This is a genomic window from Bacillus cereus group sp. MYBK227-1 (assembly GCF_051916325.1).
In the GTDB taxonomy this organism is placed as follows: domain Bacteria; phylum Bacillota; class Bacilli; order Bacillales; family Bacillaceae_G; genus Bacillus_A; species Bacillus_A cereus.
In genome coordinates this window covers 1,034,996-1,092,666 of the sequence record NZ_JBQAGK010000001.1, presented here as the reverse complement: position 1 = coordinate 1,092,666, position 57,671 = coordinate 1,034,996, and the positions used below count along the sequence as shown (strand labels likewise).

Below are 57,671 nucleotides of genomic sequence, written 5' to 3'. Positions count from 1 at the left end.
AAACAAACGACATAACTGGCGAAATTAATGCTTGCACTTTTCCTTCTTTCAAACCAAATTGTAATAACTTTTGTATACCTGTATTACCCGTTTCATATTCTTTCTTTTCTGTATTTGAAGATTTCACTAAACGAATTTCTGATAACACTTGCGTTAACACACTTGTAAAAGATGCAGTTTCATCTTGAAGCGCTTTTGAAATCTTATACATTTTTCGTCCAAGTGGAACTAAAATTAACACAGACAACGGAATAACCGTTAAAAGTAACGCAGTCATTTTCCAATCTAAAACAAATAATACAATTAACGATCCAACAATTGAAATACCACCTGTTAATAAGTTTGACAAATGCTCAGAAATTAACGTTTTCACAACACCTGTATCATTCGTCATACGGCTAATCGTATCACCTGTTCTATTTTGATCGTAATAAGATACCGGCAAGATAAGTACCTTTTTCCACAAACGTTCTCTTAGTCCCGCTACAATCTTCTGCCCAATATAATTTAGTAAATATATAGACAACCCTGCCGCAATAGTTTGCATTACAAAGAAAGCAATTAACCCAACAATTTGTCCTACACTAATTGAAGAAAGCGAAAAATTATCTACTAATCCTTTTGTCAGCATAGGAATAAATAAACTCGCTCCCGTAGAAAGCAAACTCATTAACAACGCAAAAACTAAAATTCCTTTCGGAGGATTTGTATCTTGAATAAGGCGTAAAAACTGCCTCCAACTCCCTTTTTTCTTTATTTCATTTCTAACTTCCATTCCTGTTCATCTCCTCATGTTAAACAAAACTGTTCTTTCTAAAATTAGAATACGATACAAATGTAAACTGAATGTAAACACACTTTTTCTATTTTTACAAAATATACATAAAAATTCATCTTTACAACAGATATAAACATCTGATATTATTACCTGGTACTTAATATTATTCTATGTAAATTATAGATAAATAATTTAAAACACGATATAAATCTCCAGTTAGTGAAAGGAGTATCCTTTTTGCAAACAAATATACATTCTGAAAAGGAAACAATTATTTTTATTCATGGATTAGTTGGCAATCGTCGTGCCTTCAAAAAAGAGCAAAAACGATTTTCTGCCTCCTACAACATTATAACTTATGACTTATTAGGTCACGGTGATGATAAAGGAGAAGCAATCGACTTTTCATTACAGCGCCTCGTAGATCAATTATTAAACTTATATGAACAAGAAGGTATTAAAAAAGCACATATTTGTGCGCTAAGTTACGGCTGTTACATCTCTACAATTTTTGCACAAATGCATCCAGAAAAAGTATTAAGTATTTGTCATATTGGAGGACATTACAATAACCCTTCTCGTTTATATAATGTATTTCAAAATTTTTGGGAGAAGCGAGGAGATGAATACTCTAAATGGCTCTCTCAATACGCAAATACTATTTTTCCAAGCGGTATATTAAAAGCAAATCCGTTCGCAGTCATTTCAAGAAATATTTACTACCGTTTCGGATTACAATTACATTCATCCATAATTGCCCAGTCATTACGACATCGGTTAGAATTCGATTTAAAATCTAAATTAAAATCACTTCCTCACCCTATACTATGGGTAATGGGAGAGCATGATCATCTCTATAAATCTTGTCTATTTGATTTGAAATCTATTTTGCCTAACGTTCTATATAAGGAAATACCGTTAGCGGGACATGCAGCGAACTTATTTCGTCCTAACTATTTCCATGACTTATATGATCGATTTTTAAATGGAAAGTTAAAATAAAAACTATTAAACTTCCAATTTATTCAACTATAAAAAGGCTTCCCAAGTTTCCTTGGAAAGCCTTTTCTCTATACGAAAAGTATATAAAACTACTTTTTCTTAGTATGCTTTTGTGTAACCTAATAGGTGCTTGCTCCAGTAAGAGTTACTTACAGAACTAATACGTACACCAGTTGCATCTGTTTCTGCACTAATGAACTGACCGTTTCCTAAGTAAACACCCATGTGAGAAGGACCTGATTTATAAGTATTTTGGAAGTATACTAAATCACCTGGTTGTGGATTGCTAGTTTTTGTTTTAGAGCTCCAGTATCCAGCAACTGTTTGACGAGCGCCTTTATGACCAGTTTGATTTAATACGTAGTGAATGAATCCACTGCAGTCAAAACCAGCAGGTGTTGTACCAGCAGTTCTGTATGGTGAACCATTTAAAGATCTAGCGAATCCAGCGATTGAAGATGTATCTCCACCTGTTGTTGGTTTTTGTACGTCTTTACCTGGTTGTTGAACGTTATTTGTAACATTATTGTTATTTGTAACGTTGTTTACTCCGCCTTTTACAAACTTAACGAAGTCTGCACTTACGTAACCTGTGCGGCCGTTATGGTTAATTTTGTACCAACCATTTTCAGCACCAGTAACGTTTAATACTTTACCATTTGTTACTCCACCGATTACAGCGTTGTATGTAGCTGGGCCTGTACGTACTTTTAAAGCACCAGTGTTAACAACATAAGAACCACCAGTTTGAACTGTTGTAGTATTGTTGTTTGTAGTTGGTTGTTTTGTTTCGTTAGATACAGCAGAACCACCTTTTGTTACGAAGTCTTTGCTTACGTATCCAGTTCCACCATTGAAGTTGATTTTAAACCAATCTTGTACTTCACCTACAACTTGTACTGTTTTACCTTTGTTTACAGAACCTAATACTGTATGAGATGTACTTGGGCCTGTACGTACGTTAAGTGAAGAAACGTTTACTGTGTAAGTACCTGTTCCTTGTTGAACAGTCGTTCCTGTTTTGCCACCAGTCGTTACGAAGTCACCACTTACATAACCTGTTTGACCATTTACGTTTACTTTGAACCAACCATTTTCTTGTCCAACTACTTGTAGCACTTGGCCTGATTTTACTTTAGAAATAACGTTATGTCCTGTACCAGCACCTGAACGAACATTTAATACATCAGCAGTTACTGTGTATTTTAATTCAGAAGTTGTTTCTACAGTTTTTGTTTCAGTTACAGTCGTTTGAGTTTGAGTTTGTCCATTAATTTCTTTTAGCGCTTCATTTGAAACTTGTGCATGAGCAGAATCCATTCCTGGAACTGCAACGCCAGCTACAGAAGCTGCTGCTAAACCTGCAATTACTTTTTTCATAAGTTGTCTTTACTTCCTTTCCCTACTATCCTCTTAAAAAAAACTTAAAACTTTAATACTTTACAATATTATCAAAGTAAAATATTCATCCAGTTCCATTTTTTAGCAAGAGTTTTATTTTTCACACGTAGTTCATTTTAAATGAACAAAGTGAAATCCGTGTGAACTTCATGTGAACTTTATCATTAAACATAGTGTTTTTGCAATGGTTTTTTCAAATTTCTTATATATCGCATAAAAATTCGACATTCTATTTAATATTTTAATATAAAATATCCCTTTTCTATCTATTATAAAAAACTCTATTAACCTAATACAAACTCAAGTATGTATTTCCTTATAAAGCTCCTTACATGACGTATACTTTCATCATGACAAAAATCACTCTATTTATCAATAGTATAATATTTTTAGAAAACTAAATTTCTATACTATCTACAATTTTGAAATAATTTGACGAATTGTAAGATTTATTTCACAAAAGCCATTTCTCCTTTAAAGAAAACACACACTATATCAACTGTTCTCTTTTTCCCATAATGGAATTTATAGGATATTTATAGTATTATATACATATCTTAATAAACAATAATTTTAGCGAATTGATTAAAGTTTCATTCCCTTATAAAATGAAACTTTAATCAGGAAGGGCTTTATACATCCTCCGCTAATTATTAACCCTCACCACTCGGGCTGCCCATTAATGCGGAGTTTTATTGGAATAAAAAGAGGAGGCATATTTGTGAGAAATATAATAGATGATCCAATACAAAAAAACATAGAGCTATACTATGCTTTTATTCAATTCGTTTCAATGATAACATTACAAAAAGTATCAGCTATTGAAACACGTAAAAACGAATTAAAAAATCAGATGAAAAATGCAGGACAAAAAAACCCTTATTACGTATAAAAAAAGGTGAACAGGTTATATTCCTGTTCACCTTTTTAAATTATTTATAAATTTTCACACGGTCCTCTAGCGGTTGGAATTCTTTTTCACCAGCATGTACTACCGGTTTACCAAATGGCATTTGCGCAATAAGTTTCCAATTTGCTGGAACATCCCACTCTTTTCTCACTTCTTCATCAATTAGCGGATTGTAATGCTGTAACGTAGCACCAAACCCTTCAATTTCTAAAGCTGTCCAAATTGCAAATTGTAACATTCCTGATGATTGCTGAGACCAAGTTGGGAAATTATCTTTATATAATGCAAAGTTAGCTTGAAGGCTTTCCACTACTTCACTGTCTTCAAAATATAAAACCGTTCCATAACCACTTTTAAATGCATTCATTTTTTCTTCAGTAGGTGCAAAGTTATTTTCAGGTACAATTTTTCGTAACGTTTCTTTCGTAATATCCCATAATTTATCATGTTGTTCTCCTAATAAAACAACAATGCGAGCACTTTGAGAATTAAAAGCTGAAGGTGTATGTTTTACAGCATGATAAATCACTTCTTGAATTTTCTCATCAGAAACTACTTGCTCTTTACTAATTGCATAAATAGATCTTCTGTCTTCAATTGCTGAGTAAAAATCTTTTGCCATCATAATTCCCTCCAATTTTCAATTGAGGCTATTTCATATGTATATATCATATTACGCCCCCTCAAACTTATTATTAATAAGCTTATAACTTTATAATATCACAGCAACAAACAAACTCAAATAATAACACTTATATTTAGACCCTTTTTCCTTTTTAAAATGAAAATAAAAAGACTGTTTGTTGTTATCTAAAATTAGTAACAACAAACAGTCTTACTTATGTAGCGATCTAGATTCGTATTTTACTTACTTAATTAACTAATCCAAATGCATACGACATTAACTTATTTGTCTCTGTAAAACGTTTTGTTTTACTTGATGTCCCCATGACCACTGTAATAATTCGATTATCGCCTTGCTTTGCAGTCCCAGTAAAACAGTATCCTGCACTATCTGTAAATCCAGTCTTTAGTCCGTCCATTCCTTCTATATATAAACTTTTATTATTTTTATTTAACATGTCGTTTGTGCTTATAACATTAATATTATTAAATGCTAGCTGACTTTGACGTAAGTGAGTCACTTCTAATATTTCCGGATAATCTTTTATAAGATGATACGCCAATTGTGCTACATCACCAGCCGTCATTTTTGTTTCACTTCCATCTGGCTCTTGTAATCCAGAAGCATTTGCAAATTTAGCATGTTCCGACATTTTTAACTGTTTCGCTTTTGCATCCATAAGCTGAACGAAATCTTTCTCCGATTTTGCCATATGTTCTGCTAAAGCCACAGCTGAATTATTAGCTGACTCAATCATTAATGCATGATATAAATCTTTAACGGTTAATGTGTCATTAACTTGTACTGGGATTCTCGCTCCCTCTGTTTGTGCCGCCTTCGCACTCATTTTCACTGGATCTTCCCAGCGAACTTTCCCGTTATGTATACTCTCTAGTAAGAGATACGCTGTCATCATCTTAGACATACTAGCCGGTGCAAAAGCTTCATTTTCATTATATTGATAAATAATATCTCCATCACTCGCATCGATAATCATAGCTGCTTTTGCGTTAATTTCTGGTGGGATGTACTTTGGCGGGACTACTTTTTCAGTAAATCCTGCTTTAGGTAGTTCTGCCACTTGCAAAGGTTGTCCCTCTACATTCGCTATGCTCTTTTGATTTCCTTGGAATAAGAACCAACATATCCCTAAAATAATGACTAATAGGACTGTCATCCTTCCCCATTTTAACCGATTCATTTCAAAACTCCTTTAGCAAACCTTTTATACACTCACATTTAACCTTATCAACAATTCCTTTATACAGTCAAGGTAAAAGGTATATTTATTCATAGTACAGCAATGATTATTTTAATTTATTTATGTTAAACTTACAATATTGAAACGTAAGAAAATTTAATAATAAAATCTCGTAAATAAAGCGAAACTTTAATCAGCCCCACCAATCAGGCTACCCGTCAAATAGCGAGATAAACTATTTAATAGAAGGGATTCATACAAATGCTACTTCCAAAATCATTAAAATACGGAGACACAGTTGGGATTTACTCCCCTTCTTCACCAGTAACCTACACTTCACCAAAGAGATTTGAACGAGCAAAATCTTACTTACAACAGAAAGGGTTTCATATATTAGAAGGTTCATTAACAGGTCGATATGATTTTTATCGTTCTGGTAGTATACAAGAGCGTGCTGAGGAGCTAAATGTCTTAATAAGAAATCCTAATATTTCTTGTATTATTTCAACAATTGGTGGGATGAATTCAAATTCAATATTACCTTATATTGATTATGATGCTTTTCTAAAGAACCCTAAAATAATGATTGGGTATTCAGATGCAACTGCTTTATTACTAGCAATTTACACCAAAACAGGAATTCCTACATTTTATGGACCAGCTCTCGTCCCTTCCTTTGGCGAATTTGAACCTTTTGTTGATTGCACATACAAATATTTCGCTGAAACTTTACTACATGATCATTCTCTTCCTTATCATATAAAACAACCATTATTTTGGTCAGATGAATTTATTAATTGGGAAGAAAAGACAAAGGAGAAAGAACTTCGACCAAACGATTGGATTTCAGTAATTGATGGAAAAGCTACTGGGCGTATTATTGGCGGGAATTTAAACACGATACAAGGAATTTGGGGTAGCCCCTATATGCCACATATTCAAGAAGGCGACATTCTCTTCATTGAGGACAGTTCAAAAGACGCAGCTACTATCGAAAGAAGCTTTTCATTACTTAAAATTAACGGTGTATTCGATAAAATTTCAGGTATCATTCTTGGAAAACATGAGCAATTTGATGATTGTGGTACAAATCGAAAACCTTTTGAAATACTACTAGAAGTACTTCAAAATCAAAGAATTCCTTTTCTAGCTGACTTCGATTGTTGTCATACACATCCAATGATTACCATGCCTATCGGTGTTCAAGTAGAGTTGGATGCAACAAATAAAACGATACATATTGTAGAACCTTGGAAAAAATGAATGCATGGCTTCTATTGTTTTACAATAAAAGCCATGATACTATATAATTTGGAATGTGAAAGATTAAACAAAATACGTTCCAATATCTATTATTAGGAAAAGATAGATATAAATATATATTTATATGTAAAAGAGAGTGAATAAATGAAACCAACTATTAAAAATTACGTATTTTTACATGTAGCTTTTTTGATATATTCTATCATTGTGGTTTACATGAAATGGGCAGCTAAGTTTCCCATTGCTTCCATCTCATTTTTTATTGCTTATTTCGGACTAGTTGTACTTTTATTCGGATATGCAATTTTATGGCAACAAGTAATTAAGCATTTCGAAATATCGAAAGCATATTCACATCGCGGAATTATTATACTGTGGTCAATGCTTTGGTCAGTAGTTCTATTTGGAGATACGATACAGTGGAATCATTTACTTGGTGCGGCTATTATTATCGTCGGAATTGTGGTGGTGACAAAAGATGAATAGTTATATGTTGTTATTGATCTTTGGAATCGTATTGGCCAATTACTCACAAATTTTATTAAAAAAGGCTACTTTACAGCAATATGATTCTAAATTAAAAGAATATGTAAATCCATATGTAATCATCGGTTACTCTTTATTTGTACTTAACGCAGGATTCAATATTATCGCCTTAAAGGGACTGACAATAAATCAAGTCTCTGCATTAGAATCATTAAGTTATATCATCATATTAATTTTCGGTTGGTATTTTTTAGGTGAAAAAGTAACGAAAAGAAAAGTAATTGGGAATACCATCATTTTAATGGGTGTTGTGGTGTATTTTATTCAGTAATCACTTATACAAAAAGCTCCGTTTATCACAAACGGAGCTTTTTACTATTGACCTAAATTTTGCACTTTATCTTTCAAATCTCGAACTTGATCTACCGTCTGCATAAGCTCAGAGTTTTTAAATTGCTCTACATCCACTTTTCCTTCTTCTATCTTTGTCATCGCCGTATCAATTAACGTATTTAACTTTTCGTTATATCCGACGATTTGTTGATGAATATCCTTTGCTACATCAGGTGGCGTTAATTCATTGAATGCGGGTATATCTTGTTTAATTTCACTAAGCTTCGTTTCTAATTCTTTTCGAGCCTCGCTATCATTAACGGCCTTTTCTGCTAATGCTGGTGCATCATTTGCAAATGCACTTATTTCATTTACATAGTCTGTCGCCTTTTGAGCATAATCTATGGAGTTCTTTCCTTCTTCCACTATTGAACATCCCATTAAACCAATTGAAACTATAAATACTAATAAAATTGATTTTATTTTCATTTTAGACCCCCTTCGTCTTTATCATTGTCTGTAATTTTCTCTATACATAACTTCTAGCTAAATTGTTTATAACCTTTTTCAAATAGCTATTTATCCTCTTACATGCCCTATTATCGTTACAACATCTATTTCTATATGTACGCTTATAATATCTTCAATTATATCCATATATCCTTGTCCTATAGCTGTTCCATAGTGTAATGTAAGCCCCTTCTTTTCATACACTGACTTTGGCACTGAAAAAATAAATCTCCTCAAGTTTCTTTCATCAGCTGGTTCCATAATTAAAACAATCCCATCCTCATCAAACATATACGCTCGCCCTCCAACTTTACATTCACTATGGCTCAGTATTGCCTTGGTCAGCAAAATTTAAAACACAATAAGTTAAGATACTCTCTGCTCTATCATAAAGTGAAACTTTAATTAGCCCTCACCAGTCGAATCTTTATCGGCAAATAGCGGGATAAAGTGAAAGTTTAATCAGTGAGGATTTTGTTCATCCCCCACTGGCTATCAGCCCGATCCCCACCTAACTTCTTTACTTCCGCTGAATTTTGAGGTAGGGTCTTACTGCCCTGCAAATAGCGAGATAAAAATAAAAAACATTCATTCTTTTTTGTTAAGAATGAATGTTTTTTAAAAAATCAATTTCTAACTCTAGCATCTTTTTTTGACGAGGTTTTACTTTTCTTACGGGAACTCCAGCGTAAATATACCAATCATCTAAACTCTCTTTTACCATACTCATCGCACCGACTGCCGTACCTTCTCCTACCGTTACATTTGGAAAAATAATAGAATTAGCACCAATAATCACATGTTTTTTTAAAATAACTTTTTCTGCTTTCACATTCCTATATTGATTCGGGACGGTTGGACCCATTAATGTATTTCCACTGAAATCATCAAGTACTGCATATATGATTGTTTTAGCTGAGATGTTTGCAAAATCATGCATTTCAATCCCAACTTCCCCTCCATATAACGCTGTATACGCTGATATGTGCGAATAACTTCCAATTGTGATTTTACCACTTAAAATGCAAAAATCATCAATTCTTACATGATTGCCAACTGATATAGCACTCGGATTATATATACTTGCTTTTTTACTAACCAATACATTTTTCCCAACAGATAAAAATCCAACTTTCTTTAGTTCTTCTTGACTATAAAAACTATTCATCTACCGACACCACCTTCTGCTCTAAACAAATTACAATTTGCTCTACTAGTTCTTTCGTCATTCCTTCCCATAAAGGTAAACTTACGATTCGTTTTGCTATTTTATTCGTCTTTGTTAAATCTGTAGACTTATAGTTTTTAAAAAGAACTTGTTGGTGGCAAGATGGTGAAAAGTATAATCTAGCTTCTATTTTCTGTTTTTTCAGTTCTTCTATTACTTGTATGTTGCGAACTTCTTCTGGACAAATGATAGGCATAAATTGGTGAATAACTGCTTCTGTCTTTTGGACTTTCCACCCTTTTTTCATTAACCCAGTATTTTGTAACAACTGTTTATACCATTCAGAAATACGGCTGCGTTCTTTTAATTTTTGATCCCACTTTTTTATAGTCGCAATCCCAATAGCGGCTGCGTATTCAGACATTTTACAATTAAACCCCATCATCGTGCATTCACGATTTTTATCAAATCCGAAATTCCCCATTCTTTTAATATGTTGTATATCTTCTTCGTTTTTACTATATATGAGCCCTCCTTCACCAATTCCGAAAGGCTTTGTTGCATGAAAGCTATATACGATCATTCCACTAAAATCTTGACCGTAATGCATCCCTCCATTCATTAAACCAAATCCCGGCGCCGCATCTACGACAACCGGAATCCCCTTCTTCTCTAATTCTTCATATTTTTCTAAGTTCATCCATGATCCAAAAGTGGCGTACGGGATAACAATCGCAACCTCTTCTTTTAATTCTTCTATCTTATCCAAAAGTACGGTTTTATCCATATACCAATCATCTATTGAAATATCAATAAAGTAAGGTTCCAGTCCACACCAAATAGCGGCTAAGGCAGTCGCAGGGAATGTAAAACTAGGCATGAGAGCATACTTTCCCTTTCTTCTTTTCTTTAGTTGAATAGCCGCCATTAACCCTAACGTTGCGTTTGCTACTGTTGTAACAGCTCCCCTGTTTTGAAAAAATGACGACATAATTGTTTCCTCAAAACGTTGATTTATAGGTCCATAATTCGTATATATGTGAGATGTATCAATTTCCTTCAATTCGTCCAAATACTCACTTACAGGTACAGTTGAAGCACGTAAAAAAGGAATATTCTCCATATCTATCTATTCCTTCCTATCATTTTCGGACAATATAGAGCATATCTGTTTCAGATAATCCAAATTTCCTAGCACCTTTCATTCCTTGTTTTTCCGCTATGTTATATAATTCTACCTTAAATCCTGCATTCATTAATCGTTGAATAAATCCCGATTGATTGTAAATTCTCACATGATCTTCTTGACCAAAAGCTAATTTCCTCAATTGTGGTGTTACAATTAATTCATTCTCTATAATAAAATCTACATTCATTACGATCGGTACTTGAATAATTCCCCATCCATTTGGCTTTAACACTCTATATAACTCTCGCATTGCTTTGTCATCATCAGGAACGTGTTCTAACACATGGCTACATAATATTACATCAAAAGTATTACTATCATATGTAATCCTTGTAACATCAATTTCCTTCATTAATGGATCCTTTGGTTCTAAGTCACCACATACATACGTAATATTTTTATACTCGTTAAACCAATCTCTTAACTTCGCTTCAGGTGCAATATGAAGCATTGTATAGTTTCTATTTAACAAGTCCGTTTCCGTTTCAATGTACGCACGGTACAATCTTTCACGATCCATCGAATTACAAACTGGACATATCCCTGTATCTTTATTCCACATTTCAAATTTATATTTCGGAAAATCATAATGTGCTGGCCAAGGTGAAAATTTTTCAAATTGTTGATTACAATATTGACAATAACAAGATTCTTTCTCGAACATATGAGCAACTAACTTATTTAAGCCTTTTTTTATCTTTTCATTATAAATTTGATCTAGTTCGCCATTTCTTACTGCATCCTTAACTATAAATCCCGCATTTTCTAAACAATAAGATAAACTCTCTTTATACTCACTTTCGGAGCTTAAAAACCCACTATTATATGCATCTATAATTAATTCAATCCACTCTTCAATTGTCATTAAAATAAAATGCATTTGTTTTTGATTTTGTCCACTATGTTGTCTAAAATAACTAAGAGGTTCATGTATATAAACTACTTTTCCTTTCCTCATCATATCTAGCCAAGTTGCAATGTCATTAATAGCAGAATAAGCCTTTCCTTTAAAATATCCAAACTTCCCGTCAAACAAATCCCGATTAAACAAAACAGTTGTCGGCTCACCAACTACATTTTTTAAGTTTTTTAACATATAATTTCCTAATTCTTTTCCTTCAAAAAGTGTAGTTTCTTTCGCGATTTTCATATTTAATGTTGAAGGTGGTAATATCTCTCCATTCTCATCAATCAGTTCACGATATGACGTCACAAATGAAATATTTTCTAACGTCAAAAAGTATTTCATCATTCTCTCGATCTTTTCATGATGAAATAAATCATCATCTAATAAAAAGTTTATATAGTCCCCATTCGCAAGTTCTACACACTTATTAAAGTTTTCGGCAACTAACGGCGTTTCATTTTTAACATATGTAATACACTTATATTCACGTAAGTACGGTTGAATCATAGCATTGACTTCATTATTTGTACTATCGTCAGAAATAATAATTTCAATATTTTCATATGTTTGATTCAAAGCGCTGTTGAGTGCTAATTCCAAGTAATAAGGTCTATTGTATGCAGGAATAAGTATACTTACTTTCGGTAATGAAGAATTATTATTTATATGTTGTTTTTTCTTTTCTATGTTTATTTTCTTCGCTCTAATTTTTTGGTAATAGTCTAATGTATATAATATTGATGATGGAACTATCCTTCTTGCATAATCTAGAAAATTAGTTATCGCTTTGTCTAACTCTTTTTCGGTGGATAAGAAACCATATTGTTCTCCTGCTATAATACTGTGTGAAAAATCTTCTAACCCATCCATCATTTTATTAGATTCATTTAACTGTTGATCTGGATGTAATCGAAAGTAACTCAGTGTCTCTGCTATATATACTGCTTTTCCTTTACTTAATAAAGATAACCATGAAGCTATATCTACGTTACATAAATACCGCCTCTTATCAAAAATCCCATATGGTTCTTGTAAATCATTTTTACGAAATAAAACTGTTGTCGGTTCTCCAATATAATTTTTTTGATCCACAATTACCTTATTTCCTAATTCTGTTCCCTCTATAATGGTATCCTCTTCAAATAAACGGACAGTCGAATAAATATGTCGCAGTTCTTTCCCTTTATCATCAATGACTTGACGATGAGATGTTACAAGCTTAATTTCATTATCTAAATCATTGAAAAAATACTTCATCATTTTTTCAATTTTATTCACATGAAATACATCATCATCCATTAAAAAATTTATATACTCACCGTTCGCTTCATTAAATAACATTAACGCATTTTCAAATTGTCCGAGAGTTGACCTATTTTTTATATAAATAATATTTGAATGATCACATAAGTATTTTTGTAACAATTTTTCTGTTTCATCATTCGTGCTGTCATCTCCAACTATAATTTCTATATTAGGGTACGTTTGTTCTAACACACTACATAACGCCTTTTCAAAGTAACTAGGACGATTATACGTAGGAATTAATACACTTACCAACGGAAGTTGCTCTACCATTTCTTCAGTTCTTTCAATACGAGTTCTCATTTTAACTCTCTCACCTCTTCGCATATTATTTATATACGCGACACAAAAATCACATTACTTTAACTGTATGGAGCCTATATACTTTTATGCAAACATGAAACAAAATATCATACTTTTCGTTCCTGAATAAACATATTTAATAATGCGGACATTTTATTTGCACCTTTTTTATTCATATGATCACTATCATAAAAATCATCGTCACAAAATAATGGCGAATCAAATAGATCTATAATTTGAAAAGAATATTGAGTTTGAAAATCATTTATAACTTTATAAAAATCTTCTTTTAATTTCTTACTACTACAATTGAAATAATGTGAAGTAACAGGGAACACAACAATTAATGGCTTTATATCGTTTTTTAACAGTAATTCTAAATATTTCTTAAAAATCATTTTATTTTCAACTAAAGTATGAGGATACGCCAATTTAGCATGTGAAGCTGCTCTTATTTTCCCGTGTTCTTCAAAAGGAATATGAAGAGAAGTAGTATTCCATTCAGCATTTATCCAAGGCAGCGTCAATGATTCATCTTTTAGTTCGTCTAATAAAATATATTCAAAATGCAAATTAAAAATAGAAAGGAGTGGTTTCGGAGTATTTAGATGTGAGAATCCATCAGTGGGTAGAGGAGAATGAACTACAGTATGATGACCATCTTGAAACAATGGATAATATACTTTGTGAATTCTATATGATTCAGATGATAACGACATATCAAAGTAAAACGAGAAATAGGCTATTCCTATTAAACAATATTGAAATGAATGATTATTTGATAAAAGTTGTGACGCTATTAAATAATCATAGTATAGATCTTGCGATGGAAGTGTTAATTTTATTGACTTTTTTGAGAGAAGCTCCGTACTTATGCCACAATGTGGATAAGACAAACCGGTAGCAAACAATTCATACGTCGGATCACTCTTTGCTTTTTTCATAGAAATGTATAAAGACATAAGATCCGGATTTATTTGATAGATAGAAATTAATTTATCCTTCCATTCATACATGTATTTTGTTAAATTAATAATTTTTGAACTTTGCACGCCCCTATTTATCAAGTCATTTGTAAGTTTTTCTGCGTCCCCTCTCCAAATGACTATATATTGAAAAGAACTTTCTATACGAACAACATCTGAAACGTCTACAACATGAACTATTGTTTTACATTTATTTTTGTCTAACGTATTTCGAATCCTCTCCCCTGATAACTCATCACTTAAAACAATGATTTTATATTGCTCCTTCATGTACATCCCCTCCATTATATGTATAATATGAAATTCATTTTTAATTCGTAACAATCATATACACCTGCAATCTAACAAAAAAATAGCTCCACCATTAGGCGTAGCTATTTTTACAATTATTGCTTATTCAAATCATATTCCTTTATCTAACTCATAAAGTTTACGATACTTTTCATTTTCTTTCAGAAGTTGTTTATGACTACCTTGCATGACAATTTGGCCACGATCAAGGAATATAACTTCGTCTACATGTTCTATTCCTACAAGATGGTGCGTAATCCAAATAACCGTCTTTTCTTCCGTTGCAGAAAACATTGTTTCGATTAAAGACAATTCTGTTTTTGGATCTAAACCGATAGTCGGTTCATCAAGTACAATAATTGGTGTTTCTTGCATAAGAGTTCTAGCAAAAGCAACCCTTTGTCTTTCCCCACCAGAAAACCGCTTTCCCATTTCATGCATTTTTGTTTGTAATCCGTCTGGAAGAGAAGTAACATGTGAAGCTAATTGTGCTTTCTCTAAAGCTTTCCATATCTCTTCATCCGTCGCCTCCGGTTTGCCAATTCGTACATTATTTCCAATTGTCGTATCAAACAAATGCGGCTTTTGATTTAATACAGAAATATATTTAGATAAAAGATTCGTATGAGCTCGTTCACCATTCAATACAACTTGGCCATTTACTGGGCTTAACGCCCCTGTTAACAATTTTAGTAAAGTAGATTTCCCTGTCCCACTTCTCCCTAAAATAGCAATTTTCTTCCCTGCTTTTATTTGTAATGATACATCTTTTAATACAATCTCATTACTATCTGGATAACTATACGATACGTGATTCAGTTCAATATCTACATGTTTTGGTTCAATATAATCTTTCTCTCCATGCAAATCCGTTTCATCATGTAAAACACTATCACTTTCTACGCCATTAAGACGATGGGTAGATTCTACGTACGACGGTATTCGATCGATGGCATCTGCAATAGGAATAAGCGCGTTTGTTACAGATAAAGTCATTAATACGAAAGCTGCGATAACTGTAGGAGCAATTTGTTCACTTGCCGCTTCATTCCCAGTCCATATGATCATCGAAATAACTACAATACCTACTACTAATTGAATGATACTGTCCCGAATATGATACCAGCGTTTCACTCTCTTTTCGATTTTTAACAACTGATCATTTTGTTTTACATACTCATTAATAAATTCATCTTTACGACCACTTGCTTGCCAATCAGATAATCCAAAAACAGCATCTGTCAGTTGTTGATACAAACGGTTTCTTCCTTGCTTTAAAGTAACATGATGTTTCTTCATCAAAAGTAATGATACAAACGGAAGAAGAAAAACGATAATAGCTAACATACAACCTACAATAAGTGCAAAAACAAAATCAAATGCACCGATAACAAGTACGAAGATACTATAAACAACTAGCGCTAATATGCTAGGAAATATTGTACGTAAATATAGGTTTTGCAAATGCTCTATATCTTCGGATAACACTCCTAACATATCACCCGTTTGAAATCGAGAACGGAAAAATAACGCCTGTGGTTCTACTATTCTATATAGCCTCGTTCTCATTTTTTCTAATATACGTAGTACGACATCATGTCCGACTAGGCGCTCTATATAATGAAATACAGCTTGCCCTATACTAAACGCTCTTGTTGCAACAATAGGAACATATACAGCCATTACATTTTCTGGTCTAAGGGCAGATTTTGAGATCAAATAACCTGAAATAAAAAGTAACATCGCTCCTGAACTAACTCCAAGAAGACCAAGGAAAATAGTTAAAGTCATTCTACCTTTATTTTGTTTTATATAAGGTTTAACCCAGTTACTCATTTCTCTCCCCTCTCTTCCCTATGAAAATGTAATGTCTCATTCTCTAAAAGTTCTTCATACGTCCCACTTTCTTTCATTTCCCCTTTATTTAGAATAAGAATATGGTCCATTTGTTTCATCCAATGTAGACGGTGAGTTGCTAAAAATACTAACTTTCCATTAAATAGACGTAACATCGCTTGCTTTATTTCAAATTCGGTTTCAATATCAAGATGTGCCGTAGGCTCATCTAATAAAATGATTGGTTTTTTACTTAAAAGCGCACGCGCCATAGCAACACGCTGTTCTTGTCCGCCACTTAGCATACGTCCACCTTCTCCAATTCTTTCGTGTATCCCATTTGGAAGTGATGTAACGAGTGAACGAAGGCCGACTTCATTAATAACTCTTTCAACTTCTTCATCTGTTGCATTTGTTTCATAAAAACGAATGTTATCCTTTAATGAAAGCGGAAAAATATAAGGTTGCTGCGGAATATAAGCAATATTTTTTTGCCAATCTTCACGAGTAGATCCATCAACTTCTACACCATTTACTAACATCTTTCCACTCGAAGGAGATAAAAAACCTGCTAATACGTCGATTAACGTCGATTTCCCTGCACCACTTTCACCAATAACACCAATAGCACCGTTACCTTCCCAAGTAAAATTAATTCCTTCTAATATAGCCTTTTCAGATTCAGTATTATTAACTTTGATATCTTGTAATTTCAAGCTACTAGAGGCATTCCATACTATATCTTCATTTAAATCTTTCTTTTGTATTCCTTTTTGTTGTTGCAAAATCTCTTCTATTTGCTCCATCGCAATTTGTCCATCTAATGTCGCATGATAATTTGCTCCCACTTGTTTAATCGGCAGAAAATATTCCGGAGCTAAAATCAAAATTGTAAGGGCTGGTAATAGTATAATCGTTCCATTTATTAAACGTATCCCTAATCCAACTGCCACAAACGCAATTGATAAACTCGTAAAGAAATCTAATGCAAAAGAAGAAAGAAAAGCAACTCGCAAAGTACGCATCGTTGCTTTTCTATATCTTTTACTTACTTTTTCAATCTTTCCTTCGTGCTGTTCACTTTTCCCTAAATACTTTAATGTTTCTAAACCTTTTAACGTATCTACAAAATGATTCGAAAGTACACGATATATCTCATACTGACTATCTGCCATTTTTTGCGCTGCTAATCCGAGAAGAATCATAAATATGATCACGATAGGAATCGTTACAACTAAAATGATTCCAGACTCAATATCTAGCGTAAAAACATATAGTACAATTAGACCTGGAACGATACTACTTCTAATCATTTTAGGAATCGTTAATTCAATATATGTTTTAAATTTCTCAATCCCCTCAATTGATAAGGTAACCAGATGACCAGTTCCAACAGTTTGAACATACCTTGGACCTAATGTGAAATATGCCTCTATCAATTGTTTTCTTAGTAACGACCCTGTTTTTTCAGCAAAACGTTCCACTAATATTTGTGATGTTCGAACTACTATGTTACGCGCTGCAAACGCGATACCAAAATAAACAACTTCACTTAATATTGTTTGTACTGTCTCTCCATGAAATAAAAACGTAATAGCTCGTGCTAAAAAGATTGTTTGCGCAATAATACTAAAAGCTTCTAAAATACTAATAATCGTTAACGCTACATATAAAATACGGCTACCGGGATAAGACGGAAGTCCTCTTTTTCTTTTCATTAGTACTCCAAATCGTTGTCTGACTTAACAGGTTGTCTAAATACATAATAACTCCATATTTGACTTCCGATAACGAAAGGCAAAATAGCAATCGCAAAGTAAGTCATAAGTTTTAATGCATAAGCTCCTGATGCTGCGTTGTAAATTGTCAAATCATTCATTGCTCCTAAAGAGCTAATCATAACACGTGGGAACATACCGATAAATACACTCGCACTTAGTAAAATTATCGTTAAACTCGTCATAAAGAAAGCCCAACCATCTCTTCTTCTTTTATTTAATAAAGTGGACACTAATAGTGCTACAAAAGCTCCGATTGGTACCATAATCCATTCTGTTCCATGAGCAGTGAAAATGTCGGTTTTCCATAACCCCACACCAGCAAAAACAAGAAGTGTAAGTAATGAAAATGGTGCAATTTTTATTGCAGCAATTCGTGCACGTTCTCTCAATTTACCAGTTGTACGTATCGTAAGAAATTGTAATCCGTGAACAATACATAGTAGGAGAAACATTACTCCTCCAAGTAACGCAAATGGATGAAGTAATTGCAAGAATCCACCTACAACATTTTTACTCTCATCAATAGGTACACCTACCATAAAGTTTGCAATCGCAACTCCCCAAAGGATAGGAGGTAACATACTTCCAATAAACATCCCCCAATCCCATGCACTCTTCCATTTATGATTATCTATTTTCGCACGAAATTTAAAGGAAACACCTCTTAAAATTAAAGCAAGAAGCATAAATACAAATGGAATATAAAAACCACTAAATAAAGTTGCATACCAGTGCGGAAATGCCGCAAACATGGCTCCACCAGCACAAACAAGCCATACTTCATTCGCGTGCCAGAACGGTCCTATTGTATTTAAGTAAACTCGTTTTTCAAAATCATTCTTTCCTAAAAACCTCGAAACCATTCCTACACCAAAATCGAAACCTTCCAGTACGAAGAATCCAACAAACAAGATTGCAATAATTAAAAACCACAACTCATTAAGAGATAACATACTCTTCCTCCTTATCAAATGGATCATGGCTTTGATAATCCTTTTTCGTTTTCTTATTCGTGTGGCCCTTAATGGTACGAACGAATAAGTACACACAAATTCCACCCATAATTAAATACATTGATGTGAATGAAATAAGTGAGAATAATACTTCACCGAATGTTACATTTGGTGATACAGCATCTTCTGTTTTCATTACACCAAATACTACCCAAGGTTGACGACCCATTTCAGTCATAATCCACCCTACTGTATTACCGATGAATGGAAGAGAAATTGCATACACCATTAATTTTAAATACCACGTTTTTTCAGCTAAACGATCTTTTCTTGATAAGAACCATCCGTAAGCTCCTAGAAGAAGCATGAATGTTCCACTCATTACCATCGCTCTAAAACTCCAAAACATTGTATGCACTGGAGGAATATAATCTCCAGGTCCATATTTTTCCTCATATTGTTTTTGAATTTGATTCATCCCTTCAACTTGACCGCTAAACTTATCATACGATAATAGACTTAGCATATAAGGGATTTGAATTTCAAACGAATTTTCTTTCTTCTCTGTATCAATTTTCGAAAATACTGTAAATGGTGCTGGATCCTCACTTGTATTCCATAGCGCTTCAGCTGCCGCCATCTTCATTGGATGTGTCTTAATTAATTGTTGCGCTTGTGCATGACCAAAGAATAATACAAGCGCCGTTGTAATTGTTCCAACAATGATAGAAATTCGGAAAGATTTTTTAAATACTACAGTTTCTTGTCCTTTTGTAATTTTCCATGCACTTACACCAGCAATAAAGAATGCACCTGTTGCAATTGCCGCTGTAATTGTATGCGGGAATTGTACCCATAGTTGTGGGTTTTGAATAATGGCTAAGAAATCATTCATTTGCGCACGACCATCAGCTGCCATTTCATACCCGACAGGTGACTGCATAAATGCACTTGCAGTTAAAATCCAGAATGCTGATAACATCGTTCCAATTGAAAGGAGCCAAATACACATTAAGTGAATTCGCTTCGGTAATTTGTCCTCACCGAATACCCATAAACCTAGGAATGTAGACTCAATGAAAAATGCCAGTAATCCTTCAATTGCAAGCGAGGGACCAAATACATCACCTACAAAACGTGAATACGTTGACCAGTTCATACCAAACTGAAATTCTTGTAAAATACCTGTTACTACACCTACTGCAAAGTTAATAAGGAATAATTGCGTCCAAAACTTTGCCATCTTCTTATATACCTCTTGCCCTTTTACCACATACAACGTTTGCATGATTGCAATAATAAAAGCTAAACCAATTGACAGCGGAACAAAAAAGTAATGGAAAATCGTTGTTGATGCGAACTGTATTCGTGCCAATTCGAGCGTTTCCATACTAAAATCACTTCCTTCATAGTTTTTATAATAAAAGTTAATTGAGCAATCTTATCAAACTCAATTATTAAGAAATACGAAAAGACAAAAACATTTTGTATGTATTGTCGAAAAATATGAAGTTTCAGTTTTTCAAACTATTGTAATGCTATTTTTTACCTTTTCACTATTTCTGTAGTGTTTTATTCGTTAATCGAATTGTATAATATACCTGCATAGTAAATTCAGGTTATTTTTGACGTATTATTGACATCATTTTGTCTGAAATATGTCTTTTGTCATTTTTTTGAATCAGATTTTTCTCATTAGCAAAATGTGTTTTTTCAATATACTTCTTACTTTTATATCTATAAAACAATCGTTTTTTCTTCATACGCTTGACTTTTACTCGAAAAAATGTCCTCAAAAGCACCCACGATAAATGCTTATTTTTTGTCAAGAGAAAAATGTATTTTCAAAATTCAAACTCGAAATAATGTTATTCAAAAATAGAAAACAACTTCCCTCTTCCTCGACTAAAAGTTCATTTTTTTGTCATTTTTCCAGAACAAATAAAAAAACTGAGAGTCGATTAAACTCTCAGTTTTTTTATTTATTTTGCTGTATGTTTTCTAACGGCTGGTAAAATTTCAGTAGCAATTAATTCAATATTTTTCTCAATTTTATCAAATGGTACACCGCCAAAATCAATTTGTGCCATAAAGCGTTGTTGGCCAAACAATTCATATTGGTAAAGCATTTTCTCAATGATTTGTTGTGGGCTACCAACCATTAAAGCATCACGGTAATCTATTGCATTTGTAAATTGCTGTTTCGGATACCCATCACCGCGCAGTGTAAGCATACCAGCATTAATGTGAGGGTAATATTCACTAAGTGCATCTTGTGAATTTTTTGCCGTATAAAATAAACTCGTTGTCGCAACTGGTAAACTAGCTGGATCAAATCCGCTTTGCTGAGCAGCCTCGCGGTAAGCATCTACTGACACTTTAAAGTTAATTGCTGGACCACCAAGTGTTGTTATCATCATTGGCACACCTGCACGTCCTGCTTTAATTGCACTAGCTGGTGGACCTCCAACTGCACGCCAAATTGGTAAGTTATTATTTTTCGCTCTTGGAATAACCGATGCATGTGCGAGCGGTGCTCTGAACTGTCCATTCCATGTTACATGTTCCTCGTTATTAATTTTTAATAAAAGATCCATCTTCTCTTCAAATAATTCTTCATAATCATTCACGTCATAACCAAGTAAACTATATCCTCCAATACGAGATCCACGACCAGCCACAATTTCTGCACGTCCATTAGAAATCAAGTCAATGGTAGCGAAATCCTCATATACTCGAACTGGATCAGATGTACTTAATATCGTTGCGGAACTTGCAATTTTTATATTTTTCGTAGCTTGCGCGACCGCACCTAAAATAACTGTATGAGCTTGCGTTGTAAAATGTGTTTGGTGACTTTCGCCGACAGCAAACACATCAAGTCCTGCCTCATCTGCTAACTTAGCTGTTTCAATTAGTTCGTGAATTCTTTTTTCTGGCGTAATTTTGTCCCCATTATGTGGATTTAAAACATGATCACCAATTGAATATAATCCAAACTCAATTCCTTTTCTTGTATCTATACGGTATTTTTCCATAGTTACTCTCCCCTTTAATAAAGTAGTATTAGTTTTTTTCTAAAAACGTTGGTAAGTCAAGTTTATCTCCGTATTACCTACACCATCACTTGATTAGTCAATTGATGGTGTAAAAAAATTACTCTTGCGGTAATTCTTTTTTTTCACTATGCTTATGAACTTTCGTCATCAGCTCATATAATATTTTCTGCTCTTCTTCATTTAATACATCATCAAAAAACGAAGATTGAAATGCAAGTTGCTCTGGCAATGCTCTCTCTAAAGCCGCTTCTCCTTGCTCTGTAAGACTAATTGTTTTCGTTTTCCAATCTTGTTTTCGTACAATATATCCTTCTTTTTCAAGACGAGTTAACATTCGAGAAATGCCACCTTGTGTAACAGTTACCTTTTCAGCTAACTCCATTTGTGTTAGTGGTTGATACGTACGTATTTGCAAAAGCACATCAAATTGAGCTGTCGTTAAATCAAAACGTTTTAAAAACTCATTTGACATTTGATTACTTTGGTTCGTAAATCGTATTAAACGTAACCATATTAATGATCCTATCGTATTATCACGCATGTTTTGTCACTTCCTAGCGTTAATCTTACTATCACTTTACTACGCAAGTGATAAAAAAGCAAGAGAAAATGTAATAAATATAGCGATAAAGTATTGCATAAATAATGATAAGTAAGAATTCATATAAACATGAATTCTTACTTATCATTATTCTTAGCTTTTCATTTCATTCATTACTATATTTAAAGCTGACATAGCTTTTGGCCAACCAACGTAAAAAGCCATATGTGTTATTAATGCAACCAATTCATTCTCCTTAATCCCATTTTGTTTAGCTAGCTTCAGATGAAATTGTAATTGTTCTGTATTACCGAGACTGATTAGTGCTGACACAGTACACAAACTTCTTTCCCTTAATGTTAAAGTGGCATCCCGCCACACTTCCTCAAATAATATCTTTTCACTATAATGAGCAAATGCAGGTGCCATTTCTCTCATTTTCTTTTTAATATGTACTTCAATAAGTTCATTTTTCATTTTTTTCTCCCTTTATTTTCATCATTTGTGCTATTCCTTGACCAAATGACCAGTTTTCAGCAGCTGTCTCATTTAGTGTAATAAAAATATTCGAAGTTTTAACGTCGGAATATTCCGTAATTTTTAAAGATATCGATTGATACAAATCTTTTTTCTGTTGCACCGTTCTTCCCGGTCCACATGTAATAGAAACATATATCATATTCTCTGTTCTCTTTTCTCCTCTTTCCAACAAATAATATGGATTATATAAAAATTTATTTTGTTGGTAAGGTAAGAACATTTGAAAATAATCATTTTCAGGGATGTTAAAATGTTCAATTAACGAAAGATGGATACATTCCCCCATTTTTTCCAACTCTTCTTCATTTAATATGTTTTCAGGATAATAAATCTTCACAAAAGGCATAGACTTTCATTCCTTTTCTTATTTTTAATATACAACAAAATTTCATCGTGAAATGTGTAAAATCTCATATACTGTAGCACCTTTATTTACTATAATATCAGGCTTCTCTTCATAAAACTCAAACCTACTATATCCCCATTTATCCGGATTATAAACGATTACATTCCCTAAACACTTTTCATTGTTTTGTACATTTTCATTCATCATGTTTAATTGAGTCCCAATCAGCGTTTTACTTTGAGCAATACTTCCTGCATATTCAACAACATATCTACTTTTCTTAAATCCATCACTTAGATTAACAACTAATGGAACACCTATATGTATTTGTTGCCAACCAAACGATTGTAAAATATTATCGTAATACCCTTCAAAGATAAATTTATTCATCCCTTCATGCCCATTCCAAATATATAAAGGTGCATAGCAGTTATAAAAATTCCCGTCTTTCTCCGTTTCCGTAATTAAATAAGCTTTAAAATTTAGTGCTTGGAAACCATCAGTTTTATAACCATTATCCTTTACCCTTTTCTTAATAATTTCCATGTCATAATCCTTTGGCAAAATGACCTTATATTGCATTCCAATCATGTTTATCACTCGCTTTCAATCTTATATACATTATGATAAATCGATAAGTAGCTAACGTAAAATAGGTATAAATTATGTTTGGTATCATTTATAATGATAGTGCATAAGGGGCTGAGATATATGGAAATAAATGATCTTATTATATTCAAAACTGTAGCCAGTGAGGGTTCTATTAGTAAAGCTGCTAAAGAGTTAGGTTATGTTCAACCGAACGTAACTGAAAGAATCAAAAAATTAGAACAAGAATTAGAAACACCCTTACTACATAGAGATAACAAAGGCGTTTCCTTATTACCTTCTGGTGACATTTTATTAGATTACACGAATCAAATATTAACTCTATTAGAAGAAGCGAAAGATAAAATTAAAACAAGTGGGTCTTCTTATATAATCGCGACGTCACAATCGATTTTGACTAATTATTTAAGTAAGCGTATTAAAGAAAATTTCATGAATTATCAAATATATGTAGAAAATAGTAGTCATTTGCCAAAATTACTGCAGCAACAAAAAGTTGATATGGTCATCACTTATGAGGATGATTTTGGTGCAGGTTTTAAAAAAGTATTTACTACTTCAATTTCTATAGGCTTACTAAAAGATCAAGAAAAATGTATCCTTGACTATTCAAAGGAACTCTTCTTCGTTAGTAATGACAAAAAGTGCCCTTTTAGAAATAAGACGATACAATTTCTAAAAGAAAATAATTTATCTCAGCGTCAACTTCAACAATTAGATTCTTATTCGCTTATGGAAGAGTTTATTCAGGACGGAAAAGGGATAGCCTTTTTGCCGATTAAAAATGATAAATTGGTACCAATTGAAGATTTTCCAGTTGAGAAATTAGCTGTTCATTTTTTTACAAATCAAAACTCTTTCAAACAAATCCCTGATGAACTATTTGGTTAATAAAAAATCCCTCCTTTATGAATCTAAAAGAGGGATTTTCATATTCTATACAATTGATTTTTCACACATTTTGCTCCACTTCTGCACTTTTCTCCTTCTTATTCCGTTTCATATTCTTCAGTCCCTTAACCGTGCCAACTAATCCTTTCGGGAAAACTAGCAATACGATAATGTACAATAAACCAAGAATAATCGTCCATCGTTCAAAGATCGGATACTCTGTAGCTAGTTCTGATAAATAATATTTTAGAGATTCAATAATTCCAGCTCCTGCAATTGCTCCAGTTAACGTTCCAACCCCACCAATCATCGTCATCAATAATGCATTTAATGTCATTTCAATTGAAAATACAGTCGTATTAACAAAACGCAATGTGATAACAAATAAACCACCGCTAATCGCAGCTACTACTCCTGCAACAATGCTAGCAATAATTTTATAATGAAGCACTTTATATCCTAGTGCTTCAACACGTTGCTCATTTTGGGAAATTGCCTTTAATACTTTTCCAATAGAAGATTTGGTGAAAAGACGTAACAGAACAAAAATGATAAGTAAACATATAAGTGTTACATAATAAAACGTAAAACGATCACGGAATACGTCTGGTACACCAAATGTAAAACCATCTCCTCCGTGAGTAAGCCCACGCCATTTTTCAGCAAGTACAAAAAATAACTGTGAAATAGCAAGTGTTAACATTGCATAAAAATGACTTTTCAATCGTAAAGAAAGCAAACCAATTATATAACTAACGATTGCTGAAACGATAATTGCAGCTACTATTCCAATTAAAAAGTTCGTTATTGATACGCCTTGTCGATCAAATAAAAGCGCTACCCCATATGCTCCTATCCCAAAGAACATACAATGACCGAACGATACAATTCCTGTATACCCAAGTAATACATCAAAACTCATTGCAAAAATAGCAAAGATGAAGATTTGAGTGAACAAAATTAACAGGCTCCGTGAATCATTTACGAACGGAAATACACTTAAACAAATGAGCATACATACTCCGAAGTATACTTTAATTCGGTCCGATGTGTTGTTCACCATTTCACCCCTTTTCACCAACAAGTCCAGTTGGCTTCACTATTAAGAAAAATAGTAACATTAACATATTAATTGCAAGTGATAAATCTGGTATAAAATACGCTGTAAAAGCACCAGCTAATCCGACAATTAAAGAAGCAATAGCTGAACCTTGAACGCTTCCTAATCCACCGATAATTACTACTATAAAAGCTAAAATTGCATACTGCATGCCCATCTCGGCGAAAATAACGCCCGAATACGGTGCTAATAAGAATCCTCCCAAAGCTGCCATCCCTGCCCCTAATAAAAAGACGAAAGAAAATATCGCTTTTACATTAATACCAAGCGCTTGAACCATTTCTTTATCCATTACACCTGCACGGATCATAAGACCTATCTTCGTCTTTTTGAGTAATAGTAGTAGTGCAATGTAAATAATTATCCCAATCAAAATAACAAATAGACGATATTTAATTAATATAATACCTCCGAATGTAAAACTTCCTTGTAACCATAACGGTAATTTTGCACTAATAGGGTTTGGCCCCCAAAATATTTTAATACACTCACTAAGAACGAGCATTCCTCCAAGCGTAACGAGCAGCTGTCGAGCATGATTTCCATATACCGGCCTAATAAGAAACCTTTCTAAAATAAATCCTAGGAACATTCCCATGGCTACTGCTCCAACTAAAGCTAATATATAACTTCCTGTCACATTAAATAACCAAACACCTGTAAATGCTCCCCATGCAAATAAACCACCGTGTGCAAAGTTTAAAACGCTCATTAAACCAAAAATAAGTGAAAGACCTGATGCTAACAAAAAAATGAGCATCCCTGTTGAAATCCCATTTACAAATAAATTGATTAACACATCCATCCTTTTCACCTCGGATTCATGTTAAGAGATTCCTAAATATTTATGACACATTTCCTTATCCTTTTTTAATTCATTCATAAAACCGTTATGAACAATTCGTCCGTTATCCATAATGTAAAAATAATCGCCAATTTGACTGGCCATCATAAAATTTTGCTCAACAAGTAAAACTGTTGTTTTCTCTTTCATCTTCAAAATAGCTACCATTAATTTCTCCACCATTATCGGGGATAGCCCTTTGCTCGGTTCATCAATAAGTAATAATCCATCACTATTAATAAACGCTCTTGAAATAGCCAACATTTGCTTTTGCCCTCCGCTCAAGAGCCCACTTTTCTTATTCCAAAACTGCTTTAAATCCGGAAATAGTTCCAGCATCCACTCTATTTTCCCTTCTACTTCCTCACCTTTTCCCCTAGCAAGAGCGAAAGTTTCTTCTACTGTCAAATCATGAAAAATACCTTGATTTTCTGGTACATACCCTATTCCTTTTCTTGAAATTAAATGTGTAGGTAATCCACTCACTTTTGCACTATCATAATAAATTTCACCATCTGCAATGCGGTGAAACCCCATCACTGAACGTAATGTCGTTGTTTTCCCTGCCCCATTTCTACCAAACAGTACAGTAATCGTCCCTTTCTCAACAGCAAGAGATACTCCTTGCAAAATATGAAACTGATCTAAATACGTTTCTATATTATTCACTTGTAATAGTGCCACTATATAATCCCCCTAAATAAGCACTTTGTACACGCTCATCTTTCATAATTTCTTCTGGCAATCCTTCAGCCAATAACTCTCCATGAAATAAAACGATAAGATGATCTGACAAACCTAGTATCATATCCATTTTGTGTTCGATAAGTACAATTGTGCTCTCTGGATGTTTCTTAATATTTTCAATCACTTGTAATATAGCAGGGACTTCCTCAACCGAAATACCTGCCGTCGGCTCATCAAGTAATAACACATCCGTTTTTAAAGCTAATAACATCGCAAGTTCTAGCTTCCTTTTCTCTCCATGTGCCAAATCTTTCGCTAATACGTTCTCTTTTTCATGAAGTAATACTGTTTTTAAGAAACGTCTCGCCTCTCCAACTTGTTGCTTTAATTTTGCTGAACTCGGGAAAAAACTATAGTAATCTTGTACGAATGATTGAACACTTAAACGGACATTTTCAAGTACCGTTAATTCTGGGAATATGTTTGTAAGCTGAAAAGAGCGACCGATTCCTAAGCGTGTTCGATCTGAAATCGATAGTTTTGTAATATCTTGCCCTTTAAAATACACTTCACCTGTTGTGGGTGAAATCTGTCCACTTAGTAAATTAAATAACGTTGTCTTCCCCGCACCATTTGGCCCAATAATAGAAATGAGCTTTCCTTTTTGGACAGTTAAATTTACATCTTTAATAACTTGATGTTCACCAAAAGATACACTAAGATTTTTCGTCTCTAGCAAATGTGTCACGAAATCCCTCCCTTTAAAGCCGTGAGTATGAAAGAAATATGTATAAAGAGGGTCCCCCCTCTTTATACAAAAACAACAGAAAATTCAGTCTATTTATTTTGAACTGGTGGTTCTGTTTCTTTCATCGTTAATTCTCGCTCTAACACTGGCACCGGATAATCAACACCGTCTTGCTTTTTCAATGTGATAGAATACAGTGTCTGCATCGCTTGGTGGTCCTTCTCTCTAAACTTCATCTTTCCTTTCGGTGTATCAAATTCCATTCCTTCCATTTTCTTAATCAAGGTATCTACATCTGTATCACCTTTTGTTTTCTTTAAGGCTTCTACAATAGAAATTGCTGCTGACATTCCTCCTGCTGTAAACAAATCTGGCACTGCACCATTAAAACGTTTTTTATGCTCTTCAACTAGCCAATCATTCACTTTATTTTTTGGAAGTGTGTGATAATATACAGAAAAACCTTGCATACCTACTAATGCATCCATTGTTTTTAATGCTGGTATATCTGGCGCACCTGTAGAAATTTTAATACCTTGCGCTTCCACATTCATATCTTTCAACTGTTTCCAAGGTGAATTTGCCCCTGCCCAAACGATAAATAAATAATCTGGTTTTGAACTAATGATATTTTGAATATTCGCTGTAAAATCTGTTGAATTTGTATCCGCGTATTGCTCATTCACAATGTTCGCACCTAATTTTTTCGCACCCGCTTTAAATGCAGCAATCCCTTCACGACCAAAAGCGTTATCTGGGGCAAATGTTGCAATCTTTACATCTTTTTTCGCAATTGCTGCTGCTCCTGCAATCGCATCTTGTGAGGAACTTCTTCCAGTTCTAAAAATATATTTATTCCAGTTCTTCCCGGTAATACTATCCGCAACTGCCGGTTCTACAACCATAATCTTTTCATATTCTTCAGCCAGTGGTAAAACCGCTAACGTATCACTTGAACTAGACGATCCAACTAAAAAATCAACTTTCTCTTCTTCTAATAACTTCGTAGCTTTTTTAACTGCTACATCCGCTTTCGTTTCTGTATCTTCTACAACAAACTTAATCTTTTTCCCATCTACTTTCCCAGTTCCACCAGTTGCATAATCTAACCCTAATTCAAATCCGTTCACTGTTTGTTTTCCATACGATTCTAGCGGTCCTGTTAAAGAAGCAAGGACTCCTACCTTAATCGTTTTTTCATCCTCTGTACTTGTTTTCTTTCCTGAACAAGCTGCCGTTATTAATAACGAACCTAAAACACAACCAGTAAACATTGTTTTTAGCCACTTACGTTTTTTCATCGACATTGTGATCCTCCCCATACTTTACTTTCTGATAGAATCAAACACGCCAAAATCCCCTGTCCGTAATCATGACTAACTAATTCGATAGATAATGGAAAACTCTTGTAGTACCCTCTACATTCGGCACAAATATATAATCACCTTCCTATGTAATGGAAACGGACATACAATCAATATATATTCTGCAATCCAATTGAAAATACTGTTTCATTTCAGTAATGACCATACAAAAAGACTAACTTATTTTTAAGTTAGTCTTTTCCCCTTAATTAGAGTTAAGTTCTACTTTCTCTAACCCTTCAGCCAATTGTTTCTTATCTAGTCCTTCTCCTATTACTACTAAGTTTGTCGGGAAACCGAAGTCTTGTTCTAATAAAGTTGGTACTCCGAACGAATATTGGAATAGGTGAGGGTATTTATCTCCATGGAATTTCACAAAACCTTTCACTCGATAAATACTATCTGGTAAATTCGAAAGCCATTCATATAATTTGTCTTGATCAATCGGTTTCGTAAATTGATATGTCATTGTTTGTATATGTAAATGCTGTTTGACATGTAGTGTCTCGTGTTCCTCATCATTTGGAAATTCTGCTTCTTCTATATCTTTTAAAGATATATTACAATACTTTGTCTCATACATTTTCGCATGATCATTTATTGCCTTTACTTCTTCAAATACTGTATTCTTATCTTCATCTGTTAGTAAATCTGCTTTATTAACAAGAATGTGACTACCAAATTTCAGTTGCTCATGCAATAGCTGTTGTACATTTGCACTTAATATACTTCGATTTAACCACCTTACTGCATCTAAAACGACTACAATTGATTTCACTTCCAGAAAAGGAGCTAAAATTGGCGAGACACACGCGTCTAACACTTCAATTGGATGCGCAACACCTGTCGTTTCTATATAAATTACATCTGGTCTTTCTTGTTGGTATAACGAATGTAATTGTATTTCAAGCTCTTCTTTTAACGTACAACAAATACATCCTTTAAGAAGTTCTCTTAAAACATTCTCTTTTCCAATAATATCTGTATCTACTGAGTATTCACCAATTTCATTCATTAATACTACAACTTTTCTATTCTTCTTTTTCTCTGCTAACAATAAATTTTGTAATAATGTTGATTTTCCACTACCTAAAAAACCACCTAATATATGAATCTCCACTTTATTCATTCAACCGACCATCCATTTCTTTACTTCAAATGTATTCAAAGCGTAATAATTACGATTTATATTTATCATTTTATTAAAAGAATGACCATTTGTAAATATAAGAGATTCACTGTTCATTTACTTCATATGCAACTCTAACTCCAGACTCAATTGCCCCTTGCATCCATCCATGTGTTAATGTCGTATGCTCTCCTGCAAAATGTACTTTTCCAGATGGTGGTGTAATATACGGAAATAACTCGAGCTCTTGGCCTGGTTCGAAAGCTGTAAATGCACCGCAAGAATACGGATTTTTACTCCAGCTAAAAGATGTTCCAGTGACAAACTCACTATAGACGATGTCACCGTATATTTCCGCTAAATTTTTTAATGCGTACCGAATACGATCTCTTTGCGGGAGACTATCCCATGTTAACGCCTCATCTGCCCACGTATAACTTGCTATAACGATAGCTGGTCCTGGAGTATGAATGCCATAACTCGGATAGTATGTAAACCGTATCGGTAAATCAGTAATAGATTTACCGCCACACTGTCCCGCTTTCTCCCAAAATCTACTTTTAAACTCTATTGCAATTTTAGTTGCAGCAATATAATTTAATTCACGAATTGCTCTTTTTTTAAAATAAGAGAATAAATAGTATGGCTGAACTTCTACAAATCTTAACGCTGAAAATGGAATTGTAATAATAGCAAAATCACTTGTTATTGTAAATTGCTCTAACGTTTGTTCATGATTTCCTTGTAACATTACTTTATTATCTTCTTGTATAATTTTATCAACCTTATACGGCATTAAAATATGTTCCCTTAATTGTGGTAAGAATGCATTCGATAACTTATCCATTCCACCAGTTATTTCATAATATTTCGTTGTTGAAGTAAAGAAAATCATTTCACGTAATACTTCAATTAAGGACATTCCCATATAAGCTTCCATATCAAGAAGTACCCCAATCATATCTATCGCACCATCTGAATAATACTCCATTAAAAATGAACCAAGCGAATACGTTTTATACTTTTTTTCAACGATAAGCCAGTTTTTATCAGGATCCTTCTTAATGTAATTTAGTATTGGTTCTAATACTTCAATCATTAGCTCTTCTGCCGTTTTTCCTCTTTCTTTATCCAAAACCGGATATTCAAGTACACTTGGATCATTTTCAAACACATTCAATCTCGTTTGAATGTTATTCGTATAAATGATATCTGCAAAAGTTTTATTTATAAAAAGGTTTAAAGGTAGTTTAAATTTATGAATATACGCTAAGGTTAACTTATGGGTGTCAGGGATTCTCATCGGTCCCGCATTAAAATATAAACCAACACTAAATGGTTCCCGAATCGTATACACTCTGCCACCTATTCTGTTATTTGCTTCTATAATCGTTACTTCGTGCCCAGCCTCTTTTAATAAAGAACCTGCAACTAATCCAGAAATCCCTGCACCTGCAATCGTAATCCGTTTTGGGTTATTCTTTTTAACAAGCCCTGCATGAATAATATGAAGCATTTCTTCCATTGCTAATGGATTCCCCATGCCATTTCCCCTTTTACAAAGGATTTTACTGAATTATATTCGGTTCACTGAATTCCTATGTTTTGTTCGCGGATTTGCACGGATACATTTTCAAATACTTGAATATCTTTTATAAAATGTAATAAACTAGATATGACTCTATAGAAGTAAGACGTATTATCTTACATAATAAAATCAATGAAATTGCGAGGAATTTTGAAATGAAAAAAGGTATTAACCGTGTTGTATTAGTAGGAACAGGAGCAGTTGGATGTAGTTATGCTTACTGCATGATTAACCAGGCTGTAGCTGAAGAATTTGTTTTAGTCGATGTAAATGAGGCAAAAGCTGAAGGGGAAGCAATGGACTTAAGTCATGCTGTTCCATTCGCACCAGCTCCAACTAGAGTATGGAAAGGCAGCTACGAAGATTGTAAAGATGCTGACCTTGTAGTTATTACAGCTGGATTACCACAAAAACCAGGCGAAACACGTTTAGATTTAGTTGAGAAAAACGCTAAAATCTTCAAACAAATCGTTCGCAGTATTATGGATAGCGGATTTGATGGCATCTTCTTAATCGCAACAAACCCTGTAGATATTTTAACTTACGTAACTTGGAAAGAATCTGGTTTACCGAAAGAACGTGTAATCGGTTCTGGTACAACGCTTGATTCTGCTCGTTTCCGCTATATGTTAGGTGAGTACTTCGATATTGGTCCACACAACATTCACGCTTATATTATCGGAGAACACGGCGATACTGAACTTCCAGTTTGGAGCCATGTTTCCGTTGGTATCCAAAAACTACAAACACTGCTTGAAAAAGACAACACGTATAATCAAGAAGATTTAGACAAAATTTTCATAAACGTCCGTGATGCAGCTTACCATATTATTGAGCGTAAAGGCGCAACTTATTATGGTATCGGTATGTCACTTCTACGTGTTACAAAAGCAATTTTAAACGACGAAAATAGTGTATTAACTGTATCAGCTTACTTAGAAGGTCAATACGGTCAAAAAGATGTTTATATCGGGGTACCTGCTGTTTTAAATCGCGGCGGTGTTCGTGAAATTTTAGAGGTTGAATTAAGTGAAGATGAAGAATTAAAATTCGACCACTCTGTTCAAGTATTGAAAGAAACAATGGCTCCGGTTCTTTAATTAAGATAAAAAGCAATCCAATTTATTTTGGATTGCTTTTTATTTTCATTATCTCCTATGACTTTTTAGTGATTTTCTATCATTTCTTATTTTTTAGTCGCATCCTCATTATTTATATCAAGTACATCTAATAAAAAGATAAAGATTGGTATCCCGATAATAAGCCCCCATATTCCAAGGAAATGCTCTGAGAAGATAAGAATCATAAATGTGTAGAATATTGGTAAATTTGTTTTTGCAGACATAAACTTCGGATTTAAAAAATAACTTTCAAGAGCATGGATTACTGTTATGAATACGAGTATGTATACTACGTACATAACTCCGCCTACGTTGTAAGCAATGATACAAAGTGGAAACAAAGAAATAATCACACCTGCAACAGGAATCAACCCTAGTAAGAAAATCATAACAGCTAATACAAGTAGCTGTGGAAATCCTAAAACGATTAATGCAATGACAGTAAGAATACAATTTACAACGGCAATTAAAAACTGAGCCTCAATTACTTTGCCGAACGATCTTGCAAATCTTTCACCAAAATATGCAATTTCTTCATAAAAGATTTTTAACTTACTATCTTTAAACTTTGATGTAAATGTAATAATACGCTCTTTTTCTAATAAGAAAAATAAGCTTAAAATTAGAGATAATAATATTTGTAAACTTACCTTCCCTATATTTGCTATTGATTGATATATGACGTCTACACCTTGTTCTATATATTTTGATACTTCCATCCCATTAATTGTCGAAAGTGCATATTTAACGATTTCATTATCAGGTGGATTTTGAAAAAACAGTTTAAATTGATAAATTAATTGTGAAATTTGTATCGTCAGCACAGGTAAATATTTATATAATGTTGTGCCTATAAAGGAAACTAGTATTATATATAAACATGCAATAACAATTTTCCGGTTTACTTTCAATTTTCTTGAAATAAAACGTTGAAATCGATCCATTAAAAACGTCAGTATAAACGTAATTAATATTAAATTAATCATACTTTTTAATGCGTATAATACAAGCGCTACTATTATTAAAACGAGAAACCGTTGAAACCCTCTACTTCGAAAAAAACTCTTTACTTCATTCATTAAGAATTAACCTCCCCCTTCAATGGATGGAAATTGAATATATTACATTTTATGAACTCCTATAGACAATCTTTCTTACTAATTGAGAAGAATCCTTTTTTTCTTTTCATATTGTTAGATTCGTTTAACTGGAATCCACCAACATAATTTCGGTGGCAGTTATTTTTCATATAATCTTTTATAAACTAGGTGATTTTCTATTTTTGGACTGCTGTTCATACGCATATCCAATATTGAAAAGCTCTTTTTCACCAAACTGTTTCCCTACAAACACTACACCGATTGGTTCTCCATTTTTATCATATCCAGCAGGAACCGCTAATTCCGGATAACCAGCTACAGCTGATAGAAGGACTTCATCGTTATTAATCATAACTAGAGCATCCAAACCTTTTTCTACTAAATACCTATCTAGCTCTTTTCTTGCATTTTCTTGACTCGTTTGCACTACGTTTTCAAACTCTTCTTTCGTTATAGCAGATTTTTCAGACCCTTCAATTAATGTTTGTCCGTATTTTATTCGTCTTTTACTATCCTTTTTATTAAACGCTATAATCTCTTCTAACGATTTTACCGGTACATTCTTTTGCTGTGAAAGATAGTCGTTTACATTATGCTTGAACTCATATTCTAATGTTTGCAAATTATCTACACCCTCAGCACTTAACTGGATATTATCAGTTAATATCGCACCTGCATCTTGAAGGTCTTTTCTAATTTTTTCTACTACTACTTTTCTATTTTCATCTTGTTGGTCTACAGAAAAAAGAAGCCCTATCTTTTTCCCTTTTAATCCATCTATTGATAAATCCTTTGTATAATCAATTCTTTCTTTATCTTTCATTTTTTCTGTCATAACATCTTTTTCGTCATAACCTATCATTGCATTAAATAACGTTGCTACATCTTTTACTGTTCTTGCCATAGGTCCTGCTGTATCAAGAGTTTCAGCTAATGGAATAATTCCTGTTCTACTTACCATACCTAAAGATGGACGTAACCCAACTACTGATTGCTGCGCCGCTGGTGCAACAATCGATCCCGTCGTTTCTGTTCCAATTGCAAGCGGCGCAAAATCTGCTGCAACTACTGTAGCAGATCCTGAACTTGATCCTGAAGTATCGAATGTAATCGGACCGTACGGGTTTAAATTTTGTCCTTTCTTCCCGCTATACCCGCTTGGCATTGTAAAAGATAAATAGTTCGCCCACTCAGACATATTCGCTTTTCCTAAAACAAATGCTCCTTCTTCTTTCAACTGCTTCACAATTGTTGCGTCTTGATCTGCAATCCAATCTTTTAATACATAAGTTCCTGCACTAGTCGGCATCACTTTTTCCGTCTGTACATTATCTTTTACAACGACAGGAATACCATATAAATTCGAATTTTTGTTTCTACCCCGCTCTTGATCTAACTTTCTTGCTTCTTCCATCGCATTAGGATTTATCTCTGTAACAGAATTTAATGTTATTCCATTTTGATCATGTTCTTGTATTCTAAAGAGATAAATACTCGTTAATTCTTCATATGACAACTTTCCATCATCAATCATTTTTTGAAGCTCATCTACAGTCGCATTTACGACTTCTCTTTCTTTTATCTTTACATTTTCTATATTGATTCCTTTAAGCTGATTATGTATCGGTTGTAGCACTCTTTCTTTATCATATACAATACGCTCAGGTTCCTTTGGAAAATAATTTTTATACACGTAATATCCGCCGGCACACGCTAATAAGACAATGCCTCCAGTGATAGACAGCGTTACCTTTACCCATTTCTTCATGTTGCTTCCTCCACTCTATAAGATGCTTAGCTATACAAAAAAGAGAGTTACCTTTTACTTAACTCTCTCCAATCAAAATGCTAAATGAAAAAATGAAAGATTTCAATCTAATTACTTCTTTTTTTGCATTTGCTTTGCTAACATTTCTTTCACTTGATTATACGTTAATCCTGAATTTTTATTTAAACGCTTTACTTCCTCAACATCAGTACCTACCACTGTATATTTTTTCTCATCATTCATTTTTCTAATTCCCTTCTCACCGTATTATTTCTTATATTTCTTCCCTAAATGCGCATAAATTAACACCACTACAAAAAAGGAAGCTGCTTTTAAGCACAGCTTCCTTCTCGTTACATATTGTATTTCTTAATAAAATTTCACTACATCTTCAGTAGGCAAGAACGTTCTTTCTGCTGGTTGTTCGTTTGGTTCACCAAATGGCATTTGACCTACTAAGCTCCACTCTGCCGGAATGTTCCAAGTTTCTTTCACTTCAGCATCTACGATTGGGTTGTAATGTTGTAATGACGCCCCAATTCCTTCAGCAGATAATAGCATCCACACAGTATGTTGTAACATCGCATTTCCTTGATGAGACCAGAATGGGAACTGATCTTTGTATAATGGGGCATTTTCTTGCATTTTTTCTACAGTTGCTTGATCTTCAAAGAATAGAACTGTTCCTACACCTGCATGGAAGCCTTTTAGTCTTTCTACAGTCGCTTCAAAGTTTTCTGCTGGTACGCGTGCTCTTAGTGTTTCTTTAACGATATCCCAAAACTTTTCATGCTCTCCATCCATTAATACAACCATACGACCACTTTGCATATTGAAAGATGTTGGTGCGTGTAAAGCTGTTTTTAACACTTCTTCAATTCTTTCTTTCGTAATTGCATCGTTTTTTGTTACTTTACGAATTGAACGGCGGTTCACGATTGCTTCTTTTAAGTTTGTTGTAGTTGCTGACATTTTAATTCCTCCAAATGTTTGTTTTATAATTTATTTTGTTATTTCATAACAAGCGAATTAGCAATATCCATCGGTATTACATTGCATACCTTCAAATGAATTTGTTTTATCCTTTTCAATTTCTTTATCAATGACCCTTTCTAGTGTTTCTTTACTAGCAAGCCCTTGAATGACTTCATCTCCAATCATGACAGTTGGAACAGCCATAATATTCGCTTCATCATATGCGTGTTGAATTGCTTCTTGATGCTTTTCTTTATATTTACGAGTTACTAAAGCATCTTTAAATTCCGCCTCAGGAAGTCCTACTTCTACCGCTAATTTTGTTAACACATCAATATCTTCAATGTTTTGCTCTTCTTGGAAAAATGCTGTGAATACGCGGTGATGATACTCATTACCTAGTCCACGTTCTTTCGCAAATTGACATCCTTCGAAAGCTAAATGTGTATATGGATGTGGTGAAACACGTGGCAAGCGCATATCAATTCCAAACTTCTTCGCTGTCGGAAGAATGAAAGCATCCCATGAACCTAATTTTTCTGGTTCATTCCATGGATCTATTTTTGAATATGGACTTGGACGTAATTCAAATGGCATCCATTCAATCTCTACATCTTTCTCTTTCGCTACCTCATCTAATGGACCTTTTGCTAAAAAACAAAACGGACATATAAAATCTGAGTATACTTTCATTTTTACAGTCATAACTTTTACACCTTACCTTATCGTTGTAATCAAATCAGTTACATTAATGATAAAAAAATATAAATATTATTTAAGCATTCATTTTTTCTTGCAAAGTTTCAAACAACTGCCCCATCGTAATATTTCTCAAAACTTCTTCCATCGCGGATTGTGCTTGAATTAAAATAATTTCTAACACCGCTTGAATATTCGCCCCAATTGGACAATCTGGATTCGGTTGCTCGTGAATATGAAATAGCTTGTCTTCTTCGACTACGTTCACTGCATGATACACATCTAACAATGTGATTTCATGTAAATCCTTTAGTAATCCCGCGCCACCCGGTCCACGATTTACGTAAACAAAGCCAGCTTGTTTCAAGTACGACATGATTTTACGAATGACTACTGGATTTGTATTGACACTCTCAGCCATATAGTCTGAAGTACAAAGTGAAGATGGATTGTTTTTCAAAATAGATAAAATATGAACAGCTATGGAAAAGCGGCTACTAATTTTCATCGTAATCACCACCTCGATGTAATCATTATAGTTACAACTAAAAAATAAGTCAATCCTTTTCATAGATTTTTTATAAGCAAATTAAAAAGTGCCCCATTATGATATATGAGACACCCCTTTTTATTCTGCAAATAGCGCTTGAAATTCTTCAATAAATAGCTGTACAGCGATTGAAGAATCCTTTAATGAAGGAACAGCTAAAGCAATTTCTCTCCATACTTGCGGCTCCAATTCTCTCGTTTGCACATTCTGTGGTAAATTCGTTAAAGATAATTCAGCTAATATTGCAATGCCTAATCCTTCTTGAATCATATTTAAAGCTGTAGTAACGGTAGAAATTACATACTCAGCCCGAAGTGGTACGTTGGCTTGTTTAAACATATCAATGATGGGTGGTTCGTATCCGCCCTTACATAATATGATCGGTTCATTCTCCAAATCACGAATTGTAATAGAGTCCTTCTTACAAAGAGGATGATCCTCTCTTAAGATAGCAACCATTTTTCCCTTCGTTAACGGGACAATCTCCATCTCTTTATTAGGCAAAATAACAATTCCTATATCAACAACCCTCGATATTAACCAATCTTCAACTTCTTTAATTGTTCCTTCACAAAGAACGACCTCTAAGCTCGGATACTTCTCCTTAAAATGGTTTATCATTTTCGGTAAGAAATGTGCAGAAGCACTCGGAAAACTCCCAATTCGAATCGTCCCCACTTCGTGTCCTTTCTCCATCGCAACTTCTTGTTCAATCTTCTCTACACCGTTCAAAATCTCTCTAATATGTACAAGAATTCTGTTTCCTACATCCGTAACGAGTAATCCTTGTCGTTTATCACGTATAAGAATCGTAACTCCTAACTCTGACTCAATACTTGAAATTGCATGACTTACAGCTGGCTGCGTCATATTTAACACCCTGGCAGCCTTCGTAAAACTACCTAACTCAATAGTTTTTATTAATACTTGCAGTTGTGTAATAGTCATAACTAATCACTTATACTCCTTATAAAAAAGATTCATTTTATTTATTACATTCGATATCATATCATAGTGAAATGAATAACAACAAGGAGGTCTTACCGTGACACAGCTTTCTCGAACTAAGACGGCCATAATCCTTACCTTTCTCGTTTTCATGTGGGGAATCAATTGGCCTTTATCTAAGTTTGCCCTGCATTATACACCACCCGTTTTATTTGCAGGCGTTCGAACTTTAATTGGAGGATTCATTTTACTCCTTTTCGCTCTACCCAAATATAAAGAATTACATTTAAAAGAAACGTGGCATTTATACGTTATTTCTTCTTTACTTAACATCATTATATTTTACGGGTTACAAACTGTTGGTCTTCAATATATGCCTGCTGGGTTATTTTCCGCCATTGTATTTCTACAACCAGTTTTACTCGGTATTTTCTCGTGGATATGGCTTGAAGAATCAATGTACGGCTTGAAAATTTTCGGGCTTGTTCTCGGATTTATTGGTGTAGGTGTTATTAGCTCAAGCAGTTTAACAGGACATATTTCTGTTATTGGAATCCTTCTCGCGTTAGGATGCGCTATTGGCTGGGCACTTGGCACAGTATTCATTAAGAAGACTGGTCACCGTGTGAATGCCATTTGGATGGTAACAATTCAGCTTCTTATCGGTGGTCTTTGTTTAATCGGATTTGGCTCAGAATTTGAAAGTTGGTCTAGTATTGCTTGGAGTATGCCATTTGTTAGTGTACTACTCTTTATTTCATTCTTTGTTATTGCAATGGGGTGGCTTGCATACTTCACACTCGTTGGAGCTGGTGAAGCGAGTAAAGTAGGGGCTTATACATTCCTTATTCCCCTTATCGCTATTATTGTAAGTTCAATCTTCTTACATGAAGCCATTACAATGAGCTTATTTATTGGCCTATTATTTATTGTTGTGAGCATTTGTTTTGTAAATATAAAGCCGAAAACACTTGCTGTAAGGCAGCAGGTTGAAGTGAAATAAATATGAGAAAGAGCCTACTATTTGTAGGCTCTTTTTTATATCTTATTTTTTACGACGCACTACAAAAACACACGCACCTACCGAAGATACAATTGCCAAAATAGATAAAACAATTGCTATCAACTGCATATTACTAGTACCTTCATTCTTTTCTACATTAGATACTTCACCATGTTCTCCTGTTAATGACGTACCTTTTGCAATTGTAGTAAGTGAATGCGGTTTTTCAGCTTTCTCATCGCCTGTCCATTCAACAATTTCTCCGTCTTTATATTGTTGATATGCATCCCAAGCTATTTTTTGTTCTTTATCCGGATTTTTAGCGACGAAAGTAAATCGCTGGAACTGACCGGGTAAAATCCCTTCTCCTATTGCTTCCCATACTACAGTTTTCACTTTTCCGGCATTATCTTTCTGCTCTTCCATTTTCCACCCTGGCACTGGTTCATACTGTTGGAATTCCACACCAGACGGTATTTTCAGTGTAACTTTTGTTGTTGCTATATTCTTTTCAACTGGTACTTTTATCGTGTAAGTCTCCCAAGAACCGATGTCAGAAGTTGCTGGCTTCACAGTAACGTGCGCACTAACAGGTAACGAAAACATTCCCATTGTAATTGCTGTTGCGATCATTGTTGTTCCTAATTTTTTTATACGTTCCATTTTCAATTAGCTCCTTTTTATCTATACCTACTCTTTATCCCGCTATTCGCCGGGTAGCCCAATTGATGAGGGCTGCTTAAAGTTTCACTTTATCTGCCACCTACAATAAATTTATAATCCGTATCGAAGCTATCAAGCGATTGCGTTAATCCATGTACTTGTATATTCCAGTTTCCTGTCATGTTAATATACATCCCTTCTGCTTCATATTCTCCCGGTGAAACTGCCGAAACTTTAAATGATCCTTTTCCCATATTCATATCTAACGATTGAGTCGTTAATATAATTTGTTCCATATCAGTAACGGGTTGTCCGTTCTCATCCTTTAAAGTAATATGGAATATATTTTGTCCTACTCTATTAGGACTTACATTTAGCGTCATTTCATATCCATTATCTAATTGTTTACTCTCTGTAAAAGGTCCAGTAGGAGGCATCGGTGGTGTTTGTACGTTTGTCATAAAAGCTACGATGACGAAAATGATAATTCCAATGATAAACTCTACTTTCACCGTAGCACCTAATCCTTGCTCCGCTCTCATTTTCCCTTTCACATAATGAATAATTCCCAATATCCCCATGAAAACGAATAAAAGTATCTTTGCTAGTAAAGCTAATCCATACTTCGTATCAAATAACGAGTGGATTGTTGGAATAAAAAATGTACTGTTAAAAAGACCTGTTATTAAAATCACAATGACAGCGCATGTTGCCCACGGTGAAAAACGCTTAATCATATCCCAATACATATTCCATTTGTTATCCTCTTTACGTAACAGAAGAATAATAGACGATAAACCACCAATCCATAATGAAGCTGCGAATAAATGTAAAAAATCCATAACAACAGCAATATCTTTAAACTTTAAACCATATGCGTGACTATTAAATGCTTTCATAACAAGTATTCCAATAAACAGCACTATTGGAATACTCCATACTTTAAAAGACGATAGCTTCTCACGCCTCATCGCAAAATACGTAACGATTATAAGCGAACTAATGAGAACCATTTGAGTAATCCAAACATAACTAAAAACAGAAAGCTGTAACGTTTCTTTTAATAGTAAAGGATTGAATGCTTCTAGCCATGAAACATCAGCATTTATTTTCGCTTGCAGTGGTAGATTGAATAACAAGCTAGTAAATATCCCTAATAAGGAAATCCATATTATGTTCTTACTCCTTGATCGAACCGAGGTTGCATTCCCTTTATACATAATAAGATTAAAGAATAGCACTCCTATAAATAGTGAGAAACTTGTATATAAAATTCCACGTTCCATGATCATATCAATTTGCGGAACATATCCCATCTCTTCTACTTGTATATCATCTGCTCCAGCTTCCGCTAATCCAATACGGAATGGAATAACTCCTTGAATGGGATGTCCATCAGCTGAAATAGCTTTCCACTGAATAGAGTAGAGACCATTTTTAAGATTCTCTTTCAATCCAGCTTCTAATAGCTTTTTATTTTTTTTATCAATATGAGCATCTTTTAAATCGACCCTTTTACCTGATGTATCTCTCACGTACAATGTATTAAAACTTGAGATTTGTATGTCCTCATCGAACTCGATTTTCACAACAGACGGTGCTTTCTTCAATGTTTCATTTTCCGTAGGGTTTGATTTCACAACATACGCATGAGCAGATGCACTTTTCGGTATCAATATGATAAGCACACATGCAAGTAATAACAATGTCCCTAACCTTTTCATTACTTTCACACTCATTTCACTTCTTTCTTCCTCATCGCTATATTTTCATTATTTTTACTTCCCGAGTTTGATTCTTGGGCAAAATATTAACCTGATTAAATATAAACTTCTAGAAAGTATAACTCTTTATTTCTCTTCCACCTCTAAACTTCCAATATAATAGTAACTATTATGATAGATACAACTTACATTTTTAAAGCCGATTGTTATTATATCATAAAATATATTTATGTAAGTTATCAAAGAAGAAAAGTTATCGTGAATCATTTGTGAAGAAAATGTGAAATACATAAATAAAAAGGTATTACGTTATTACGTAACACCTTTAAAAAAGTATCCCTCTTCTATTTCTCTTCCGGATAATCACAATACTCGATAATCGTTCCTTCAGTATCCGCTGGGTTAAGATAAATTAACCTTCTACCGTGCTTATTAATGCGTAGTGTATGCTCTAATGTCCGAATACCTTGTTCTTTTAACTCTTCTAGAGCCACATCTAAATCATCGACACGATACGCAACGTGATGTACACCTTTACCTTTTTGTTTTATAAATCGGGCAATTGGTGAAGTGGTGTTATTTGTCGGTGCAAGTAATTCAATTCTATCTCCATCCACTTCAAGAATGGCTACTTCGCTTTCCACACCTGTTGCCTCACTTACGTAACGATCTATTAATTCTCCTGATAGAACCTGTTCATAAAAACGTATCGTACTATCTATATCACGAACTGCGATTCCGATATGATCAATTGTTTTTTTCATTTTATTTCCCCTACTACTTTATTTTTTCTCATTATTAATAGTAACAAAAAAAGCTATAGAAACAAGTTCTATAACTTTTTTTATTTAACCTATTTTCTTATCCGCTCTAGTTGCTGGTTGAACTTGGTTTTTCACTTTTAAAATGCTAAGTCCATATCCGATAAATCCACCGATAATCGCTGGGAAGATCCAGCCTAATCCTACTTCCTGCATCGGAAGGAATTTAGTGAACACTTGGCTTACTACTTCAATGTTAACTCCAGCTGCACTTAATCCATCGAATAAGCTGATGATAAATGTTACGATTAAGCTCACTTGATAAACTTCAGCTCTTCCTTTGAATAATGAATGGAAGAATGTTAAGAAAATCAATACGATTGCTAGTGGATAAATTGCTGTTAATACTGGAACAGAAACTGCGATTAACTGTGTTAATCCTACATTTGCAACAATTGCACTAAATACACATAGCGTGATTGCAATTGCTTTGTAAGGAACATTTGGGAATAACTTATGGAAGAATGAAGAACATGCTGATACAAGTCCCACACTAGTTGTTAAACAAGCTACTGTAATCATTAATCCTAATAATACTCCGCCATATGATCCGAAATAGTAGTTAGAAACTTTCGCTAATACTTCTCCGCCGTTCTCTAAATGTCCAAGCTTTGCAACACTTGAAGCACCCATATAAGAAAGTGCTGTATAGATAATTGCTAAAATAGATGCTGCAATAATTGTCGCTTTTGCACAAACGACCATAATTTGTGTTTTCGTTTTCGCACCTTTTTCTTTAATAGCATTGATAATGATAATCCCGAATACGAATGATGCAAGCGTATCCATCGTTAAGTATCCTTCTTGGAATCCTTTAAAGAATGCATGTGATGTATAAGCTTCCACTGGTGCTTGCATATCTCCAATCGGATGTATAAAAGCAACGATTACTAAAATACCGATGAAAGTCAACTTAATTGGTGTTAAGATTTTTCCAACAATATCGACAATTTTCGCGGGATTTAGCGAAAAAAAACAAGTGATACTAAAGAATATAATTGTGAAAAGAATTAAAGGTGTAGAACCTACTCCTTCTGGCATAAACGGTTTAAGACCAATTTCATAAGAAACATTTCCTGTTCTCGGTATTGCAAATAACGGACCAATCGCTAAGTATAAAACTGTTGTAAACACAATCCCAAACACTGGGTGAGCACGACTAGCTAACGACTGCAAATCATCTTTACCTGAAAAACCAAATGCTAGCACACCTAGTAATGGTAATCCAACACCAGTTACTAAAAATCCAGCGTTAGCAATCCATACATTCTCTCCTGCTGATTGACCAAGCATCGCTGGGAAAATTAAATTTCCCGCTCCAAAAAATAGTGCAAATAACATTAATCCAATAACTACTATGAACGAAAACGGTACTTTATTCGCCATAATATAACCCCCATTCAAGTTTCCTTATCTCATTTTCCAATTTTAACTAATTGAATTTTCTGAATATTTAATTTAAGTATCAACTATTCTTGAACTCATTATAGTTTGCTATATAATATTTTGCAATACTATTTTCGAACTTTTCTTTTATTTTATAAATATACATTTTTTAACATGAAAAATAGACTAAAAAACCAACATGGTCATCCATGTTGGTTTTTCCATTTACTATCATGAATTAAAATTTTGCTGCTACTTTTTTAACGTTTTCTAGACCTTCTTCAACAATTTGTTGTGAACGATCTGGATATTGATTGTGTCCTTCAATTACAACTGTCTCTGGATTTGTAATTCCCCAGAATCCAAGTACCGTTGTTACGTAATTAACTGCCATTTCCATAGGAGCCATTTGCTCTGAAGAGTAATCTGAACCACGAGCACCTAACACAACTACTTTTTTACCACCAACTAAACCTTCTGGGCCATTTGCTGTATATTTAAACGTTTTTCCAGCTTGAGATAAGTATGAAATATATGTGATTAATGGCGCTGGTACTGTAAAGTTCCATAATGGGAATGCAAATACAACCTTATCAGCTTCTAAAAACTGATTTAAATATTGATCTACTGTAGCAACTGCCTTCTCTTCTTCAGCAGTTAACTCCATGCCTTGGCTACGTTTATATCCACCTGAAATCGCGATATTTCCGTAATAAGGAAGATCTAATGCAAATAAATCTAATTCCGTAATTTCTGTATTTGGATTTGCTTCTTTATAAGTACTTACAAATGTTTCATACATTTTTGAACTAACTGCTTGCTCCGCTGGACGATCGTTTGCTTTTACAAATAATACTTTTGACATTTTTTTATTCCCCTCTACATTCGTATTTTCTTCTTTTTTACCAAATAATGAGCTAAATAGTCCCATTTTCTTCACCTAATCTTTCTTTTCATATTCATTATTCATCATCATAAAAATTCTTATTCTAAGAAAAAGTTCCAATAGATACCTTAAGTTACGCTATCACAACTTTTTGTTATTTAATTACCTTATGTAAGTGATTGTAATATAGTCACTTACTTTAGTCAAGTAACTTTTAATAAAAAATAAAATCTCAATTTAAAAATATTAACTAAAATACAATTGAACACCAAATACATCTTTATTACTTGTATAATAAACTTTGAGAGGAAAATTCATATATAGAAAGGATTTATTCATGAGCACTATAGAAAAGATTCAAACTTTTATTATTCTTTTTGCTGTTACATGCGGCATCGTACTCGGACAATTTAATATGATACATACGTATTCAGACAAATTTATTGTCCCCTTCTTATTTTTCATGCTATATGGATTATTCCTCAGCATTCCATTAAAAGAAATAAAAAACGGATTTCGCAATTTAAAATTTGCTGGAACAAGTCTTACTATTAACTTCTTATGGACACCTTTACTCGCTTGGGGGTTAGGAGCACTATTTCTTTCCGATCATCCAGCACTTTGGGTTGGATTTATAATGTTAATGGTTACTCCATGTACAGATTGGTACTTAATCTTTACTGAAATAGCGAAAGGTAATGTAGCACTTTCTACTGCAATTTTACCTGTAAATTTAATTTTGCAAGTACTGCTCCTTCCCATTTATTTATTTTTATTTGCTGGTGTCATGAAAACTGTAGCGATTTCTGTTTTAGTAGAAAGTATTGTTATCGTAATCGTCTTACCATTTATACTTGCACACGCTACAAAGTTCATTATGAATAAAATGAAAAAAGCTGAAACTCTCGAGAATAAACTCATTCCGTTTTTCAGCTCTGCTCAAATTGTATTTTTAAGTTTAGCAATAGTAGCGATGTTTGCATCACAAGGTAAATATTTACTGCAAAATATGAATGTCGTTTTATTATTACTCGTTCCTGTTCTATTGTTCTTCATCATTAATTTCTTACTAGGACAATTTATCGGGCGCATGATGCATTTATCTTACAAAGATACAGTAAGTCTAAGCTTAACAACGTTAGCAAGAAACTCACCTGTTGCACTCGCTATCGCTGTAACAGCTTTTCCAGACGAGCCTCTTATCGCACTTGCACTCGTTATTGGACCGTTGATTGAGTTACCGGTACTAGCTTTTGTTTCACAAGTTTTGTTGCTTATTAAGAAAAAACGGCAATACGCATAATAAAAGCCGTCCCATTTTGGGACGGTTTTTATTATGGAAAGATTACATACAACACTTGCTTCTTATTTATCAATACAAATGAAATTACCGAAACTACAAACGTAATAATACCAATTGTAATAAAGTGAAACTTTAATCATTGGGGGTTTTGTTCATCCCCCAATGATTATTAGCCCTCACCACTCCCGCATTAACAGATCCTTTCTAATTAAAAATGATAGGAAACGTAAATATAACGAAAGCTGCCCAAAGTCCGTATATTGGCAAATACTTCGTAACGGCATCTTGGATAGCTTTTAGTCCTGATTTATTTTGCAAGAAACGCATATAGGCAAACATAATCCAAATGAGATTTGCCCAAATCAGTATGTTTACTCCTAAAACAGCAAGTCTATTAGGTGTAATCCCGTAAGAAGAAAGTCTGAATACTATGGCTGACAATGCGACAGTGTCAATAATAAGCGCCAGAACAATTAAGGAAAAATTTATATAATCTGAAATGTTCTTTTTCTCGTCCGAGTCACTCTCAACGATAGAAAATATAGTAACAGCCAATACGCCAAGCAGTATTCCGTTGAAGGCCATTAGGAAATTGCGATCCAAGAATGGATTTTTCCCGACCCAAATTACCGTTATAAGATAGATAAGCAAGGTAATCAGGACGAGAGGACTAAAAATTTTAGATATGTATGGTGTAATATTTTTAGCAAGCTTAAGATTCATTGATACTAAGTATGCAGTCACAATAGCGAGAGCCGCTGCTCCAAATAAAACAACATTACTAAAATAGAATTCTCCTATATCTAAGTCAACAAAGCTAAATAAACGCATGGTGAATACCGCAAGTATCATTCCGCTCACTGCCATGCTCCCGTAGAGAAGACAATATTCTAAATTAAATTTAATATAGGCTAATCTTGTACTGCCTTTTGAATATTCATTTCCTGTAAATGCAAGCCCTACTAAGACCCATAAAAATATAGGAAGATGTAAATACGCAAGTATGGTACTGTCTTTATAATTTACTGGCAGCGTATTAAGATAATACCCGGAAATTAGGAACAACGCTGCAAGGGAATAAATAATACTTTTTTTCGGAGTATTATTGTAAACAAAATAAGCAGCAATAAAGGGAATTACACCAAAAGCCAAGTTAATTGGAGCAATTGCTTCCTGCTCAACAAAGTGGAAAATGATCCTGGTGCTTATGCCGGCCAGAATAGCTAAAAGGCCCATGAATAAGAAACCTTTTTGAAACAAAGATGTTTTTTCTTTATTTACTTTCTCCTTGAAATGCAACCTTTCATACCAAGCACCTAGAACTTGAGAATCAGGGTTTTGGTCCCATGCTTGTGAGAATGCTTTTTTAAAAGCTTTCGGATCTTTTCTATACATCTTCTCCAACTCATGGGGGTTATCCATATTTTTAACAATCAAATTGTTAATGTTCATAGTTATACCTCCTCTAATTTTAAAAATAAGGTTGTTACCTTTTAACAAAAGCACCTCACTCATTTATTATGATTTTGATTTTAATACAAGTTTTATCGTTTTACAATAAAAAATTATTATTTAAAGGATTTTTTTTATCGTTAAATTTTATATAAAAGAAAAACAAAAGAGCATGACAGTTTTATGTCATGCTCTTTTAACAAATTAATTCTCAAATACAAAATTAATCTTATTATCTTTCCACTCTAATTTCGCATCAAACGTTTTCTCGCCCTTTTTAAAGCCTTTAATTAAATCAGTCTTTTCACCTTTTAAGAGCTTTGTCATATTCTTTTGCGAAATTGTTTTACTTAATATCTTCTTTGAAATGGTGAAATCACATTGCGTTGTATTATAGTTAGAACAACCGTAAAACGTTGACTTATCAATTACATCGCCATCACATTTTTTACAGCTACCAACCTTTTTACCCGTTGTAAATTTCGATCCTTTTCGTTCAATCGATTCAACATGTAGTCCAGTGAAATCCCACTTCTCAGACATTTCCACTGCATCTTCAATAATTTTAGCTGATAGCTTTTTCGTCTGTTCCATAAATGTAGCTGGTGAAGCTGTACCTTCACCAATTTCCGCAAGACGTTGTTCCCATTTCGCAGTCATTTCTGGTGAAGCTAGTATTTTATCACCAATTGCGGTAATTAATACTTTTCCTTTATCGGTCGCATACACTTGGTTTTTCTTTACATCTATATACTTACGGTCTTTCAGCATCGTAATAATACCTGCGCGAGTCGCTTCCGTACCTAAACCTTCTGTTTTCTTTAATACTTTCTCCAGCTCTTCATTCTCTAAATACTTACCAGCTGTTTTCATTAACGTAATAAGTTGTCCTTCTGTATAGCGCTTCGGTGGCTGTGTTTTTCCTTCTTTCACTTTCACCTTTACAACTTTTCCTTCTTCGCCTTCAGCTACAATTGGAAGAATGGTTTCGTCATCTTTATCGTCTTGGAAAATAACTTTACGCCAACCTTCTTGAATTTGCTGTTTTCCTTTTGAAATGAATTCAGCACGTTCATCTACAAGCGTTACAATCGTTGTATAGTCAAAGATTGCAACTTCATAATGAGCTGCAATAAGCCTTCTTACGATCATATCGTATATTTTCTTTTCATCACCTGATAGTCTGCTTGGGTTTGTAACTTGCTCTGTCGGAATAATTGCGTAGTGATCTGTTACTTTCTTTTCATTTACATAACGCTTGTTATTCATAATGGATTCAACCGGAGCCGGTAATAAGCCTTTATATTCATCAAACTGACTTAACTTCTGTAAAATATCAGGGAACGTCGCTGCTTCTCCTTGTGTAACATAGTTAGAATCTGAACGTGGATAAGAAACAATCCCTTTTTGATAGAGTGCTTGCGTTATATCAAGCGTCTTTTTCGGTGAAAACTTAAAGGCTTTATTTGCCGTTGCTTGCAGTGATGATAAGTTAAATAAAAGTGGCGGCTGAAACTCTTTACGCTCCGTTTTCATTTCCTTCACAACAGCCGGTTTCCCTTGGCAAAATGCCGCAATTTTATTCGCCATATCAGGGTCTTTTAAGCGGGATTCATTATCCTTTTCCCATTTTCCGTCATATTTCTTTCCTTCTATATTAAAGGTTGCAAACACTTCCCAGAAAGGCTCTGACTTAAAGTTTTCAATTTCTTTCTCTCGCTTTACAATCAATGCTAACGTTGGTGTCTGGACACGACCAGCAGAAAATACATCATTCATTCCTTTTTTCTTTAGCAAAATACTAAAGACACGTGATGCATTCATACCAACAACCCAGTCAGCACAAGATCTTGTGTATGCTTCGTAATACGTATTAATTGTATCTGATTCATCAAGTAGATTTTTAAACCCTTGGTAAATAGCTTGCTTCGTTAAAGACGAAATCCATAGACGCTTCATCGGCTTTTGCACGTTACAAAGATTAATAATATTTCGTACGATCAGTTCCCCTTCACGCCCAGCATCGCCTGCGTGAATAATTTCTGTTACCTGTGGATTATGTAACAGCTGTTTCACAACGTTAAACTGTTTATACTTTGACTTTGTTACTTCAAATTGAAAACGCTCTGGAATCATCGGTAACGTATTAAGTGACCATTTTTTCCACTCTGCGTGATAATGCTCTGGATTACATAACTGCGTCAAATGACCAATTGCCCATGTACAGTACGCTCCATTTGGAAATAACTCATTCGCTTCTACCTCTAAATATCCATCTTTCCGGCGATATTTAAACTGTGAAACAAGAGCCAACCCTTGATCTGGTTTCTCGGCAATAATTAATTTCATTTTATAACTCCCTATCTGTATTCCAGTGTTACTTTCATTGTCTATATGTTTAGAAGCGATGATAAAACAACAATCTTATTTATCATTCGCGGTTTGTCTCGCAAATGTGAGACCTATAATATTATACGCTTATTCTTTATGGCTTCACAATAGAAACTCATAATATAACAATTTCTTTCACATGCTTATAATTAAAAAAGACGCCCTAAAAAATCAAACGTCTCTTTGCCTACATCTATGAAATTGTGCAGATAATATGCAGATATTAATAAGCATAAGTACCCTCCATATAAACATATGATGAAATGAACGATAGGACAAGGAGGTATCATAATGTTTGCTTATACGTTAACTACCTTAACACTTTGCTGTACTTCGATTCTTATTACATCCTATATTTCCAAACGTAAGGGTACCCTAATGGAGTATATGGTATTTATTATGTCTTTTAGTATGAGTATCGGTTTAAGTATTGGTTTTTACTTAGGCATTCTCTTTAAGGAGGAATTACTATATTCTACTTTGCTTGCTATTTCAATTAGTGGTTTTATCGGCTTTTTAATCGGTCTACGTTTTCACCTATATACCGCTTTAGAAGGAATGTTCTCTGGATTAATGGCAAGTATGATGGGAGCAATGATTACAGAAATGTTAAACGCTCAACAAGCTCATAGTATATTGTTCATTAGCCTTTTACTTACTATAACGATTACTATGTCCTGTGTGATTCAATTATTATCGGAGAACTTTTCTACTTTTATCCAACAGCGTTTTTTGTCATTACTTTCAATTAGTGTAGTAATTATCGTTGCCGTATTCGCGACATTCCCAGATCATACTCCCTCACCTACATCCGGGCATGATCAACACATACATTAGTACTTGCAACAAAAATGAATAAGCAGCTATCCATAGGATAACTGCTTAATATTACTCTGGCTTATTAGGAATGTTTCGGTTTGGAACATAATCCGATTTGTAATCTGTATATTTTACTTCTGTTACCATCCCAGCTGAAGCATGGTGTAAATCATGACAGTGGAACATCCAATCGCCCGGATTATCTGCTACAAAGGCTACTTCATATTCTTCTCCCGGTTTTAAGTTCAATGTATCTTTCACAATTGGAGAACCTTCTATCGGTTTTCCACCTTTACTCAATAACTGGAAGAAGTGACCATGTAAATGCATTGGATGATCGTCCATTTTAGAACCATTTACTAATTTTACTTTTACTAAATCACCCTTTTTTACTTGAATTGGGTCAATATCTGGAAATACCTTTCCGTTAATTGTATATACCATTTCATTTCCATTCATTTGCGTATTTAAGTCCATATTATATGTGGCAGTATACTCTTGATTTAACGTGAAACTACCTAATTTTTTAGCACCATATTTCGTCATATCTAATTTCGATAATTTTTCTTTTTCGTCTGTTTTATCTTTCATCTCTTTGCTGCCATCATACTCAATAACAGCTTTCATTCCTTTTGCACCTTTATTTTTCGAATGGTCTTCAACATACCATTTCCCCGAATTGTTAGCAGTAAATTCAATATCATAACGTTCACCCGGTGCGATTGAAATTACTTTATCCTTTATAACTTTTGGATCGTTTATTGGTTGACCATCTGTCGCAATTACTTTTATATCATGGCCATGAACATGTATATCATGTGATAGATAACCAGCATTGACGAGTCTAAGACGAACGTTATCTCCCTTATTCACTTTTAATGGCGCTACTAAATCACCGCTTTTTCCATTGATTGTGAATAAATCGTACATACTCATATCATGACCTTCCATCTTCATATTTCCATGGTCCATTCCTTCCATATTACTAGAGTCTTTTTTATCACTGCCCATGTTCATATCAGAATGAGCCATGCCGTTCTTATCATCATTCTTTTCCCCATTTTCATTACCTTTAGATTTATTACCTATTTGCCCTTTTGTCATTTCTTTTAACTGCTTATTCATTTCTTCTTTATCTGTAACCCATTCATCCAACATTAATGTGTAATCTTTATCATATTTTTCCTTTGTATCTTCTACAATGAGCGCTCCATACAAACCTCTATCTAATTGATTTACAGAATCTTGATGCGAGTGATACCAGTACGTTCCTGGTACGTTCGCTTCAAATTCGTAAGTGAAACTTTTTCCTGGTTCAACTGCATCTTGTGTCACGCCTGGAATTCCATCCATGTTATTTGGGACAGGATATCCATGCCAATGAATAGATACTGGTGCAGATAATTCATTTTTTAATGTCACTTTCACCTTTTCACCTTTTTTCACCCGAATTTCTGAACCAGGAGATGAGCCATTAAATGTCCAGACTGGAACAATAACACCGTTACTTAATTTTTGCTTTTCTTCTTTCGCTATTAAAGTAACTTCTGGTCCTTTTTCAACTTTCAATGGTGTTGTAGCTGTTTCAGTCTGTAGTGTTTTTTTATCATTCATATTTTTATGATCATTTGTTATATTTGTCGTCACAGAACAGGCAGCAATTAAAAATATTACAGAGACTGTAACGGCTGTTAATACAAATCGCTTCATGGAAAATCCCTCCTTTTTCTTTTTCAAAATCATTATAGAAGTTGATTTTCAAGAAAATAAGGAGATGTAATTAGATCTTACGTAAGCTAATTGGAAGATTACTAAAAGCGGAGACATTACAAGAGGCGAATATTTTAGAAATACAAAATATTTTCCTTGTAGCGACTATACTAGCCGTTCTCGTATTTGTTTTGACGTTATTTCTTAAGAAACAATAACACTGCTATTATTAAATAAGAAAAATGTAGCTAAAATGCTCTTCACAAAAGAACTTACATTTTTGTATAATAAGAACTAATGTTCCTTACAAGAAGACAATAGACTCAAATTACACAAATATATCAAATAGAAGAGGATTGATATACGATGAAAATTGATAGACCAAAAATTTCACCAGAGTTATCTTCAAAGAATTTTCAAGATATTTTTTATGAAGAAGTTCCAACATTGGAAGTGTGTGAAATTATAGACTCCACTTTCGAAAATGAATCTGTAGATAGAGTGCGATTATATGATGCGGTGATAAAAAACTGTAAGTTTACTAATACAGACTTTAGCAATATTGATATTACAGATGTTTGTTTTGAAAACTGTGATTTATCAAATGTTAATTTAAGCAATTCTTCTGTTCACAGAGTCGAATTTAAAAACAGTAAATTAATCGGAGTAAATTTCACAGAATCTAGCTTAGGAAATGTTAAATTTGAGAATTCAATTTTGAATTTAGCGGCATTTGGAAATTCCAAACTAGAAAAAATCATCTTCAATGAAACTTCATTAAATAATGCAGATTTTTTTGACTGTAAACTTAAAAAAGTTGAATTCCAATTATGTAGTCTTGATGAAGCTAATTTTGATCAGACATCACTGAAGGGGATAGATATTAGTTCTTCTACCTTTGATACACTTACAGTTTCAGTGAACGATTTAAGAGGATGTAAAGTATCAACATATCAAGCTGTTCAGTTTGCTACTTTATTAGGATTAATAATTAAAGATTAGTATTTCGAAGAAAAGAACCCTATCCCGAATCATGGATTTTTTAATTGTCCACGGTTCGAGATAAAGTTCAAATAAATTAGTGATGACTCTTTTATTATTTAACTACAGCTTGGTTTCCTTTTACATGTTCATTATTTACACTCATAAATTCTTCAATTTCTTCAACTTCCCTAATGATATCTTTTGACAAGTTTTCATACCCGTCTTTCGTTACAAGAATGTCATCTTCAATACGAATTCCAATTGATTCTCCTTCAATATAAAGACCAGGTTCAATTGTTATAACCATACCTTCTTCTAACACTCTATCTTTATATGTTCCTACATCATGTGTATCTAAACCAAGGAAATGGCTGACACCATGATAATAGTATTTTGATAACTCTTCATCTTCTTGAATTAAACCAATTGCTTTACACTCTTCTGCCAGTACCTTTTTTGTATGCTCATTTAATGCAGCGAACTTTAATCCTGGCTTAATAAGCGCTGTTGTTTCTTTTAATGCTTTTAATACAATATTATAAATTTGTTTTTGACGACTAGAGAATGTTCCATTTGCCGGGAATGTATAACTAATATCAGCGTTATAGTAGTCTTTTTGAGCACCTAAATCTAGTAATACTAAGTCACCATTTTGAATTTGTGCATCATTATCTTCATAATGAAGAACTGTAGCATTTTTCCCACTCGCCAAAATTGTATTGAACGCATGGTGCTTAATGCCAGATGATTTCAGTGTAAAATCAAATTGAGCTTCTAATTCATACTCCATCATGCCTGCTTTTGCATTTTTTAACACATTGTAAATACCATCTTTCGTTACAGCAATCGCTTCTTTAATAATTTCAATTTCTTCCTCTGTTTTAAATACTCGTAATTCACAAATGTTCGGATATACATTACCAATTGTTACGTGTGGGTATTTTTCTCTTACATGTTTAGCAAATGCTAATGTTTTTGTCTCCGTACCATTCCAATCACGACGTTCTATATCTAAATATAGATGCTTCGCATTTTCTGTAAAAAGTATATTTGACATTGTCTTTTCAAAGCTATCTAAATATACAACTTTCTTTATACCTGAAATTCCCTCTGCTTCTTCGCTAGAAACTGTCTTCCCAACCCATTTTTCCATTACTGGATCTGATTTTTCAATGAAAAGTGTCTCTTCTACACTATTCCCAAACTTTTTCAGCATAAAAATAACATTTGGTTCATCGATTCCCGTTAAGTAGTAAAAATTACGATTCGGTACAAATTTATAATGTGCATCAGCTGACATATGCGGTGCTTGTCCCGCAAATAAAATCGTAACGGATTCATCAGGTAATGTTTTCGTTAGTCTTTCTCTATTTTGAGCAAAAAATGTTGATTTCATAATACTCCCCCTAGTGTTCTATGTATGCTTGTAAAGCTAATTGTCCTCTGTTATTCATTTTATTATTGTTATAATTTTTCGTCAATTTTTAACCTTTTAGATGGTGTTGACATAATAAAAATTAAGCGTTAAAATAACTATATATTAGTAAGTAACTAATATAATTAAATCTAACTAGAGGTGAATCAAATGAAAAACATTTTATTCCGTATTAACGAATTGTCAAAAAAAGAAAAAGCAACTGGATTAACAGTTGATGAAAAACAAGAACAACAAATGTTACGTCAAAACTATACAGAAACATTTCGTGGAAGCCTAGATTCCATTTTATTAAACACAAAAATTGTTGATCAAAATGGTCTTAACGTTACACCTGCTGCATTACAAGATGCTCAAATACGTTTAAAATTAAGCAAATGAGTTCCGAGCTAAAGAATTCTAATAAAACATAAAAAGAGCTGGATTTCCTATATAGAAATTCCAGCTCTTTTTATTGTCTTTTTTAATTTAGTAAACGAGCGATACATCGCAATTCTCCACGACACAATCATCGCAAATGCAAGTAAGAAAAACATTCCGCTTAACTCTGCCAAATCAATTGATTGGCTTAAATATGACTTTAATGCCACGCGTACAGCTAATAAGCCTACTAAAATAAATATGAATGCTTTTGACGGTTTCATAAATATATGTTCGCCTTTTATTTCGAACTTAGTTGTTTTAATAAGAAAAATAGAGAAAATAAGCCCTATACTAATTGCCTCGACTATTTCTAACGATGTTAATCGAAACTCTGGTAAAAAGTACATCATTGCGCCTGTACTCATAAAAATTGGCGGCAATATAATTTTCTTTTTCGTTACCGGCTTTTTCGCTGCTTTAAAACGTAGAAACATTACCCCAACAGCCATACAAACTGCTACGACACTTGATAAAAGTGCTATCATACTTTCCACTCCTATCTATTTAAATGACTTTTTTAACAAAATCATAAACCAATAAGTAACTACATGCCACATTATAGAATTTCTTCATTATATTCCTCCTGCTGTAAACTTTCCATATTCGCTGCAATCATTTTACGCAAAGTTTATGAACGGAATATGAACAAAAAAGCCATTCTGCAATTAATAATTGCAAAATGGCTTTTTAACTTATTTTAAATCGTCAATTGTGAAAGCACCTGGAAGTAATTGCTCAACAGTCACTTCTTTTTCATCACCTTTTACATTCGTTAGTAATACAGGCATTTTCGGATCACAGAATTCAGCAATTACT

General features: G+C 33.7%; 56 protein-coding genes (2 of these 56 running past the window's edge). 12 read left to right on the top strand and 44 right to left on the bottom strand.

Going from position 1 to position 57,671, the window contains the following annotated elements:
* Positions 1–775, bottom strand: the 5' portion of a protein-coding gene (locus ACTFRM_RS05815) for an ABC transporter ATP-binding protein (protein WP_000453869.1). Its footprint begins 986 nt before the window's first position; 775 of the gene's 1,761 nt are visible here — the first part of the coding sequence; the start codon lies at positions 773–775; the stop codon falls past the left edge of the window.
* A gap of 240 nt (positions 776–1,015) precedes the next feature.
* On the opposite strand from ACTFRM_RS05815, the gene ACTFRM_RS05810 reads away from it, so the two are divergent.
* The gene (locus ACTFRM_RS05810) at positions 1,016–1,780 is read left to right on the top strand and encodes an alpha/beta fold hydrolase (protein ID WP_001194306.1); all 765 of its coding nucleotides are present in this window, start codon (positions 1,016–1,018) and stop codon (positions 1,778–1,780) included.
* A gap of 99 nt (positions 1,781–1,879) precedes the next feature.
* On the opposite strand, the gene entFM is transcribed toward ACTFRM_RS05810, so the two are convergent.
* Positions 1,880–3,160: an enterotoxin EntFM gene (gene entFM, locus ACTFRM_RS05805; RefSeq protein ID WP_000755521.1), complete on the bottom strand. Its 1,281-nt coding sequence runs from the start codon at positions 3,158–3,160 to the stop codon at positions 1,880–1,882.
* 742 nt (positions 3,161–3,902) lie between these two features.
* On the opposite strand from entFM, the gene ACTFRM_RS05800 reads away from it, so the two are divergent.
* On the top strand, positions 3,903–4,073 hold the full coding sequence (locus tag ACTFRM_RS05800) for a hypothetical protein (protein ID WP_001244279.1): 171 nt from the start codon (positions 3,903–3,905) through the stop codon (positions 4,071–4,073).
* A gap of 40 nt (positions 4,074–4,113) precedes the next feature.
* Here ACTFRM_RS05800 and ACTFRM_RS05795 read toward each other — a convergent pair whose 3' ends face one another.
* Together ACTFRM_RS05795 and ACTFRM_RS05790 are read right to left on the bottom strand one after the other, a co-directional pair.
* Positions 4,114–4,716, bottom strand: a complete 603-nt coding sequence (locus ACTFRM_RS05795; RefSeq protein ID WP_440043119.1) for a nitroreductase family protein — start codon at positions 4,714–4,716, stop codon at positions 4,114–4,116.
* Positions 4,717–4,963: 247 nt separating this feature from the next.
* Positions 4,964–5,917: a D-alanyl-D-alanine carboxypeptidase family protein gene (locus ACTFRM_RS05790; RefSeq protein WP_001080871.1), complete on the bottom strand. Its 954-nt coding sequence runs from the start codon at positions 5,915–5,917 to the stop codon at positions 4,964–4,966.
* Between the two features lie 261 nt (positions 5,918–6,178).
* Between ACTFRM_RS05790 and ACTFRM_RS05785 the strand changes: the two genes are divergently transcribed.
* The 3 genes from ACTFRM_RS05785 (at position 6,179) to ACTFRM_RS05775 (ending at position 7,997) form a co-directional block, all read left to right on the top strand.
* Positions 6,179–7,180, top strand: coding sequence for a S66 family peptidase (locus tag ACTFRM_RS05785; RefSeq protein WP_000926331.1), 1,002 nt, complete (start codon positions 6,179–6,181; stop codon positions 7,178–7,180).
* A gap of 144 nt (positions 7,181–7,324) precedes the next feature.
* The gene (locus ACTFRM_RS05780; RefSeq protein ID WP_000805132.1) at positions 7,325–7,666 is read left to right on the top strand and encodes an EamA family transporter; all 342 of its coding nucleotides are present in this window, start codon (positions 7,325–7,327) and stop codon (positions 7,664–7,666) included.
* Complete coding sequence (locus ACTFRM_RS05775) at positions 7,659–7,997, top strand: EamA family transporter (protein ID WP_001089877.1); 339 nt, start codon at positions 7,659–7,661, stop codon at positions 7,995–7,997. The genes ACTFRM_RS05780 and ACTFRM_RS05775 overlap by 8 nt, the downstream gene beginning before the upstream one ends.
* Before the next feature lie 44 nt (positions 7,998–8,041).
* Here the strand turns inward: ACTFRM_RS05775 and ACTFRM_RS05770 are convergent, their stop codons facing one another.
* The 15 genes from ACTFRM_RS05770 to ACTFRM_RS05700 all read right to left on the bottom strand — a co-directional run bounded on the left by ACTFRM_RS05770 (position 8,042) and on the right by ACTFRM_RS05700 (position 24,305).
* Entirely contained in the window at positions 8,042–8,488 is a 447-nt protein-coding gene (locus ACTFRM_RS05770; protein WP_000695202.1) for a DUF6376 family protein, read from the bottom strand.
* A gap of 90 nt (positions 8,489–8,578) precedes the next feature.
* A complete protein-coding gene (locus tag ACTFRM_RS05765; RefSeq protein WP_000459099.1) occupies positions 8,579–8,800 on the bottom strand; it encodes a hypothetical protein in 222 nt (73 codons plus the stop codon).
* A gap of 310 nt (positions 8,801–9,110) precedes the next feature.
* Positions 9,111–9,677, bottom strand: coding sequence for an acyltransferase (locus tag ACTFRM_RS05760; protein WP_001084189.1), 567 nt, complete (start codon positions 9,675–9,677; stop codon positions 9,111–9,113).
* Positions 9,670–10,800, bottom strand: coding sequence for a DegT/DnrJ/EryC1/StrS aminotransferase family protein (locus tag ACTFRM_RS05755; RefSeq protein WP_000427966.1), 1,131 nt, complete (start codon positions 10,798–10,800; stop codon positions 9,670–9,672). The genes ACTFRM_RS05760 and ACTFRM_RS05755 overlap by 8 nt, the downstream gene beginning before the upstream one ends.
* Positions 10,801–10,819: 19 nt before the next feature.
* Positions 10,820–13,381 carry a glycosyltransferase gene (locus tag ACTFRM_RS05750; RefSeq protein ID WP_001260414.1) on the bottom strand — a complete coding sequence of 854 codons (2,562 nt, stop codon included), beginning with the start codon at positions 13,379–13,381 and terminating at the stop codon, positions 10,820–10,822.
* A 107-nt stretch (positions 13,382–13,488) separates the two neighbouring features.
* A complete protein-coding gene (locus ACTFRM_RS05745; protein ID WP_000664263.1) occupies positions 13,489–14,637 on the bottom strand; it encodes a hypothetical protein in 1,149 nt (382 codons plus the stop codon).
* A gap of 132 nt (positions 14,638–14,769) precedes the next feature.
* Positions 14,770–16,494, bottom strand: a complete 1,725-nt coding sequence (gene cydC / locus ACTFRM_RS05740) for a thiol reductant ABC exporter subunit CydC (protein ID WP_000073645.1) — start codon at positions 16,492–16,494, stop codon at positions 14,770–14,772.
* Positions 16,491–18,212 (bottom strand): thiol reductant ABC exporter subunit CydD, encoded by a 1,722-nt coding sequence (cydD, locus tag ACTFRM_RS05735; protein WP_000824042.1) that lies wholly within the window; start codon positions 18,210–18,212, stop codon positions 16,491–16,493. The genes cydC and cydD overlap by 4 nt, the downstream gene beginning before the upstream one ends.
* Positions 18,212–19,228 carry a cytochrome d ubiquinol oxidase subunit II gene (cydB, locus tag ACTFRM_RS05730; RefSeq protein WP_000950076.1) on the bottom strand — a complete coding sequence of 339 codons (1,017 nt, stop codon included), beginning with the start codon at positions 19,226–19,228 and terminating at the stop codon, positions 18,212–18,214. The genes cydD and cydB overlap by 1 nt, the downstream gene beginning before the upstream one ends.
* Positions 19,215–20,618, bottom strand: a complete 1,404-nt coding sequence (cydA, locus tag ACTFRM_RS05725) for a cytochrome ubiquinol oxidase subunit I (protein WP_000448870.1) — start codon at positions 20,616–20,618, stop codon at positions 19,215–19,217. Before cydA ends, cydB begins: the two co-directional genes overlap by 14 nt.
* Before the next feature lie 592 nt (positions 20,619–21,210).
* On the bottom strand, positions 21,211–22,266 hold the full coding sequence (locus tag ACTFRM_RS05720) for an LLM class flavin-dependent oxidoreductase (RefSeq protein ID WP_000417543.1): 1,056 nt from the start codon (positions 22,264–22,266) through the stop codon (positions 21,211–21,213).
* A 118-nt stretch (positions 22,267–22,384) separates the two neighbouring features.
* Positions 22,385–22,828, bottom strand: coding sequence for a MarR family winged helix-turn-helix transcriptional regulator (locus ACTFRM_RS05715; RefSeq protein ID WP_001205523.1), 444 nt, complete (start codon positions 22,826–22,828; stop codon positions 22,385–22,387).
* A 153-nt stretch (positions 22,829–22,981) separates the two neighbouring features.
* Positions 22,982–23,305 (bottom strand): carboxymuconolactone decarboxylase family protein, encoded by a 324-nt coding sequence (locus tag ACTFRM_RS05710; RefSeq protein ID WP_000787196.1) that lies wholly within the window; start codon positions 23,303–23,305, stop codon positions 22,982–22,984.
* A complete protein-coding gene (locus tag ACTFRM_RS05705; RefSeq protein WP_001117232.1) occupies positions 23,295–23,714 on the bottom strand; it encodes a tautomerase family protein in 420 nt (139 codons plus the stop codon). Before ACTFRM_RS05705 ends, ACTFRM_RS05710 begins: the two co-directional genes overlap by 11 nt.
* 42 nt (positions 23,715–23,756) lie before the next feature.
* Positions 23,757–24,305, bottom strand: coding sequence for a DUF4865 family protein (locus ACTFRM_RS05700; protein ID WP_000579893.1), 549 nt, complete (start codon positions 24,303–24,305; stop codon positions 23,757–23,759).
* A gap of 120 nt (positions 24,306–24,425) precedes the next feature.
* Here ACTFRM_RS05700 and ACTFRM_RS05695 point away from each other — a divergent pair, with 120 nt between their 5' ends.
* Entirely contained in the window at positions 24,426–25,214 is a 789-nt protein-coding gene (locus tag ACTFRM_RS05695; RefSeq protein WP_000405003.1) for a LysR family transcriptional regulator, read from the top strand.
* Between the two features lie 61 nt (positions 25,215–25,275).
* Here the strand turns inward: ACTFRM_RS05695 and ACTFRM_RS05690 are convergent, their stop codons facing one another.
* From ACTFRM_RS05690 to ACTFRM_RS05660, 7 genes are all read right to left on the bottom strand, one after another.
* Positions 25,276–26,229, bottom strand: coding sequence for a branched-chain amino acid ABC transporter permease (locus tag ACTFRM_RS05690; protein ID WP_002182659.1), 954 nt, complete (start codon positions 26,227–26,229; stop codon positions 25,276–25,278).
* A 49-nt stretch (positions 26,230–26,278) separates the two neighbouring features.
* A complete protein-coding gene (locus ACTFRM_RS05685; RefSeq protein WP_000382804.1) occupies positions 26,279–27,139 on the bottom strand; it encodes a branched-chain amino acid ABC transporter permease in 861 nt (286 codons plus the stop codon).
* Positions 27,140–27,160: 21 nt separating this feature from the next.
* The gene (locus ACTFRM_RS05680; protein WP_001196696.1) at positions 27,161–27,862 is read right to left on the bottom strand and encodes an ABC transporter ATP-binding protein; all 702 of its coding nucleotides are present in this window, start codon (positions 27,860–27,862) and stop codon (positions 27,161–27,163) included.
* Positions 27,840–28,613 carry an ABC transporter ATP-binding protein gene (locus ACTFRM_RS05675; RefSeq protein ID WP_000149338.1) on the bottom strand — a complete coding sequence of 258 codons (774 nt, stop codon included), beginning with the start codon at positions 28,611–28,613 and terminating at the stop codon, positions 27,840–27,842. Before ACTFRM_RS05675 ends, ACTFRM_RS05680 begins: the two co-directional genes overlap by 23 nt.
* An 89-nt stretch (positions 28,614–28,702) precedes the next feature.
* Positions 28,703–29,920, bottom strand: a complete 1,218-nt coding sequence (locus ACTFRM_RS05670) for a substrate-binding domain-containing protein (RefSeq protein ID WP_000061996.1) — start codon at positions 29,918–29,920, stop codon at positions 28,703–28,705.
* A 262-nt stretch (positions 29,921–30,182) separates the two neighbouring features.
* Complete coding sequence (locus tag ACTFRM_RS05665) at positions 30,183–31,106, bottom strand: CobW family GTP-binding protein (RefSeq protein ID WP_001044959.1); 924 nt, start codon at positions 31,104–31,106, stop codon at positions 30,183–30,185.
* 106 nt (positions 31,107–31,212) lie between these two features.
* Positions 31,213–32,649 carry a flavin monoamine oxidase family protein gene (locus tag ACTFRM_RS05660; protein WP_000528002.1) on the bottom strand — a complete coding sequence of 479 codons (1,437 nt, stop codon included), beginning with the start codon at positions 32,647–32,649 and terminating at the stop codon, positions 31,213–31,215.
* Positions 32,650–32,849: 200 nt separating this feature from the next.
* On the opposite strand from ACTFRM_RS05660, the gene ACTFRM_RS05655 reads away from it, so the two are divergent.
* A complete protein-coding gene (locus tag ACTFRM_RS05655) occupies positions 32,850–33,794 on the top strand; it encodes an L-lactate dehydrogenase (protein WP_000715321.1) in 945 nt (314 codons plus the stop codon).
* 86 nt (positions 33,795–33,880) lie between these two features.
* Here the strand turns inward: ACTFRM_RS05655 and ACTFRM_RS05650 are convergent, their stop codons facing one another.
* From ACTFRM_RS05650 to ACTFRM_RS05620, 7 genes are all read right to left on the bottom strand, one after another.
* Positions 33,881–34,894, bottom strand: coding sequence for an AI-2E family transporter (locus ACTFRM_RS05650; protein WP_001006597.1), 1,014 nt, complete (start codon positions 34,892–34,894; stop codon positions 33,881–33,883).
* 178 nt (positions 34,895–35,072) lie between these two features.
* The gene (locus ACTFRM_RS05645; protein WP_000759479.1) at positions 35,073–36,683 is read right to left on the bottom strand and encodes an amidase family protein; all 1,611 of its coding nucleotides are present in this window, start codon (positions 36,681–36,683) and stop codon (positions 35,073–35,075) included.
* A 111-nt stretch (positions 36,684–36,794) separates the two neighbouring features.
* The gene (locus tag ACTFRM_RS05640) at positions 36,795–36,926 is read right to left on the bottom strand and encodes a hypothetical protein (RefSeq protein ID WP_000997344.1); all 132 of its coding nucleotides are present in this window, start codon (positions 36,924–36,926) and stop codon (positions 36,795–36,797) included.
* A 126-nt stretch (positions 36,927–37,052) separates the two neighbouring features.
* Entirely contained in the window at positions 37,053–37,655 is a 603-nt protein-coding gene (locus ACTFRM_RS05635) for a nitroreductase family protein (protein ID WP_001277021.1), read from the bottom strand.
* Positions 37,656–37,712: 57 nt separating this feature from the next.
* Complete coding sequence (locus tag ACTFRM_RS05630; RefSeq protein WP_000216660.1) at positions 37,713–38,363, bottom strand: DsbA family oxidoreductase; 651 nt, start codon at positions 38,361–38,363, stop codon at positions 37,713–37,715.
* A gap of 70 nt (positions 38,364–38,433) precedes the next feature.
* The gene (locus ACTFRM_RS05625) at positions 38,434–38,865 is read right to left on the bottom strand and encodes an Rrf2 family transcriptional regulator (RefSeq protein WP_000704073.1); all 432 of its coding nucleotides are present in this window, start codon (positions 38,863–38,865) and stop codon (positions 38,434–38,436) included.
* Positions 38,866–38,985: 120 nt separating this feature from the next.
* A complete protein-coding gene (locus tag ACTFRM_RS05620) occupies positions 38,986–39,855 on the bottom strand; it encodes a LysR family transcriptional regulator (protein WP_000156743.1) in 870 nt (289 codons plus the stop codon).
* Positions 39,856–39,952: 97 nt separating this feature from the next.
* Between ACTFRM_RS05620 and ACTFRM_RS05615 the strand changes: the two genes are divergently transcribed.
* Complete coding sequence (locus ACTFRM_RS05615; protein WP_000192812.1) at positions 39,953–40,858, top strand: DMT family transporter; 906 nt, start codon at positions 39,953–39,955, stop codon at positions 40,856–40,858.
* 42 nt (positions 40,859–40,900) lie between these two features.
* Here ACTFRM_RS05615 and ACTFRM_RS05610 read toward each other — a convergent pair whose 3' ends face one another.
* From ACTFRM_RS05610 to ACTFRM_RS05590, 5 genes are all read right to left on the bottom strand, one after another.
* Complete coding sequence (locus ACTFRM_RS05610; RefSeq protein WP_000439685.1) at positions 40,901–41,521, bottom strand: YcnI family copper-binding membrane protein; 621 nt, start codon at positions 41,519–41,521, stop codon at positions 40,901–40,903.
* Positions 41,522–41,610: 89 nt separating this feature from the next.
* Positions 41,611–43,260 (bottom strand): copper resistance CopC/CopD family protein, encoded by a 1,650-nt coding sequence (locus ACTFRM_RS05605; RefSeq protein WP_440043117.1) that lies wholly within the window; start codon positions 43,258–43,260, stop codon positions 41,611–41,613.
* Positions 43,261–43,589: 329 nt separating this feature from the next.
* The gene (locus ACTFRM_RS05600) at positions 43,590–44,009 is read right to left on the bottom strand and encodes a VOC family protein (RefSeq protein ID WP_000750856.1); all 420 of its coding nucleotides are present in this window, start codon (positions 44,007–44,009) and stop codon (positions 43,590–43,592) included.
* 84 nt (positions 44,010–44,093) lie between these two features.
* Positions 44,094–45,452: a branched-chain amino acid transport system II carrier protein gene (gene brnQ / locus ACTFRM_RS05595; RefSeq protein WP_001284786.1), complete on the bottom strand. Its 1,359-nt coding sequence runs from the start codon at positions 45,450–45,452 to the stop codon at positions 44,094–44,096.
* Between the two features lie 238 nt (positions 45,453–45,690).
* On the bottom strand, positions 45,691–46,383 hold the full coding sequence (locus ACTFRM_RS05590; RefSeq protein WP_000522528.1) for an FMN-dependent NADH-azoreductase: 693 nt from the start codon (positions 46,381–46,383) through the stop codon (positions 45,691–45,693).
* 292 nt (positions 46,384–46,675) lie between these two features.
* On the opposite strand from ACTFRM_RS05590, the gene ACTFRM_RS05585 reads away from it, so the two are divergent.
* On the top strand, positions 46,676–47,641 hold the full coding sequence (locus ACTFRM_RS05585; RefSeq protein WP_071740406.1) for an arsenic resistance protein: 966 nt from the start codon (positions 46,676–46,678) through the stop codon (positions 47,639–47,641).
* Between the two features lie 204 nt (positions 47,642–47,845).
* Here ACTFRM_RS05585 and ACTFRM_RS05580 read toward each other — a convergent pair whose 3' ends face one another.
* Positions 47,846–49,093 (bottom strand): DUF4153 domain-containing protein, encoded by a 1,248-nt coding sequence (locus ACTFRM_RS05580; RefSeq protein WP_001024721.1) that lies wholly within the window; start codon positions 49,091–49,093, stop codon positions 47,846–47,848.
* 204 nt (positions 49,094–49,297) lie between these two features.
* Entirely contained in the window at positions 49,298–51,442 is a 2,145-nt protein-coding gene (topB, locus tag ACTFRM_RS05575; RefSeq protein WP_000766771.1) for a DNA topoisomerase III, read from the bottom strand.
* Positions 51,443–51,775: 333 nt separating this feature from the next.
* Between topB and ACTFRM_RS05570 the strand changes: the two genes are divergently transcribed.
* Entirely contained in the window at positions 51,776–52,321 is a 546-nt protein-coding gene (locus ACTFRM_RS05570) for a hypothetical protein (protein WP_000458537.1), read from the top strand.
* Between the two features lie 51 nt (positions 52,322–52,372).
* Here ACTFRM_RS05570 and ACTFRM_RS05565 read toward each other — a convergent pair whose 3' ends face one another.
* Positions 52,373–54,013: a multicopper oxidase family protein gene (locus ACTFRM_RS05565; protein ID WP_173600612.1), complete on the bottom strand. Its 1,641-nt coding sequence runs from the start codon at positions 54,011–54,013 to the stop codon at positions 52,373–52,375.
* 366 nt (positions 54,014–54,379) lie between these two features.
* Here ACTFRM_RS05565 and ACTFRM_RS05560 point away from each other — a divergent pair, with 366 nt between their 5' ends.
* On the top strand, positions 54,380–55,015 hold the full coding sequence (locus tag ACTFRM_RS05560; protein ID WP_440043115.1) for a pentapeptide repeat-containing protein: 636 nt from the start codon (positions 54,380–54,382) through the stop codon (positions 55,013–55,015).
* 94 nt (positions 55,016–55,109) lie between these two features.
* On the opposite strand, the gene ACTFRM_RS05555 is transcribed toward ACTFRM_RS05560, so the two are convergent.
* A complete protein-coding gene (locus tag ACTFRM_RS05555) occupies positions 55,110–56,393 on the bottom strand; it encodes an aminopeptidase P family protein (protein ID WP_000842981.1) in 1,284 nt (427 codons plus the stop codon).
* 189 nt (positions 56,394–56,582) lie between these two features.
* Here ACTFRM_RS05555 and ACTFRM_RS05550 point away from each other — a divergent pair, with 189 nt between their 5' ends.
* Positions 56,583–56,813 (top strand): DUF896 domain-containing protein, encoded by a 231-nt coding sequence (locus ACTFRM_RS05550; protein WP_000789782.1) that lies wholly within the window; start codon positions 56,583–56,585, stop codon positions 56,811–56,813.
* 47 nt (positions 56,814–56,860) lie between these two features.
* On the opposite strand, the gene ACTFRM_RS05545 is transcribed toward ACTFRM_RS05550, so the two are convergent.
* Both ACTFRM_RS05545 and ACTFRM_RS05540 read right to left on the bottom strand, forming a co-directional pair.
* The gene (locus ACTFRM_RS05545; RefSeq protein WP_000561075.1) at positions 56,861–57,340 is read right to left on the bottom strand and encodes a CcdC family protein; all 480 of its coding nucleotides are present in this window, start codon (positions 57,338–57,340) and stop codon (positions 56,861–56,863) included.
* A 207-nt stretch (positions 57,341–57,547) separates the two neighbouring features.
* Positions 57,548–57,671: the final stretch of a cytidine deaminase gene (locus tag ACTFRM_RS05540; RefSeq protein ID WP_000358545.1), read on the bottom strand. Its footprint extends 272 nt past the window's final position; only the last 124 of its 396 coding nucleotides appear in the window; the start codon falls outside the window, past its right edge — the gene reads right to left on this strand; the stop codon is at positions 57,548–57,550.

Excerpts from the sequence above, each read along its gene's own strand:
- entFM (WP_000755521.1), bottom strand. The coding sequence starts at position 3,160 with ATGAAAAAAGTAATTGCAGGTTTAGCAGCAGCTTCTGTAGCTGGCGTT.
- ACTFRM_RS05795 (WP_440043119.1), bottom strand. The coding sequence starts at position 4,716 with ATGATGGCAAAAGATTTTTACTCAGCAATTGAAGACAGAAGATCTATT.
- ACTFRM_RS05790 (WP_001080871.1), bottom strand. The coding sequence starts at position 5,917 with ATGAATCGGTTAAAATGGGGAAGGATGACAGTCCTATTAGTCATTATT.
- ACTFRM_RS05785 (WP_000926331.1), top strand. The coding sequence starts at position 6,179 with ATGCTACTTCCAAAATCATTAAAATACGGAGACACAGTTGGGATTTAC.
- ACTFRM_RS05780 (WP_000805132.1), top strand. The coding sequence starts at position 7,325 with ATGAAACCAACTATTAAAAATTACGTATTTTTACATGTAGCTTTTTTG.
- ACTFRM_RS05775 (WP_001089877.1), top strand. The coding sequence starts at position 7,659 with ATGAATAGTTATATGTTGTTATTGATCTTTGGAATCGTATTGGCCAAT.
- ACTFRM_RS05770 (WP_000695202.1), bottom strand. The coding sequence starts at position 8,488 with ATGAAAATAAAATCAATTTTATTAGTATTTATAGTTTCAATTGGTTTA.
- ACTFRM_RS05765 (WP_000459099.1), bottom strand. The coding sequence starts at position 8,800 with ATGTTTGATGAGGATGGGATTGTTTTAATTATGGAACCAGCTGATGAA.
- ACTFRM_RS05760 (WP_001084189.1), bottom strand. The coding sequence starts at position 9,677 with ATGAATAGTTTTTATAGTCAAGAAGAACTAAAGAAAGTTGGATTTTTA.
- ACTFRM_RS05755 (WP_000427966.1), bottom strand. The coding sequence starts at position 10,800 with ATGGAGAATATTCCTTTTTTACGTGCTTCAACTGTACCTGTAAGTGAG.
- ACTFRM_RS05750 (WP_001260414.1), bottom strand. The coding sequence starts at position 13,381 with ATGAGAACTCGTATTGAAAGAACTGAAGAAATGGTAGAGCAACTTCCG.
- ACTFRM_RS05745 (WP_000664263.1), bottom strand. The coding sequence starts at position 14,637 with ATGAAGGAGCAATATAAAATCATTGTTTTAAGTGATGAGTTATCAGGG.
- cydC (WP_000073645.1), bottom strand. The coding sequence starts at position 16,494 with ATGAGTAACTGGGTTAAACCTTATATAAAACAAAATAAAGGTAGAATG.
- cydD (WP_000824042.1), bottom strand. The coding sequence starts at position 18,212 with ATGAAAAGAAAAAGAGGACTTCCGTCTTATCCCGGTAGCCGTATTTTA.
- cydB (WP_000950076.1), bottom strand. The coding sequence starts at position 19,228 with ATGTTATCTCTTAATGAGTTGTGGTTTTTAATTATTGCAATCTTGTTT.
- cydA (WP_000448870.1), bottom strand. The coding sequence starts at position 20,618 with ATGGAAACGCTCGAATTGGCACGAATACAGTTCGCATCAACAACGATT.
- ACTFRM_RS05720 (WP_000417543.1), bottom strand. The coding sequence starts at position 22,266 with ATGGAAAAATACCGTATAGATACAAGAAAAGGAATTGAGTTTGGATTA.
- ACTFRM_RS05715 (WP_001205523.1), bottom strand. The coding sequence starts at position 22,828 with ATGCGTGATAATACGATAGGATCATTAATATGGTTACGTTTAATACGA.
- ACTFRM_RS05710 (WP_000787196.1), bottom strand. The coding sequence starts at position 23,305 with ATGAAAAATGAACTTATTGAAGTACATATTAAAAAGAAAATGAGAGAA.
- ACTFRM_RS05705 (WP_001117232.1), bottom strand. The coding sequence starts at position 23,714 with ATGCCTTTTGTGAAGATTTATTATCCTGAAAACATATTAAATGAAGAA.
- ACTFRM_RS05700 (WP_000579893.1), bottom strand. The coding sequence starts at position 24,305 with ATGATTGGAATGCAATATAAGGTCATTTTGCCAAAGGATTATGACATG.
- ACTFRM_RS05695 (WP_000405003.1), top strand. The coding sequence starts at position 24,426 with ATGGAAATAAATGATCTTATTATATTCAAAACTGTAGCCAGTGAGGGT.
- ACTFRM_RS05690 (WP_002182659.1), bottom strand. The coding sequence starts at position 26,229 with ATGCTCATTTGTTTAAGTGTATTTCCGTTCGTAAATGATTCACGGAGC.
- ACTFRM_RS05685 (WP_000382804.1), bottom strand. The coding sequence starts at position 27,139 with ATGGATGTGTTAATCAATTTATTTGTAAATGGGATTTCAACAGGGATG.
- ACTFRM_RS05670 (WP_000061996.1), bottom strand. The coding sequence starts at position 29,920 with ATGTCGATGAAAAAACGTAAGTGGCTAAAAACAATGTTTACTGGTTGT.
- ACTFRM_RS05665 (WP_001044959.1), bottom strand. The coding sequence starts at position 31,106 with ATGAATAAAGTGGAGATTCATATATTAGGTGGTTTTTTAGGTAGTGGA.
- ACTFRM_RS05660 (WP_000528002.1), bottom strand. The coding sequence starts at position 32,649 with ATGGGGAATCCATTAGCAATGGAAGAAATGCTTCATATTATTCATGCA.
- ACTFRM_RS05655 (WP_000715321.1), top strand. The coding sequence starts at position 32,850 with ATGAAAAAAGGTATTAACCGTGTTGTATTAGTAGGAACAGGAGCAGTT.
- ACTFRM_RS05650 (WP_001006597.1), bottom strand. The coding sequence starts at position 34,894 with ATGAATGAAGTAAAGAGTTTTTTTCGAAGTAGAGGGTTTCAACGGTTT.
- ACTFRM_RS05645 (WP_000759479.1), bottom strand. The coding sequence starts at position 36,683 with ATGAAGAAATGGGTAAAGGTAACGCTGTCTATCACTGGAGGCATTGTC.
- ACTFRM_RS05640 (WP_000997344.1), bottom strand. The coding sequence starts at position 36,926 with ATGAATGATGAGAAAAAATATACAGTGGTAGGTACTGATGTTGAGGAA.
- ACTFRM_RS05635 (WP_001277021.1), bottom strand. The coding sequence starts at position 37,655 with ATGTCAGCAACTACAACAAACTTAAAAGAAGCAATCGTGAACCGCCGT.
- ACTFRM_RS05630 (WP_000216660.1), bottom strand. The coding sequence starts at position 38,363 with ATGACTGTAAAAATGAAAGTATACTCAGATTTTATATGTCCGTTTTGT.
- ACTFRM_RS05625 (WP_000704073.1), bottom strand. The coding sequence starts at position 38,865 with ATGAAAATTAGTAGCCGCTTTTCCATAGCTGTTCATATTTTATCTATT.
- ACTFRM_RS05620 (WP_000156743.1), bottom strand. The coding sequence starts at position 39,855 with ATGACTATTACACAACTGCAAGTATTAATAAAAACTATTGAGTTAGGT.
- ACTFRM_RS05610 (WP_000439685.1), bottom strand. The coding sequence starts at position 41,521 with ATGGAACGTATAAAAAAATTAGGAACAACAATGATCGCAACAGCAATT.
- ACTFRM_RS05605 (WP_440043117.1), bottom strand. The coding sequence starts at position 43,260 with ATGAGTGTGAAAGTAATGAAAAGGTTAGGGACATTGTTATTACTTGCA.
- ACTFRM_RS05600 (WP_000750856.1), bottom strand. The coding sequence starts at position 44,009 with ATGAAAAAAACAATTGATCATATCGGAATCGCAGTTCGTGATATAGAT.
- brnQ (WP_001284786.1), bottom strand. The coding sequence starts at position 45,452 with ATGGCGAATAAAGTACCGTTTTCGTTCATAGTAGTTATTGGATTAATG.
- ACTFRM_RS05590 (WP_000522528.1), bottom strand. The coding sequence starts at position 46,383 with ATGGGACTATTTAGCTCATTATTTGGTAAAAAAGAAGAAAATACGAAT.
- ACTFRM_RS05585 (WP_071740406.1), top strand. The coding sequence starts at position 46,676 with ATGAGCACTATAGAAAAGATTCAAACTTTTATTATTCTTTTTGCTGTT.
- ACTFRM_RS05580 (WP_001024721.1), bottom strand. The coding sequence starts at position 49,093 with ATGAACATTAACAATTTGATTGTTAAAAATATGGATAACCCCCATGAG.
- topB (WP_000766771.1), bottom strand. The coding sequence starts at position 51,442 with ATGAAATTAATTATTGCCGAGAAACCAGATCAAGGGTTGGCTCTTGTT.
- ACTFRM_RS05570 (WP_000458537.1), top strand. The coding sequence starts at position 51,776 with ATGTTTGCTTATACGTTAACTACCTTAACACTTTGCTGTACTTCGATT.
- ACTFRM_RS05565 (WP_173600612.1), bottom strand. The coding sequence starts at position 54,013 with ATGAAGCGATTTGTATTAACAGCCGTTACAGTCTCTGTAATATTTTTA.
- ACTFRM_RS05560 (WP_440043115.1), top strand. The coding sequence starts at position 54,380 with ATGAAAATTGATAGACCAAAAATTTCACCAGAGTTATCTTCAAAGAAT.
- ACTFRM_RS05555 (WP_000842981.1), bottom strand. The coding sequence starts at position 56,393 with ATGAAATCAACATTTTTTGCTCAAAATAGAGAAAGACTAACGAAAACA.
- ACTFRM_RS05550 (WP_000789782.1), top strand. The coding sequence starts at position 56,583 with ATGAAAAACATTTTATTCCGTATTAACGAATTGTCAAAAAAAGAAAAA.
- ACTFRM_RS05545 (WP_000561075.1), bottom strand. The coding sequence starts at position 57,340 with ATGATAGCACTTTTATCAAGTGTCGTAGCAGTTTGTATGGCTGTTGGG.